Annotated in this window: 14 protein-coding genes (1 of these 14 cut by a window edge); 10 read left to right on the forward strand and 4 right to left on the reverse strand. The window is 66.5% G+C overall.

All coding sequences use genetic code 11. The annotated features are described in order from the left end of the window. Positions 1-4,868, reverse strand: partial view of a SpvB/TcaC N-terminal domain-containing protein gene (locus tag LQV16_RS01855; RefSeq protein ID WP_229992240.1) — the 5' portion only. The gene continues 3,130 nt to the left of window position 1, outside the view; the window shows 4,868 of its 7,998 coding nt (coding positions 1-4,868); the start codon lies at positions 4,866-4,868; its stop codon lies off the left edge, out of view. Positions 4,869-6,617: 1,749 nt separating this feature from the next. Here LQV16_RS01855 and LQV16_RS01860 point away from each other — a divergent pair. From LQV16_RS01860 to LQV16_RS01875, 4 genes are all read left to right on the forward strand, one after another. Continuing rightward, positions 6,618-6,800, forward strand: a complete 183-nt coding sequence (locus tag LQV16_RS01860) for a hypothetical protein (RefSeq protein ID WP_229992241.1) — start codon at positions 6,618-6,620, stop codon at positions 6,798-6,800. Positions 6,801-7,324: 524 nt separating this feature from the next. Continuing rightward, positions 7,325-9,469: a M66 family metalloprotease gene (locus LQV16_RS01865; protein ID WP_229992242.1), complete on the forward strand. Its 2,145-nt coding sequence runs from the start codon at positions 7,325-7,327 to the stop codon at positions 9,467-9,469. A gap of 588 nt (positions 9,470-10,057) precedes the next feature. Continuing rightward, positions 10,058-10,330, forward strand: a complete 273-nt coding sequence (locus LQV16_RS01870; RefSeq protein ID WP_229992243.1) for a hypothetical protein — start codon at positions 10,058-10,060, stop codon at positions 10,328-10,330. A 665-nt stretch (positions 10,331-10,995) separates the two neighbouring features. Then, the gene (locus LQV16_RS01875; RefSeq protein ID WP_229992244.1) at positions 10,996-12,054 is read left to right on the forward strand and encodes a hypothetical protein; all 1,059 of its coding nucleotides are present in this window, start codon (positions 10,996-10,998) and stop codon (positions 12,052-12,054) included. A gap of 554 nt (positions 12,055-12,608) precedes the next feature. On the opposite strand, the gene LQV16_RS01880 is transcribed toward LQV16_RS01875, so the two are convergent. The 3 genes from LQV16_RS01880 to LQV16_RS01890 are packed head-to-tail and all read right to left on the reverse strand — an operon-like array spanning position 12,609 to position 20,268. After that, positions 12,609-15,665 carry an ATP-binding protein gene (locus tag LQV16_RS01880; protein ID WP_229992245.1) on the reverse strand — a complete coding sequence of 1,019 codons (3,057 nt, stop codon included), beginning with the start codon at positions 15,663-15,665 and terminating at the stop codon, positions 12,609-12,611. After that, positions 15,662-17,467 carry a trypsin-like peptidase domain-containing protein gene (locus LQV16_RS01885; RefSeq protein ID WP_229992246.1) on the reverse strand — a complete coding sequence of 602 codons (1,806 nt, stop codon included), beginning with the start codon at positions 17,465-17,467 and terminating at the stop codon, positions 15,662-15,664. Before LQV16_RS01885 ends, LQV16_RS01880 begins: the two co-directional genes overlap by 4 nt. Next, positions 17,464-20,268 (reverse strand): S8 family serine peptidase, encoded by a 2,805-nt coding sequence (locus LQV16_RS01890; protein ID WP_229992247.1) that lies wholly within the window; start codon positions 20,266-20,268, stop codon positions 17,464-17,466. Before LQV16_RS01890 ends, LQV16_RS01885 begins: the two co-directional genes overlap by 4 nt. A 1,669-nt stretch (positions 20,269-21,937) precedes the next feature. Between LQV16_RS01890 and LQV16_RS01895 the strand changes: the two genes are divergently transcribed. The 6 genes from LQV16_RS01895 to LQV16_RS01920 all read left to right on the forward strand — a co-directional run. Next, positions 21,938-22,570 carry a hypothetical protein gene (locus tag LQV16_RS01895; protein ID WP_229992248.1) on the forward strand — a complete coding sequence of 211 codons (633 nt, stop codon included), beginning with the start codon at positions 21,938-21,940 and terminating at the stop codon, positions 22,568-22,570. Then, positions 22,567-32,385, forward strand: coding sequence for a DUF6603 domain-containing protein (locus LQV16_RS01900; protein WP_229992249.1), 9,819 nt, complete (start codon positions 22,567-22,569; stop codon positions 32,383-32,385). Before LQV16_RS01895 ends, LQV16_RS01900 begins: the two co-directional genes overlap by 4 nt. Before the next feature lie 6 nt (positions 32,386-32,391). Continuing rightward, positions 32,392-34,395: a hypothetical protein gene (locus LQV16_RS01905; protein ID WP_229992250.1), complete on the forward strand. Its 2,004-nt coding sequence runs from the start codon at positions 32,392-32,394 to the stop codon at positions 34,393-34,395. Then, on the forward strand, positions 34,395-35,432 hold the full coding sequence (locus LQV16_RS01910; protein ID WP_229992251.1) for a hypothetical protein: 1,038 nt from the start codon (positions 34,395-34,397) through the stop codon (positions 35,430-35,432). The genes LQV16_RS01905 and LQV16_RS01910 overlap by 1 nt, the downstream gene beginning before the upstream one ends. After that, positions 35,432-39,394 (forward strand): hypothetical protein, encoded by a 3,963-nt coding sequence (locus tag LQV16_RS01915; protein WP_229992252.1) that lies wholly within the window; start codon positions 35,432-35,434, stop codon positions 39,392-39,394. The genes LQV16_RS01910 and LQV16_RS01915 overlap by 1 nt, the downstream gene beginning before the upstream one ends. Beyond that, on the forward strand, positions 39,391-42,156 hold a 2,766-nt coding region (locus LQV16_RS01920; protein WP_229992253.1), incomplete at its 3' end, for a hypothetical protein. The genes LQV16_RS01915 and LQV16_RS01920, both read left to right, overlap by 4 nt.

Here is a 42,156-nt window from a genome sequence, read left to right on the forward strand (position 1 = left end):
GTGTCGGCGTGAGCGGACGCGCGCACGGCCGCAGCCTGTTCATGAGCGCCCAGGTCGCCGTCGGCGCGCAGCGCGCGCCAGGTCTTCCAGACCGGTGCCGGGGGAGCCGCGGGCAGGCCCGCGAAGTACCCAGCGACGTACCCGCGGATGTCCGGGTCCGTGCGCGGGTCACCGGTCTGGGCGTTGCGGGGCGCGCACGTGTCGTTGACGTCGTACGTGGTCTGCTGCCAGGGGTCGAACACGACCTTCTCGTAGGTGTGGTTCGGGTGCAGTGTGGCGACGACGCGGCCGACCGGGTCGTAGAACAGCACCGGGCTGACGCCGGCCGTGGCGCCGTACTCGAAGCGGTGGTCGCTCACGATCGTGCCGTCTGGCCGTCGGCGTCGGCTGAAGAAGGGCTCGTACCGGCGCACGGGCCGGCCTTTGGCGTCGAACACCGTCCAGCCGCTGCCCACCCAGCGCGGCGGGCCGGTGACGCCGCCCACCTTCTCCGGCTCAGCCTGCACCTTTCGCTGGATCTCGCGCCCGAAGCCGTCCGAGTACGCGAAGCCGACCTGGATCCGTAGCCCGTGCGGCGGCAGGACGGCGTTGACGTGCGTCTCGCGTGCGAGGGTCGCCGTGCCGGCGGGCTCCCACCGGATTGGGTTCGTGGGGTTCGACTGTTGGGTTCGGCGGAAGCGGTGGAGGTCGTAGACGATCCGGGTGGTGGCGCCCCGCAGCAGCGCAGCCGCTCCGGCCACGGGGTCGGCCGCGTCGAAGAACGCGTCGAGCTGCGGCTGTGTGAGGTCGGCGACGAAGCCCCCCAGCGTGTCGCCCTCGGCGGGCGCCGGCGGTGGCTTGCCCATGACCGCCGTCCCTACGATCATGCCGAGCGCGTCGAAGGCGAGCTCGGTCCGGTTCCGGTTCGGGTCAGCGACCAGGCGCGGCTGGAGTACGCGGTAGTCGTTGGCGAGCACCGTCAGCCGGTTGCCGACGGCATCCCGCGTCTCGGTGGGCAGCAGGTCGTTCGCGTCGTAGTCGACGACAGTGTCCTGGCCGAAGGGGTCGCGCACGCGCCGTGACAGAAAGAAGTGCCGCCGGGCCTCGGCCAGCTCCGTGGCGGCGACGTCGGCCGGGTCGGTCGTGTAGAAGGACCGGCCGGAGGGCAGCCACCAGTTGTCGTTCGCGTCGCCGGCAGGGAAGCGGCCGTCGGCCTTGAGCGCCTGGCTGCGCAGGTAGCCGCCGCGGTCGCCGGACTGGCCGCCAAGAACGGCCGCGGCATCGGGCAGCAGTTCCTCGGGCGACCCGCCGACCCGCGGACGCCGGAGGACGGTGGTGAGCAGTCCCGGCGTGAACGCTAGCGCGTAGCTCTCGCCGGCGAGGCCGAGCGCCCCCAGTCGGCCCAGCGGCAGCAGGATCGTCAGGTCGTCGCTGCGGTACAGTGTGCGTCGGCGCTCGACCGGCCGGCGGCACCGGGCGGCCGTCGGCGTGGCCTCGTACGCGACCTCGGCGGTGAACCGGTGTCGCAGGCCGCCGGCGGGGCCGGGGTCGGGCACGACGAAGTCGGCGGCGCGGAATCGGCCGGCCGGCCCGGTCGCCGGGTAACCCGTCAGCTCGTACGTGACGGTCTCGCACTGGAGCGGTGTTCGGTACGTGTGAGCAGTGTCGATCGCGTCGGTCACGCGGTTCTCGGTGTAGGTGGCCTGGGTCGTCGTCTGCTTCGCCCGGTCGTCGGCGGCCAGGCCCGCCAGACCCGGGTTCGGCACCAGCTGCGCCTGCCCGTTCGCGGCGACGACTCGGACCTTCTTGCGGCGGCCGTAGCCGACGGTCGCCTGTTTGAGGACGGTGCCGAAGGGGTCCACCTCGAGCGTCAGCGTGTGCTGCACCCGAGGGTCCGCCGGGTCGCGCTCGTAGTGGAAGGACAGCGCTTCGCGCGGCTCGACGTGGAAGACGGCGTGACGGCGCGGGCCGCGGGCCTGTATGGTGCGGACGGCGAAGCTCTGCTCGACGACCGTGTACGGCACGCTCGAGCGCCGCACGCGGCCGGTGTCGGCCCCCGGGCCGGCATCATCTGCGTATACCTCCTGGCGCAGCATCGAGCCCTTGAGCGCACGGCAGGCCTCGCGCTCCTCGTCTGGCGTCAGGCCGTCTGGCAGCGTCGTGTCCGGCAGCAGCAGGGCCCGGGTCTCGGCGTCGGTCAGGCCCGGCTCGCGGTAGTACTCTCCGCGGGTGCCGTCTAGTCCGGCGAAGTAGTCGGAGACGTGGTCGCGGCCGGCGTGGACGCCGGTGTGGAACCAGGTCTTCGTGCGCACCGGCGGGAGCTGAGGTTCCCTGCCGCCGGCCGCTTCGCCGTCCACCGGGGCACCGGGGGCGGTGAGCTGCTCGGTGTCCCACTGCTCGACCATGCCGAAGCCGCGGAACTCCCGCTCGTGGCCGTCGAAGTGGCCGTGGTGGTAGGCGTAGCGGGTGACGATTCGGCTGCGGCTGACGTGGTCGTACGCCGTGACCCGTTCCACAACGTGCACAGGCACCGGCAGACGGGTCACCCACGGGCGGCCGTCGCGCCGGTCGCGCAGGTAGAACGCGCTCGACGGCGCGTAGTCCAGCCGGAACTCCGCGCCGAGGTTGTTGCTCGTCCGGGTTAGCAGGTGCGGCTTGCGCGTCATGAGGTTGACGTAGCGCATCGGCCGCCGGGCGCCGTCCGCCGCCGGGGACGACCAGACCAGGCAGGCGGTGCCGTTGCCGAGCAGGTCGACCGGCAGGACGCTGACCTCGTCGTCGATCCGCGGGAACACTGGCAGCCGCTGCGGCCGGCTCCAGCCGTTCCCGGACTGGTTGAAGTAGATGGTGACGCCCTCGTCGTGCAGGTAGACGATGTCGGTCGTGTCGCTGCCGTCGATGTCGGCCAAGCGGATGCGCCGTTGGTCGAACACATCCGGGCGGTCGAACCACGGAGCGTTGTCCATGCTGACCTTGGCGCCGAAGTGGCCGTGGCCGAGGTTGGGCCAGTAGCAGATCTCGCCGTTGCGAATCCGGACGAGGTCGGTGAGGCCGTCACCGGACAGGTCCGCCAGGTAGACGGATTGCGTGGGGTCGGCGAGGACGATGCGGGGCCCGCGCTCCTCGTCGAGCGGCTTGGCGACGCGTCGGGCGGGGCCGAAGCCCGCCTCGGCGCGGGACGGGTACCAGACGAGCGCGTCGTCCTCGGTGATGAGGACGTCGGCCCGGCCGTCGCCGTCGAGGTCGATGAGCCTCAGGTTCGGGTCCCGCAGGTCGAGGTTCGGCAGCTCCACGAACGGGCGGAACGGCTGCCAGCCCTCGGCGTCGTCGTGCTCGTAGAGGCCGGGCGTGGGCCCGTCGATGACCACGAGGTCCGGCAGGCCGTCGCCGGCGAGATCCATAAGCTGCGCGCCGTCGCCCAAGGCGGCGTTCGGCCGCCGCGCGACGGTCTCGACCGACGCGAACCGCGCCCGCACCAGCTCCCGGCCGTCGGGGAGCCGCTCCGGGTCCGGGCTGAGGTTGCGCTTGTAGAACCAAGCGCCGGCCTGCTCGGTGAGGATGCCGGGCAGCGCCTCGCCGTGAAGGTCCGCCCAGAGGTACGCGTCGCCGTCGAGGCCAATGGGCAGATTCTCCAGACTCTGCGGGTCAACCTCCGCCACCGTCGGCTCGATCTCCGCCTCGGTGTAGTCGAGCTCGACGGGCGGCAGGGTGCGCCGCTCGTATCCGGCTCCGTCGCGGCGATACCCGGTCTGGGTGACGGCGCGCAGGAACGTGTAGACCGGCAGGCGCGCGTCCGCGGGGTCGAGGTCGCCGGAGTACGCGAGGTCCGTGGAGCGCACCAGGCAGTCGCGCCCGACGCCGGCCGCGCCTGGGAAATGGTGGAACATGAGGACGCGCCGGCACAATCGGGTGGTGCGCACCTCAAAGCCGGCGCGGTAGGCGGAGAAGGCGTCCGGGCGCGGGGGCCACGGGTACCGGCGGGTGCCCGGCGGGCCTTGGAGCTCGTCGTCGCGGGGCGCCGGGGTGACCGGGTTGTGGTCGCCGTAGTCGAAGACGACCTCGAACATCCAGTCGGCGCCGGCCACTTGGGAGGGCGTGAGGAACCGCGGCCGCCGGCCGGTGGCCGCATCGACCATCGGCCTGCGGTTGCCGTAGAGGATGCGCTTGATGTAGCGGTTGGCGGTGCGCCGGACGTCGTCCCGCGGCCCGCGGTTGCGCTCGTGCGGGTTCGTCGGATCGACGCCGAGGCCGTCATCCGACTTGTATCGGTAGATCGCGGCGTTGCCCTTGTCGTCGCGCGCCTCGCAGGCCAGCCAGCTGAAGATGCGTGCCGGGTCGAGCGGGTCGGCGATCCGCGAACCGGTGTCGAGCCCGTAGATCGTGAGCACGTTGTCCCGGGAGACAGAGCGCCAGTGGGCGTCGTCCGGCGTGCCGATCCGGCTCCAGCGTTCGATACGCGCGAAGCCCCCCTCGACCCGGGGGCGGTACCGGCGGACGCGGTAGCCGTCGATCACGTCGTCCGGTCGGTCCACCGGGACTAGGTCCTCGAGACCGGAGAGGAGGAAGACGTCGGACTCTTCAGCATCGAGATACTGTGGCAGGCCGGTGTCGGTCTTTCGGGTGATAGCGGGTTGGGTCAGGCTCCACCCGAACCCGAACGGTCCGTTGCCGGAACCGGAATCGTAGGACAGGGAGAGTTGCGGGCTTAACCCGGAGCGTCCCGGACTCGTGTCGATCGGTACAGTCATCGTTCCCGTGCCCGTGACCGGGTTCGCGGCGAACTTCTCGCCCATCCCGCGCACCGAACCTCCGCCCTTCGGCAGGGAGATTGTGGGTGGTGCGATGCGTAGAGACTCAGCGGTGCGACCACCGGTCGTGCTGAGCGTCATGGCGCCTCCTTTGTTGTGAGTAGGCGCCCCGTGGCGTTACTGCCGCGTTACCATGTCGCTCCCCCCGAACTCGGCGATGGAGGAGGGCCGGCAATCCAGCCGACCTGGATCGGCATTTTGGCCAGCGCCAGTTGCTGGGCGAGGTGATTCGACGAGTGTGCCGAAGAGGTACACACTGTCGTTGTCGCGGTTGGTGTCTGTGAAGATTGCGAAGACGGCCGCCGTCGCGTCCTGGTCTCTGCCAAGGTCAGCATGTGGGGAGCGGGAACGGCGGGCTCTGGCGCGTCCGTCCGGCGGTTCCGGTCCGGTTTCCTGCCGCTGCTTGCCCGGGCAGTTCTGGTGGGTGAACTGGGCGAGTTTCCGGACGGGTGGGTGACTGTTCGTGTAGTTGAGTCGCGGCATGGGTCCGAGGTGGTCGCAACCGGTGCAGCGGAACCACTGGGGTAGGGCGCGCGCCAAGAAAACCGAGGTCGGATGATTCCTTGGACATCGCGCCCTTCTTCGGCCGCCACGGGAACGGGCGCAGGCAGTCGACTTGAGGCCCAGGTGGAGGCGGACAACCTCCAGCACCCGCGGTTCGACGATGGCCGGGCTGAATTCCCCTCGCTTCCAGATCGGTTCCCAGTTGTCGAGCCCGGCCGGGATGCTATAGAAGCCCGACAGATCGATGATCGCGCCGGGACAATTTGTGCACGGCAAGGATGGGTCCCGAACTTCTTGGTGCTGGACGACCACCACTCATGTTCCACGCGGCCACGGACCGCCATGCAAATACGTAACAGGAATCGGCGCGCCGGTGACGCAGAAGGCAAAACGAGATAGGTAGTGGGCACATTCCTTGGCGCTGATCGGGAAGCGGCGGCCGACTTCCAGCGGGTCGTGGACGAAATCCGGAGGCGTCCGGGCTTCGAGCGGTTCCTGATGCCCCGGAAGGTGGCCAAGCTGTTGCCAGCCGCCACGGACGGGCCGGTCGTGCTGCTGAATGTCGCCCAGTTGCGGTCGGACGCACTCAGATTCGAATTGAGAACCTCCACCGCGCGGTGACCGACGAGCTATGGAACAGCGGCAGGGACGCGGTGTACGGGCCGCCTAGTCTGACCGCTCCTGCCGGTATGCAACGCGTGGACCTAGAACGAAGACGCAAGCCCTAGCCCCCGCGGCCAGTCCGAGCTCGAAGCGCATGAAAGTGAAGAGATGCCGGAGGGGAGAGGGCATTGAACAGCCCGTCGAGCGGCTGGCATCGCGCGTTATCGAGTGTAGTTGCTCAGTACCCATCCGGCGAAGGTGATCAGGTCCTCGTTCTGTCCCAGAACGTCCTGTCGAGTTATTCGGTAGTTCACATCGGCGGCCACCCCCAGTCCTTCGACCGGCAGGTCCGCGTTCACCCCGGTCCGAACCGATCGGCGCAGCGAGAAGTTGAAATCCATCCCGCCGGGTAGCTCGACGAGGTCACCCCTTCCTCCAACCCCTGACATCCGACGTAGAAAGGAATGCGTCCAAACGTTCGCCCCGCCGGCTCCGGTGACGGAATCTGAACCGACAATTTGTCCCAACTGATTGTCCTGAAATTCTGCAGCGAAGAAATCTGAGGTGCTCGACGTCGGAAAGTCGAACCAAATGGCTGGCTCTGGACCGGGCGATGGGAACCAAGGTGCCGAACAATCTGTCGAAGTTGACCGAGCGCCTACTCTCCCTCTGGCGCCAGAGAGCCGCACGCAGCCCCCACCGCCTCGCCCTTCGGTGACCGCAATGGCTCTTACCATCTGGGATGACGCGATGTCTGCCCGCGTCGACGACGAAGTGGGATACCAGGAAGAAGCCGGCGTGCGAGCAAATCGCCCGTGGACCTATTTTCAGCGTTACTTATACGAAATCAGCGGCATCGGCAGAAATTTGAGGACCATTTGGCCCGAATTCCAGAAAGAAAACTAATGGCGGACACTGCTGTGCACGGTGGCCGGATTGTTGCGAGAGCCGGGCGTGGAGAGTCTGCGGGTGAGCCTGCAGATGGGGGCTGCTGGTCCATTGGCGGCGCTGAGCTGTCCCTAAGCGATTTAGTTGACGTCGACTTGCGCCGGGTCCGGTCGTGCGTTTGGTTGCCAACTCAAGCCGGGCCTAACGGGAATGTTGCTTCATCCCCGCACCTGAAATTTGAAGCCGAACTGCTGGCACGAAGACTCCTAGAAATTGATTGAGGGAGTCGCAATGGGCTTCGGGCTTCGGGCCGTAACGGCGGGGTAACGCGGGCTCGGTACCTTGTGACTGTCGCTGGCGGTCGCGTTGACTGCAAATTTAAGAAACCGTAAAGATGAAGGCAGACTCCCATGGCGGACACTAAGTTGGATGCCTCACAAGGCAGGTCAGACGAGAGTTGGCTCTCCAAGCTGGCGCGTTCCCTAAGCTCAATTGATACTCAGCGCGTAATCGAAGTCCTGCCGCGGCGCCTAGTAACGGACTTGGTCATCGATCGATTCAAACTGTGGTCGGTCAGGGCAGTTGGCATTGAGGTTACGCAGTCAATCCAGCACTACAAGGCAGACCAGCACCTCTCCGATCCGAGCGATCGCGGCGCCGACAACTCTGTGCACTTGGTCGCCGGAAAGACCGCATGGGTGCGGGTCTACGTCCGCAGCGGCCTCATCAGCCCAATCAATGGGGTCACGGGAACGCTGCGCGTTCAGCGCCGTATCCTCGGCTTCCTTTGGAGCACGGTTGCCACGCTAAACCCGCTACCACCGGGAAACGTGCAGGCCAGATCCCTGCTGGCATACACCACCGAGCGCGGTAACGTCGCCAATACGCTGAACTTCGCGGTGCCAGCGGACAATTTTTGGGGCAACCTAAGGCTGACGGCAACCCTGACAAGCAGCAGCGGACAACTTCACGACACTAGAACCATTACCGTGGATGCTACTTTGCGACAGACTCTACGACTGCGCGGAATCCTGGTCAGCTACAACGGCCCCAGCACCGCCAACACCGCACCCGGCCAGCCACCGCCGCCAATCCTAAACTTGGCAGCACCGTCCGTCGCCAATCTGCAAGCTACCGCTGCCCGAGCGCTACGGGCAATGCCAGTGCAGTCATCTGGCGTCTTCACAAGCGCGGGTACACTTGCATGGAACCGGCCGTTGGATGACCCGCGACTGAATGCTGGCGGGTGCTCCACTAATTGGAACCTGCTGCTAAACGCACTCACTAACCAACGCACTAACGACGGGAACCGAGCCGATGTCGTGTATTACGGCTTACTGCCAACCGGCATTCCGCTTAATGTACCTGGCTGCGGTGTCGGAGGTCTCGGAGCCGCAGGGAACGGGGATCAGACCACCCTCCTGCACGAAATCGGCCACGGCTATGGTTTCCAACACACGCCGTGCGGAGCGGCTGGTTCAACCGATCCCAACTATCCGGTCTACGAGCCGTACCCGTCGGCGTCGATCGGTGAGTACGGCCTAGATATCGCGAACGGCAATATCTTGCCCCCAGCATCGACGTCGGACTATATGTCCTACTGCTTCCCTCAGTGGATGTCTCTCTACCAGCATGGTCGGCTGATCCAGCATCCGCGGCTTGACCCGCGCTGGGACCGCGACGAACCTTGGGTGCATGATTATTTGGAATGGAAGAACTACATTATTCCCGAATACGTGCCGGATCCTCCGCCCGACCCTTGGAGATGGGCTCTCATGCGTCCCGAACGTGTCATTTCTCTGACAGGAATCATCCACCCGGATGACCGCGTAGAAGTGCTTAGCGTTGCGCGCGTGGAGGCAGGTACCCAGCTTGACGGCCGGACGACGGGTTTGGTTGCGTACTTGCGAGGCAGCGGCGGCGAAGTGCTGGCACAGGCGCCTATTGTCCGATTGACTACTTACGGAGGGAGCGGGTGTGGGTGTGGCTGTGATGGAGACATCGGCGCAGTCTCCTACCCGTTTCAAGCCCTCGTGCCGGATGCGGCACCAGGAGAGGCGCTGACAATTAGCCACAATGACGAAGAACTCTGGGTTCGCCGGGCTGGTGATCAGCCACCCACAGTGCGCCAGTTCGACGCTACGGTGGATGATGACGGGACAGTCAGGATGCGCTGGGATGCCCAAGCCGGCGAGCACCCGGAATTCTGGATCCAGTGGTCCGATGATAGGGGCCGCGGCTGGCATGCCGTGTCCACTGGTGTTACGGGGAATGAGCTGGAACTGGTCCCAGCTTCGCTGCCAGTAGGCGAGGTCCAGTTGCGTGTACTTGCGAATGATGGCTTCGCCACGGCAACCTCCCAACCGGTGACTGTGGCAATACCTGAGCGGATGCCGGAGATTGCCGTGCTGCATCCTATTGAAGGGCAATCGCTGATCGCAGGGCAGGCCATGCAACTGTCAGCGGCTATATCAGGTCGACGTGGGGACAATGCTGTTGGTCTCATCTGGCTGCTCGACGGCAAGGAAGCGGCGAACATCAACGAGGCGTGGATCGAGGCACCGAGAGCGGGCGAGCATAGGATCACGCTCCTCGTGCGGTCGGAAGTGGGTGGAGGCGAGGAATCGCTAACATTCACGACCATCGAGGTTCCACAGGGCGCCGAAGGCGAAACCGACGGCGTGTGAAACCGATCTCGTCCATAAGGCACCGCGTCACTAGACGGGACCGAGGACCCGCAAAGCTGAAGACCGCGGCGGCGGACGAGCCAGCGGGCTCACGGCCGCGGCGTGCCGGAATAGAACGCCCCACCCGTGCAAAACTCGTAGCATCGGCCAGATAGCCTCAGCCGTTGATCCAGAATCAAGGGCGCCTGGCCCCATCTTAGGGCAGATTCCGAAGGTCCACCTTGAGAAGCAATTCCTTGCCGATGAGGCAACGAGACTTCGTTTCTGCGACAGGAGCGCCCTCGTCGGAACAGGCTGGCCACGACAAGCGTGATTGGTAGCGCGTTGGCTGCGGGCTTTACAGCGGGCCCAGCATTTGGCAGGCCGAAGTTCGCTGCGGGGGTCCAAGGAGCACTGACGTTGGAACAAAGTTCCATAGTTTGGCAGGTGCTCTGTTTGGCAGCGAGCTGATGTCCGTCGTCGCTGCTGTATCGACCAACTTGGCTAACTCGCACTCAGTGGCGGCAAAGGTCAGTGCAGCAGAGGCCTGCAATGCACAGCTCGAGGGGCTGCTAGCGGCGTTGAACTTCGGACGCCTCCCTTTGGAAGATGGCATTTCAGCAATACACGACTCAAGTCGCTTTCGTTGATGATGCGGAAGGCAAGACGACTCTGTTGCGAAGCGTGCCTTTGAGGCTCACAAAGGGTGGCGGTGCCAAGCTGAAGACCACGGTGGATTCCGCCGTCATCGACGTGCTCCGTAAGCTGGCCCAGGCTCACCCGACGCTGAGCGTGTGGCCGACCACGGGGTTGTCAGCGGCGAACCGCAGTGCATGGTTGTCCTGTAACGCGATAGTAACGGGGAAGGCGATGGACTGGTAAAGCAATCTAATCGAAGTCCGTTTTACAGCAACGCCTAGAGCGTCACGCTGAGCTGGAAACTCACAAATGGAACGGGATTCAGCCCTGCCATAGGAAAGGCACATTCATGTTTCAGCTTTTCAAATCTCTTAGCGCACAGCAGCTTGTCCTACAGCAACTCCCGGTCTTCCTAATTTCCTTCTTCATAGCGGCGTTTTTCTACAAGTTCGGTAGCTTCGCGATCGAGTGCATTGCTTTCCTCACTACTTGGGCCGCGTTGGACCTGGTGTCAGACTGTCTCTTTTCCAAGGGCAAGAAGCCAGTCCGCGCTAATAGAGACGATCTGCGAGAGCCTCGCTAACCCATCGCGAATGTCATTGACTTGGATCACTTACGATACGAAAAGTCACTGTTCGAATTCGACAGGATAGAAGACTATGGCCGGACCGGACATTGGCCTCAGTCGAGCAGACCGGAACGAGCGAAGTCTTAGCAGTTACATATAAATGCCGCGGAACAGGATCGCAAGCCGTTTTTTACTGAATTTGTTGTAAAAGGTGCTCGAAAAGCTGAGAAGGCTCAGTCGGCAAGAGTTGTAGCAGCCCTTTTCAGATAACTTGATGCAGATTCTTGTACGTCCCACGGTGAAGCGCACCACCGACGTATGATCCGAAGGAGGGTGTGAAATGGCTTCTTTGTCAATTCCTATTCTGAATAGATATAATTGGGTCTTCAGGAGGCCCGCAGAAACACTCGTCGGAAGTATTCAAAGAATTTCAGTTGACGATTGGGATGGTGACATTAACGTCCATATCATTCCAGATGCCGATTATGAAGATATTTTTGTTAACCGATTTGGTGCTAGGACTCCGGGCCCAACCATCACATGTGAAGTATGTCCACAATTTGCGGTGAAAGATCAGGTTGAAGCTTGGGTGCGAACCATGCTTCCTGGCAAAGCAACGGCCCGGGGGGTGTATGTCGACGATAAGAAACATGAAGAGAAACCTGAACTGCACCCCCTAGATCTACTTGTTGGCCACCTAACTGAGGCGACAGTAAAGCCCTCTGGCTGGATCCTTGACCTTGCGCAGCGAAGAAATCTCGACATTGGACGAACCCTGCTGGCGTACCGCTTTGCAGCGGCGTCCGACCACCGGCGCAAGTGGCCGTTCAAGCACGGCCCGCCTCTCTACAACAAAACTCGGGACGTGGACCTAGCACTCGCCTTTCCACCTCAGCCAGGAGAAGGTTGGAATCCAACGCTTGAGCTAAGAACGGAGTTTCAGGTCAATGCTATCGCCGATGTAGCGCAGCTCGGAGGCGGACACGGTACTAAGTTTTTTAATCTTCACGTGAAATGTGAAGCGGATGAAGTGTCGGCGGTCTTCGGAGATATCGTGGCGTATTGGGTAGACCCGTCGAACGCCGAGATTTCGCTCCCTCAAACTTTGGACTTCGGCACCGTACAAAGGGAAGACCGGGAACTTACTCTACGAATAGAGAACACCGGAGGTAGTGCAGTTTCAATTAGTGTTCCATCGCCACACCCCAATAGCGGGTGGCGATGGACTGCGACAGATCAAGCAGTTATCCCTGCACGATCACATAGAGAAGAACGCATTGTATTTAGACCGAACAGGTCAGGAACCTGGAGGGAAGAATGGACCCTTATCTACGACGAAGCGGTCCCGGGGCCGCGCCGTGTAGTTCTTATAGGGAAAAGGATTGGCGGAAACTTATGACTTCTTTTCGCGGTTAGCCGAAACCGCAGTCATTTGTCTCACAAGCTTCTAATGCGGAGTCGAACCATCACCTGTTTCGCCAAGGGATTCAGCATCCCCATCAGCCGGCATTCGAACTGAGATACCGGTAGACGTTAGCACGGCTGCCCCGATGATCTTGCTAATACCGGAAGGCTTCACACGGCTGTCATCCAATCGGATGCTTGGGGACCCGGCTGGGCGCCTCCCGGGTTGGCCGATCCGCCAGGAGGGGCGCGGTGGTTCTTCGGTGTCGGTCGTCTTGTGGCGTGGCCACTCGCTCCCGTTGGCCATGTATACGGTGAGCTCCCATTCAGGGCCCGCACTGTATACGGCTTCCTTGGTTGGTGAAACGGAACCATGAAGGTTATTGACATGTCGGCTGACCCGGGCCTTCTACCCTGACAACGAAACGAGACTGCAGACGTTCCGTGCTGGTCGGCCCGCGGTGGGTTGGTCTTGGATTGGTAGTGTCACGGTCCTGAATCAGGTTGCCGTACTCCACGGCTTATGTCTGCTTTACAGGCACCGGGTGTTTATCGGAAGCTCGGAAGGTCCCCCCGTGATCTCGCGAACGGGAACAGGAGGCTCTCGAGCCGCCTGATCCCGGATGTCAGTTGCTGTGCGAGCTGGGTGTCGGCCCGCGGCGCGGTGGCATCGATCAGGTCGGTGAGCAGTCCGCATCGGTCTGCCATCTCGATCAGGCCGGTGAGGTCGGCGGGCGAGAAGGTCGCAGTAAGCGTCCGATCGAGAGTCTTCGCAGTCTGGTCCGCGGGCCAGAACACCGACTTTTCCTCGAGGCCGCCGACGACCTCGAGTAGGGCTCTCCGGCCGAGCCGCTCCATGGTGGTTCTGATCGCTCCGTAGAGGAAAGTGAGCGGGGTCGGCGCCGCTCGGATGCCCTTCACGTCGAGGACGACGACCGACGGCCTCGTCATCGACGCCCGCAGGGCGTTGATATCGCCGGTGTTCGGCCGCCGTCGCGCGTACTGCTGCGTGGCACTCGCAACCTTCTCGGCGGCATCCGGGTCGCCGGCTGCCTCGGCGATCTGGGTGACGTGCGACAGCCGGAAATGATCGTAGGAGTAGACCTGCACCCGGGTCGGGAGATCATCGAGGTCGCCTCGCGCGGCCGCCGCTTGAAGGATCAGGACGTCGTCTACGCTCGTGATGTCGACGAAACCTTGCAGGCTGGTGCGCACGCTTTCGATTATGCGGATGTGCCCCGATCGATCCCCGGCGATTGCGGCGAGGGCGGCGGCGTAACGCTGCGCATCTTCCGATTGCCAACGCAGCTCGGAGAGGGCGTCGTCGGAGAGTAGCCGCTGGTCGCGGCTGTCCAGCATCTGCCGGGCCAGCGCGATGAACCACGGGTGCTCGTGTGTCGGACGATTGGACGAGAAGTTCCGGAACGAGGTGTGCCGGTAATGGGACGCGAAGTAGCGGTCGATCGTCTGCAGCGCGCGGGACGAATCACTCATGAAGGAAAACTCGCCACGGTCGAACAGCAGCACCCACCGTGAGTCGTGGATGGTCTCGCTCGTGCCGAGCGAGACCAATTGCGATTCCTCGAATTGGGAGGAGACTACGTCTCCCGAAGACCGGGAGGCGTAGAGTCGTGCCCCTCGTGACTCAAACTGGTCCTCGACGTCCAGCGAGGCGATCTCATCCTCCGAGAGCTTGTTGTCCTCCCTCGCACGCCTCTTCACCCTGGCCCGCGTGCTTAACGGCCAGAACTCGAGGTCCTCGCCGAGGGCTCGCACAATGTCGTCCGCTTTCCTCTCGGACATTCCATACGAGACGTCTTGGATAAAGCCTCGGTGATAGATTTCCTCGATCGAAGCAACACTTGCGTCGACGCCCGGGGGTCGCCTTGCATAGTACAACGCCGCCCTCAAGTGAATCGCCTTGGTGTCGATCTCGGCACTGGATTCGAGTCCCGGAACCAGCAGCCGGCGCACGTCCGCACGGTGCTGGACGGTGTCATCTCCGATCCGGTTCACGAGCCAGACGTGTTCGGCGAGTTCCTGGAAAGCCGACCGTGCGTCGTGGATGGTGGTGACGTCAAGGGCCATTGAGGAGGCAGGGGCTAGCACTTCGAGGATGAGCTCCGGAGTTACTCGCCGAAGCACTACCCCGGGGTATGCCAGAGCTTGAACGCGAGGGTTTCTGATGCGGTTCAGGATCCGCTCGTACACAAATCGCAAGCCGATCTCCGCCGCCGGCGATTCACGACGTGCGATCTTTCCATCGGCCAAAAGCTGGGCGACTGCGTCGTCGTCGTTGGTCGTCGTGAATCGTCGGATGAGCTTGAGGACGAGCGGGTTTCCGCCGAACACCGGCGGAAACTCTCGCGCCGTCACCGGATCGAGCCCGAGTTCTTCGAGCAGATCTGTGGCGTCGTGTGCGGAGAGGTCGCCCAGCGACACCGTATCAACCATGTTGAACATCGCCCGGACGCCTTCGGGGGTCAAGGACCGAGCATCGGGGAATACGGCACGGCCGCAGACGATGAGGTGTAGCTGCGGCAATCGCGCCTTGCTGCGCAGGTCCGCCGCCCATTGCAGCACGTCCCGCACTGCAGTCTCGCCTCGGATCGCCAATTCCTCGAATGTGTCGAGGACGAGCGTCACGGACGCCTCGCGTTGCGGGCCCTCCCAAAGGAGCGATCCGAGTTCGCGCAGTGCGGCCGAGGCCGAGCCCCCGGCGACATCGATATTGAGGTTCGCTTCGCCGCCCAGTAGGGCACGAGATGTTTCGCGGAACTCGGCGAGCATTGGTTCGAGCCCATCGTCTGCGAGCCCCAGTTGCCGGGTAAATTCGAGCGTCAGGTCGGATGGTCTTGCGCCGATCAGTGCGGCGCGGTCGAAGTCGAAGTAGATTAGGGGCGGGCTGTGCGGGTCGTGGCGCTCGTTATAGACGAACGTCGACACAAGCGCAGACTTCCCCACTCCGCCCGGCCCTTCGATCACCAGACTCGGCACCCACTCTGTGTTGGATGGGAGCTCCATGGCACGGTAGCTCAGGAGGTCTTTGTACTCCTTGTCACGTCCAATGAGGCGCTCGGGGATGACCGCTCTGAGCGCGTCGTCGGCGTCCTGAAGAGCAATCCTACGACGCACTGTGCGGTCGAGGTCACCGACCGCGGGTCGCGTGCCGGGGATGTCTTCGAGCAGGCGAACCGCCTTGAGGAGGCGGTCGAGATCCACAATTTCCGCATCACCCGGCGAAGCTTTGCCGGGAGTGACCAACCGGCTCAGGTCCTCGCCCCGCAGCCCACCGAGGAGGTACATGGCAAACAGGTCCCCCTGCGGGGCATCGATGGAGTCGACGACTTGGCCGAAGTCCGCCTGCTGTGTCAGCGAACGAAGGACGTCCTGCCGAGCTTCGCTGCGCATTCTCCACTGGCGGTAGTCCTTGCCCTCGACTTCCACCTCGTCGCAAACCGCGGCAAGACCGTCCAGAAGCGCCATGCGTTTGCCCGGCTGCACCTCGTCCTGGAGCAACTGGAGCGGGTCGAACGTCGTCGACACCGCGACCGTGAGCTTCTGGCGGTCGTCGAGCACGTCGAGCCCGCGGGTCGTCGGGGTCATCTCGCATCCTTAAGGACTCGGTCGACCTTGTCGGCGACGTAGTCACTCAGCGACGTGATGTCGGAGCCACCGGTCAACATGATCAAAGCGGACAGTCGGTCGACCTCCGCCGCGGAATAGTCGCTGCCGTTATCGGTCAGACGAAAGCGGACATAGGACGCGACATCCCTCTTCTGGGGCGGGGAGATGTCCTCGTCATCCGCCCAACCGGTGGGGAACCCGCTGGGGAAATCACGCAGCCCGAGAAGCACGATACGCAGATTCGTGAAGCTGGACGCCTGGGAGTACAGCTCGGAGAGGAAGTCACGCACACTACCGTCCGGGATCGCGCGCTCGTTCTTCTCCAGATCGTCGATGACGAGCCAGACCCTGTGACCTCGATGCGTCTCTGCCGTGCGGGAGGCGAAGGCAGTCGCCAATTGACGGATCCACACGCCTCGGGTCGAGTTCGCTTCCGCGACTGTGGGCAGTTCCGCGGCGTCCACACCGAGTCGACTGAGTAGCATTTCAGCGGTTCGCATCGCGTCCGAGTCAAAGTCACTCGCACTGAATCGATGGATGAGATGTTCGCTCTGTGAGAGGCAAGCGCGCATGATGTCGACCGTAAAGCTGATGCCCTTTCCGATAGGCGCCGGCTTCACACGGACGAGCGGGTTGCGCGCACGCCGGATCCAGTCCTGGCAGCTCGCACGTCCCAGGATCGGCCGGCTGTCGTCTGCCAGGCGGTAGGCCTGCGCATACTGGCCGTCAAGCAGGTCGGCTCGCGCAGCCCGGATGTGCGCGAGGATCGACTTCGCCGAGATGCCGGTGTTGACGACATTGGGCCCGCCATACGCACCTTGGTGGAGCCCGACGAGCGCAAAGTCGTCGTCGAGCAGCAGCAGTCCACCCGATGACCCGGGCAGCGCGTTGGCGCTGTGATCGATCCGCTCCCGGCTCGGAGGAGCACGGAAGCCCCCGAACGCGCCGGAGGCCCGCCGCTGCTGGACACCCATCGGGTGCTGGAAGAGGTGGATCGCCGCACCGACGGCGGGATCGACTGCCTCGCCCAAGTCGTAGTATCCGCGCTCCGCCCCCGGGGATCCGGCGACGACAATGACCGCGTAGTCGAGGTAGCCATCCAGCGTGGTGCGGGCCGACGGCGGCTGCAGTTCAACGCCGCCATCCTTCCTGGGACTGACCTCCGAAGGGTGCGGCGGACTCGAGGAGACCAGCCAGGACCCGGGCACCCGATAGACGCGGGACTCCGTTCGATCGGTTGCGTGATCGAACCGGACGGAGAGCTGGCGGTCCGAGCGTGGTTTCGGCAGCCCGGTCGCTTCGTCGACGAGAGCTGACACCACGTGGAATGAGGTGAGGATGGTGCTGGGGCCGACGAGGAATCCGGTACCCGTGACGGCGTCCACCTGGCCGCCGATTTCCACCTCCACGCGACACAACCGGGCTCGCGCCCGCAGGCTACCCTTCTCTGCCACCGACGCATCAGAGAACCCCAACGCGGCGCTCAGTACGGCATGCAGACTGGTGACAGCCGATGAACTGTTTGGAAAGAAGTCGTCTCGGATTAGTCGCTCGGCGAGAGGCGTGAACCAGCCCTCCTGTTGCGCCTGCCGTAGCGCCCGTTCGAACGCGATGCTGTCGCTGGTCGTGCCGAGAGCCACCACCTTAAACGATCGTGTGTCCGGAACCCCCGAGCGAATCTCGTCGTAGACTCGCCCGAAGTCGGTCCGCGTGCGGGCGATCTGCGACGCAAGATCCCGGAAGGCGGGGAGTGACTCCGGCGCGGGGTCTGGGGGACTCATGGCACGAACTCCGCAAACTGATCCCTGACGTCGGGGATCGCGTGGGCGTAATTCGCGCGCAGCCAGTCGCCCGCGAAATGAAGCCCAGCGACGTCGAGCTGGTGGTTGAACGACAAGACGCAGGATCCGCTGTTGCCGCCCAGCGACGTCGCATCATGGGTGAACACCCAAGGGCGAGGGCTGTCCGGCAGCAGCTGGGTCGGGGTCTGCATCACGAGCCCCGGGCTCAGGTATCGCACGCCGAACTTCATGTCATAAATCTGCGCGAGGCGACGGACGACATCGATGCGGCGCTCGCCGACCTTGTCGCCGGGGAGAACCGTCGGTAATGCCGGATACCCGATCACAAAGAGCTTCGCGCCCTCGCCGACGACGGGCGTGTCGGACAGCCTCAACGGTGGTGGCAGAGCTGCTCCACCAGCGCTCACCGACTCGACCCGCAGGACCGCCAGGTCCAGATGCGTGAGGTCGATCCGGTCGGTTGCATCCGGACCGCTGAACACGACCTCGAGAATGCGGAAGCTCCGTGATGGGTCGACACCCTTGGGGGAAAAATTGATTGTAGGACGGCCGTTGAGCACCCATCCGGACGGGCGGGAACGCCGCGGCGTCGGAAAGGCGAGCTCCTCCAGAACATGACGGTTGGTCATGACAAGGCCGTCGCCGACGACAAAACCGGTCCCCGCGTGCGTCCTAGAGGCCGTGTCGATGCGTCCGACCGACCGCTGAACCTGCGGGAGAGCCGGCTGGAGCAGGATCGCTCCTGCCCACTCGCCGAGTTCAGGGTCGTTCGGGTCGACTCCGTCGTCACCCACACGAAGCGAAGGTCGACCCTTGAGCTGCACCAAGGCCTCGAGCGCGGTTTGCTCGCCGACGTCTTCGGGAACGGACTCGCCCTCGCGCAATCTTTCGAGGACACTCTCTATGTCGCGCCGCAGTTGGTCGTGCAGCGGAGCCAGCCGATCGCCCCGTTCCGTCCCAGCAAGCTCTTCGCGCACACGGGCGAGTCGTTCCTCGACCGCACGAAGGGGGGCATCCGGATCCGAGGCAAGCGACGCACGCGCGGCCTCGGGCGAGAGGACGGCGGCGCCTTCGAGAGGCCCAGAGGGTGCGGCGACGAAGATCACCGGATTCCGCGGTTGGATATGATCGGCGCGCCCCGTCGGGCGTACTGACACCGGCGCCGGGGTCGTCGTGCCGATTGCCGCGGCGAGCTGAGGGCTGATGCCCTGTCGAGTCATGCTTTCGGCGCCTCCCGGGGCGTCGGCGCCCACCCGTGCATCCTCAAGAACCAAAGAGCTGAGTTCGAGTTGAAATTGAAGGTTCGCGGCGACGTCGCTGAGGCGACCCGCATCCGCCATTCCCCACGCCTCGGCCAGTAATCCGATCGTTTCCGTGCGCGTCACGCCTTGTCCGCCCTCCGGCAGCGGAGGCAAAGGATCGGCGAGGGCACGAGCGAGGAGTGCCTGGGCATCGACGATGCCCACACCGAACGCGTCTGTATCCCAGTTCGCCGGTGTGCGTGCCGTCGCGAGGAGGAGGTCGCGGAACAGCCGCTGCACCGTCGTGCCCCGTGCGGTCGCGGCGTCCATAACGGCATTCTTCCCGTGATGGGAGAGCCACAGCGCCGCCACCCCCGCCGTGATGGCCACTGCGAACGACGTGCCTTGGCCGCCCCCGGCTTCCTTACCGTTCGTTCCGGCGATCGCATGCCAGACGTTCTCGGCGGGCGCTGTGATGTCTACGCTCGAGCCACGACAGGACCCTCGCCAAGGGACGTTACCGTCGTTGCTCCCGGCCACGGCGATCACGTCATCATATCGGGCCGGGTACACAACGAGTTTCACGCAGTTCCCCGCGGCAGCAAGCACAATGATCCCCTCACCGATCGCGCGCTCGATGGCCTTCTTCATCGCACGACTCGGGGTGCCACCGAGGCTCATCGTGATGACGTCGCATCCGCGCAGGCGCGCGTGTTCGATGGCCTTCGCTACGGCGGCGCCGTTGAAGGTTAGGACGACGGATTCGATGCACCGGATCGGCACGAGTGTCGCTTCGGGTGCGGGACCACGGACTCGGCCGGCCGCTCCGCTGACGACGACACTCGAGGTTGCTGTACCGTGCCCTGGGTTTCCCCCGCCGCCGAGCGGATCCGTCGGATCGGACGAACCGTCGAAGACGTTGAAGCCGTCGCTGAGTGCGACACCCGACAATTCGACGTGAGACGTCACACCCGTATCCGGTTGCCCGATGCGGATACCCGCTCCTCGCGCCGGATTCGCTTTCCACGCCGCGGACACGCCAGTCCGGTCCAGCGCCCACAACGGATCCGGCGGCGCGGCGCCCTCCACGAAACAGGAGCCGATCGCGAGGTCTCTCACGACGCCCTCAAGCTCGGGGTCCGGGGCAACGGGCTCTCGGAAGATCCGGGTGCCGAGGTCCGGCTCGACCGTCCGCGCGTTCAGGTGCTCCGCCAGCTCGTGTGACATCGAGAAGAGAGTTCGATCATCGACCGTGCGCTCGAGACCGGGAAACTGGAGCACGTAGAACTCCCCGAATTCGCCGTTGGTCCCCGCTGAGTCGGACTCGTGGTTCCCGGCCGATTCCTCGAACAGCGGAAAGAACTGGAAGACGTCGACGCCCAAGTCTACGAGCGCGGCCACCTCGCGCGCGACGATCGCGGTGTCGACGGCCTGGCCGAATTCGATAACGAATCGGAGCGTACTCGAGTCGAGTCCGGTGACTTCTGCGTTCGCGTCGCGAGCGGATACGAGCTGCTTGAGGACGGCTATGCCTTCCATCGCGCACTCTCGTCGCGTTGTCTCTGGGGCTTGCTCATGAGCGAATCTGCGCGTAATACCTTGACACCCCAAATCAGGGGAGCGGACCGTGCAGCACCTGAATCGTCGGGTTCGACGAACATTACGCCCGTCGCGGGGGCGACGCTGAGAACCGTGGGTTCCTTTCGCAAAGCGTCGATTGTGGAACTGGTGAGGCGGTATTGTCTCTCCATTGTCATCCTCAGAGCGGGTTCGCCGACATCTTGTTGGGCCAATTCGAGCCCCGTATGTCCCGGCCCGTCGACGGAGCCGGAGTAGCGCCCTGGGCTGGCGCGCGCAGAATCAAAATCCTCTGGATGAGAAGGCTGGATGCCATCGCAGGGTTCCCTTCTGCAAGCTCCCGTATTACCTTGTCCAAGATATTGAATGCGCCGTTACTGCCACGTTACTGGTGCGTGAGTCCGCTGGATTGTAGAGCGCGGCATGACCGCGCCACACGAGAAGGAATCTGCGTAGATCAACAACGCCGCCATAACGCACCACGATGTATTTCTCGGGCTACGACAGAATCACGCCACGCGCAATGCGCCTGGCGTGAAGATGTGCCGGCACGGGTGGCCCGCTGGGCGCCAATTGAAGCGATCATTGCGGCAGCTTTTAGGCGACTTCTGACTGCGACATAGTGAGACTACGGTTGGTCTGACCCCTCTGGCTGAGCATTTGCTTGCCCTTCTCGCATTGAACACGACGTGAGGCCAACGGCAGTCTCTCAGCGTTGTGGCCGGATCTGGACGAGCTCAGGCGCGCGGGCTCCTGCCCTCGAAGTTTTGGAGGCTGCCGAGGCAAGCCGGGCTCTCGCCGGGGCGAGGTGCGGTGACAGGATCTATCCGACGACATGCTGCCAACCTAGTATGACCGTTTGCTGGTCATCGACCGCGAGGTTCAGCGTCAGATCCGACTCCACGCCTTGAAACGGACGCTGTGGGTGACCTTCACAGCGTCCGCCGTGTCAGCAGCGGGGCAGGTGCCCGGCAGATGATGGCCGGCGCCCTCAACGTCCCGCCCGGCGGCCAATGCGGCCTGCGGCCTCTGCATTCCGGTTGGCCCGAATAATGCTACGCGAATCGACTCCGGCGCGGCTACTTCAACGGAGTCTGTTCCCGGGTCGATTTGACGGTAGCCTCTTCGAACACCCGAACGCGACGGCAGGCGCTGGGATCGTCCTTGGAACGCAGGCCTCGGCTCACTCGGCACAAACGTCATCGGGCACCCGACCCGCCCGGCTGTCGTCTAGTTGAACTTCAAGATGACGGAACGGTCAAGTGCACCGGCGAGCAGGTATGTTCCCGGGGACGGCTTGGACACGGGAGTCGATCCAGCAGTTTCGAAAGAGGACGTGCTAACTGCCGATTCTGGGTTTTTCGAAGGGATGCGGGCTTGCCCAGTGCACCAACACTAGTCTCGTGTCTTGCTGGGCTCTCTGTTCCTAACGCCATAATACCGAATCAGTAACGCGCCAGTAACGGTGCTCGCCTAGCCTGTGTAAAACCGTATTTCCCGTGATACGGCAAGCACTTCGCAGGAGAGCAGGCCATTTTGGATTTCATGGACGGATTCGTCATCCGAGGCGCTGCCGCGGTGTCGAAGGTTGCCGCCCTGCGGGACGGCCGGCAACATCAGGTTGGCCGAAGTGGCTGAGACGGTCCCTCCGGAGTTTGACCGCTTCATCAGCCGCAAGCAGGCCGCCGGAGACCGTCATCGGCCGGAAAGGCCGCTCGCGGCAGGTGACACAGAGCAGCCGATCTTCGCTAACGCCGTGGAAGCAGCGGAGTTGATCGGTGCCGCGGCCAAGCGAGCCGTGGGGCTGTATCGGCCGTCCAGGCGCACCGAGGCAGTCTGGGTCAAAGGTGAGAGCCAGCTTGTGGTCGGGCTGACCGGGTTCGAGGTGACAACCGGCGACGGCCTGCTGACCGTTGTCGTGCCAGTGCGCTGCGACCAGACAGGCAGGGCCCGGGTGAGCGTCACCTTCGTCACAGGCACGGACAAGCATCCGGCCGGGGTGTACGCCGCCACTCATCGGCGGCCGCAGGGGCCGGCGATGATCATTGAGACCTGGGGAGAGAACCTCGTCGCGTACGCGTGGCAGTGCCTTCTCGGCCTGGTCGCCGGGGTTGCCGGAGCGGTGGGAAAGGACAACCGTGGGAACATCCTGGTCCCAGCGGAGATGACGGTAAACGCTGACGGAATTACGGTCGTACCGATGGCCCGCCACCGGTTTGCCGGCTCGACGGGCCTCACGACAACCATCCGGCCACGGACATGACGCTGGCAGCCGAAGATCTCGGCGTCCTGGGCAAGCTGGGGAAGGCGCTCGGCGTCTTCAACGCTGACGGCAACGCCAACCCCGGCTGGTTCGGCAACCCGCAGGAATACCTCACCGACATCCTGACCGATGAAAACCAGCGCGAAGCGCTGATCGCTTTCGTTGACGAGGTCCTCGGTGGCGAGGAACGGGAAACCGACGCCGATGGGGCCACTTGGCTGCCGGTGGTCAGCATGGACGACCCGGACGTCGACGTCTTCGTCACCATCAACGCCACCGGGGCCGCAGTGGATGTCGGCTTGGGAGCCAGGGTCACTACTGCCGGACCAGAGACGCATGTCCGCGCTTCGCTCCCGTTGTTCCGTCTGCGCAAGTCCGGGTCCCCGGCGGTCAGCAACCATCTGCTGCTTGGCCAGCCGGGCGCGCGGATCACCGTGTCGGCCTCGGTCACCATCACCCCGCCCGGCACGTCCTCCGCCGGAACGGCCCTTCAGCCCAGCATTGGAGCGATCGGCCTCCAAGTCTCCGTGCCGACTTCGCCAGCCGACACCCAACCTGCCGCCTTTGGCTTCACCCTGGAGCGGCTCCTCCTCCCCGGCGCTGCCACCCCGCGAGACCTGTCCTTCTCCGCCGACGGCGTTGGTGAGCTCGACGACGCCGTCCTGGACCTGGTGCTGTCCTTGGTCCGGGCGCAGGCCGACGCGGCAGGCGGGGTACACCCGCTGCTCGGCGCGGTGGCCGGGCTGCTCGGCCTGAGGCCAGGCGACAACGTACCCGACTTCCCCATTACCGAACTGTCCACCTCCGGCGTCGCCGCATTGGCTGCCTGGGTTCGGACGATCATGACCACGGCGGCCGCCCGAAGGGACTGGCTGGACGACCTGGCCCAGATGCTGCAAGGCAACAGGGACGGCGACACGGTCAGGTTCAATCTCGGTGCGGCTGTCCTGACCTTCGGTATACGCGTGGACACCGGACCGAGCGGCAACCCCCGCCTGACACCCACACTGGCTGTCAGGCTCGGCAACGACGACGCGCGGGCGGAAGTCGGCGCCGACCTGGTAATCATGGACCTGGTTACCGGTGCCGCCGTAGCTCTGCCGGCGCTCGGGGTCTGGGCGGCCTCCGGCACCGGAACGGATCCCGTGCTCGACGTCGCGGGGCCGCCGGCCGTGCGCGCCGAGACCCTGCGGGTCGGCTTCCAGTTGGACGCGGACCGCCGCGTCACCTTCGTGCTGGCCGCAGACCGGGTCACGCTGGGGGAGCAGGAATATGCGATGCTCGACCTGAGCTCTCCGGACGCGATGATGGACGCGGCAGGACACGCGGTCGAGGACATCGCCAACGACCTTTTGAATGCGCTGGCCCCCGCGGACAATCTGGTGCGGATGCTGCTGGGCATCACCCCGCCGGCGGTCGCGCCGCCCGTCAACCCGACCACCCTGCCAGCCCTGATGGCCGACCCCCTCGCCGCCGTCGCCGACTACTGGCAGGAACTGCTGGCAAACGCCGCCGGCGCCGAAGCCATCCTGGGCGCCCTGCGCGATGCCATCAGTGACGCCACCCTGGCGACGGTCGCCGTCGAAGGCGACGGGACCGCCGAGCACCCGTGGCGGGTGGGCCTGGTTGGCCCGCTACAGCTTGAGGTCAGCGCGACCGGCGGCACCGCCTCGATCGGACTGGCCGTCATGACGACCGTTGACACGCTCGGCGCGGGATGCACCGTGGTCGAGGCCCGGTTCGCCGCCACCCTGGTCGAGATCGACTTCGGCTCCCGTACCGCCAGCCTGTTGCCCGGCGTCGCTGCGGAATTGACCGCTCACGAGTCCGACACTGACCCCGGCAGGGTCAGGCTGAGCCTCGGCGACGCGGCGAGCCTGACCGCTGACAAGGTCGGTCTCCGTCTTAACTGGAAGCCGGAGCGGGGCCTGACCGCCAATCTCCTCGCTCCCCACCTCACGCTCCACGTCGCCGGCACGGATCTGCCGGTCGCGCTTCCGGTCGTGACAGCGGACGGCTCTGTCACTTTACCCGCGCAGGGGTGGGAGGCACTCGAGCGGCTGATCGGCTACCTCGGGGACCTGATGGGCGGCGTGATCGGCGATCTGGCAGGCCTTCTCGGCTGGACCACCAACAGCCCGCAGTCCGGCGGTGACTCCGGTGGCACCGGGGCGCGCCTGCCGCTCGCTGACCTGGTCACAGACCCGAGGGCCGCCCTGCTGGCCTGGCTTCCCGGCATCGCGGCCACTGAGATGGCTCCTGCGTTGCTGGATTTTCTGGCCGACCTGTTGGAGGGGTCCGGGCCAGTGCGGGGGATGGTACGCGGTACCGGCCACCCGGACGACCCATACCACCTGCCGACGGGGGCCGGTCTGCCGGTCCCCGCGGTTTGGTTTCCGCCGCAGGGACTTGAACCCCGGCAAACAGCGGCTTCCAACGCGATTCGTGACTGGCGGCCAGGTGATGAGGCGCTGCCACCGATTGCGTTGGCCAACGCTCTCGAGGCCGAGGCCGAGCTCGACCCCGGGATTCGTGGGCTCGTCCAGGATCGCCCGACCGAGGCCGGGCTGGCCGCCCTGATCGAGCGCTGGACGGGAACAGATGGCCGGATCGTGCCACCGGCGGCCGCGCCGGCAGGGGTCACAGTGCTGACGGACGGGGTGGCCGCCGGCCAACTGCTGGACGAACTCGTCCTTGACGATCTGCTGGACCGTACGCCGGCCATCGCTGTATACGTGGCTTTGGGCGCTGCCGCCTGGCCCGATGCGCCGGCGGATCGGCGGGTCGACCTCAGCGCGGCCGGTCTGACGCCGGAGATGTTCGCGACTCCGGCCGCGGCAACCGGTGAGTGGTTTGTCGCGTTGGGGTCGCGGGTGGACTGCCGGGCGCCCGGATCGACAACGGACGGCACGCCGGAGCAGGTGGCGAGGCTGCGCAGACTCGTACAGGGCTTGGGCTCGGCCAGCAACGACATCGTCCTGGTCGGGATCGCCGGAGCCGGGCACTGCGCCCGGCTGGTTGCTCACACCGAATCCCAGGTCGCCACACTGGTCACCGTCGGCACGCCCCTCTCACCCATTGCGCTGACCGCGTTGTCCACCCAGCCGACCGCCGACGCGCTTCGACTGCTGCACCGGTTGCTGCCAGCAGCTTCAGACCCCGACACCACGCCCGAAGACGAAGATGAAGACCTAGCCCTCGGCCGCGCCCTGGTCGGCTCCATGATGGAGCTCACTTCACTGGCCGACCCGAGCGCGGACCTGCGCCAGCCCGTCGTCTTGCAGGATCCGCCGCGCACAGGCCTGGAGGTCATCGCACTGTTCGGCCAGGTTGCGGCCGAGCAGGCCGGTCGCGCAGTCACTGCGATAGTCTGCTCCGGTCTGGCCGCCAGGGCCCGGGTCCGCGCGGTGACCCCGCTGCCGCGCCCCACCGCCATCGAGGCCGGAGTGGTGCTCAACGTGCCCCCATCCGGCGGAACTTTGAAGATCACCGCAGAGGCCCGACTGACCTTGGTGTCTTATGATCTGCAGTCAGCCGGCCCGGCCGAGGCCTTGGACCTCACCCGGCGGTTGCGGGCGCGGCTGCGGGTGAGCGACCGGACGGGCTGGCTGCTCGCCACTCCCGAAGCCGAGCTGCGGGCGGTGTCAGCCGATGTCCTGGTCCCGCTCGACGGCGCCGCCAGCGGTACCTCGACGGTCACCCTGCACGACGCCCGGATCTTCGGGCAGTCCTGGGAGGAGCTGATTCTTGGCACCGGACCCGGGGCGGTCGCCGTGCTGCCCGAGGCACGGTCCCTGCTGGCCGTACTGGTACAGCGGCTGACCGCTGACGCCACCTCGGCCGCCTCGATGGCGCTGGCGGACCTCATGCAGGCACTGGGCCTGATCGCGCCCACCGGCGGGCTGGCCGGGGACGCGCTCGACCAGCTCATCCGCGACCCCGGTGGCCTGATTCGAGACCGTCTGGCCGACGCGGTCCAGGATGTGGTCGATCCCTTGAACGACCTGCTCGGGCCGGCCGCTGCCGGACTCGACCTGGCCACCCGTACCCTCAGCCTCACGGCGGGCAGCGATCTGACCGGCCGCTTCGGCTGGTCCCTGCAGCTTACGGCCAGCCCGGCCAGCACCACCGGGCGGGTGCTGTTCGGTCCGGCAACGCCGTCGCTGCGGACGGGAAGCCTGCAATTCGAAGTCTTGCTCGCCCCCTTCCGGGCACGGATCCACTGGCACCAACCTGGCGGCGCCGTGCACCTCATCCAGCTTTGGCCCGATCCCGACCCGGCGGCGATCGGGCGTGGGATCGCCGCCGCTGCCCCCAGTCTGGGCGGGCACGTTGCGCTGGAGCTGATGCGGCGACTGGACCCGGTGACCCAACCGATCATCGATGCTGCGCTGGATGCGCTCGGACTACTGACCGGCGCAGACGGTGACAGTGAGCGTTCGTTGCGGCCACTGGCCGGGCTGATCGCCGACCCGGCCGGATGGCTTCGCGGGCCGGACTCCCTTGCCGCCAGCCCTGCCAGGTTCCAAGTCCTCTTCGACGCGCTCCGCCCTCTCATGGGTGCGGCCGGAAGCCCCGGCTCTTCCCTGGCCCTGGCGTCCGGCGTGAGCCTGGCGGTCAGGGCGGCCGGCCCGGCGGCCAGGATGGAGCTGGCCGTCGACACCGGTGCCTGGACCGCTCCGGGCGGCGCCGCAGCCCGGCTCACCGCGGGCGTCACCGCCGCGCTCACTGTCGAGGCCAGCGGGCCGGCCACCGTGAGCCTGGAACTGTTCCTCGGCACCGGCGCTGAGGCCGGCCACCGGGCGTTGCACCTCCGCCTGGGCGGTTCCGGCATCGAGGTGTTCATCCGGCCGGCAAATGGCCCGGACATCTCTCTGCTGCCCTTTGCCGGCCTCGGCGCCCTGTCCGCTGTGGCTGGGGCGGCGTTGCCGTTCCTGCTCGACGAACTGGCCGGCTGCCCCGCCCCGGTAGGCCCGCTGGTGGCCACCATCGGTGACGCCCTGGCCCTGCGCACCGGCACACCCGGGGCCTTTGACCGGGCCCGGCTGCAGGCCTGGGCGGCAAACCCCGCCAGCCGGCTGGCGGCGTCGGCGGGCAGCATTGCTGCCACCGGAATCAACACGCTGGCACCGTTGATCGACGCCTACCTGCCGGCGGGGGTCAGCGCCGACGCTCCCAGCGCGGACACGCTGCGGGTCGCCGTCGGGGCCGTATCCCTCATGTGGGGGCCGACCACCGGTGCCGTGACCATCAGCCTTGACGACCTGGCCGTCCCCGGGATCCAGAACGTGAGCGGTGCACTCACGGTCAGCGGTGCCGGGCTGGAGGAGCTCGCCGTCACCGTCGGCCCGGCGGCCATTGATACCGGCAGCGTCATCCTCCGGCCGTTTGTCACGGTGGCCGCGGGGGCCACCCCGACCGGTGGCCGGCGGATCGTGGTCGGCCTGGCCGCCGACGACGACAGACGGTTCGGCGCACGCTGGCTGCTGGACGGCCAGACCTTTGCCTTGATTTCGAGCGTCGGTTCAATGCTGCTGCCGGTCGAGAGCGAGGACTCCATAGACGTCGCGCTGCGGCTGGTCGAGGTCATCGCCGACGTGGTGGCAGCGGTGGCGCTGGCAACCGAGGCGGTCAGCGATGTGCTGGACACCGCGGTGGGCGCCACCGATGTGCGCAACCTCCTGCGTGGCGTGCTGCTCGAGGACACCGCCGATCCTGACCAGCTGATCGACGGCCTGTTCGACGTCGCTACGGCGCTGTCCAGAGTCCAGAAGCTGGCCGCCAACCTGGGCACGGCCGGCCTGTCGATCACGGTCGAAGGCCTGACCATCACCTTGCTGAATCTCGGCGGAGAGATCGGCCTGCAGCTCGGCGTCAGCCCGCGCTGGCCGCTGCTCGAGGGCGCAGTCTCCCTCTGGCTGGAAACCGACGACTCCTGGATTATTCCCGATCCGCCCGGCTCGGGCGGCATCTTCCTCGGGGTCCTCGGAGCGACCGCGCCACTGACCTTCCGGCCGTCACTGACCGTCAACGGCGTTGGTCTTCGGATTGGCTCCGCCGCCGGAATGCTCGTGGACTCCGTCATCGGCATCGAGTCGATCGCTCTGCACGTGTACGCCGCCGTCGATGCCTCCGGCATACGCGGCGGCGGCGCCCAGCTTCAACTCACCAACCTCGCCCTGGCGCCCAGCGGCGGGGGACAAAACGGGATCGCCCAAGGCATCATGCGCGATACCGGTCCCACGCCGCCGCGGCCGGCATTCTCCCCGGCCCTGGCCGTGCAGAAGCACGACAACAGCCCCGTCGAGGTCACCCTGCGCGCAGGCGATGGCGCGGGGCCGTGGTGGATCGCCATCCGGCGCGGGTTCGGCCCCCTTTACCTGGAGCAGGTCGGCTTCGGGGTGGGGGTGGCCGACCACCGCATCGAGCGGGTTTCGCTGCTCATGGACGGTTCGGTGGCGCTGTTCGGCCTGAGCTGCGCTGTCGACGACCTGCAGATCACCTACCTCGCCGGTGCACCGAACGCTGACATCTTCAACATCAACAGCTGGCAAATTGATCTGGCAGGCCTGGCGGTCACCGCCGACATGGCCGGGCTGAGCATCGCCGGCGGGCTGCTCAAGCACGGCATTCCACCGAACATCGAATACCTCGGCATGCTGCTGGCGCGGTTCGGAGTCTACGGAATCACGATCTACGGAGGGTACGGCGAAAGCAGCGACACCCAGGGGAAGTTTGTCGCCTTCTTCGCGGTGGGAGCCATCAACGGACCGATCGGCGGGCCCCCGGCGTTCTTCCTCACCGGCATCGGCGGGGGCTTCGGCATCAACCGGCAGCTGATCGTGCCCACCGACCTGAACCGCTTCGGCGACTACCCGCTGATCCAGGCTTTGGACATTGCGGCCAAGCCGCAGCAGCCGATGGACCATCTGCGCTCGCTGGCTGCGGCCTTCCCGGCAAAGCGCGGCAGCTTTTGGTTCGCGGCCGGAATATCCTTCAACAGCTTCGCACTGGTCGACGGCATCGCCGTCCTGGCTGTGCAGGTCGGCGACGGCCTGGACATCAACCTGCTTGGCTTGGCACGGATGGCCCTGCCCCGACCGCAGGCAGCCATCGTCTCCATCGAGCTGGCCCTCGTGGTGCGGTTCTCCACCTCCGAAGGCGTGCTCTGGGTGCAGGCCCAGCTGACGGACAACTCCTGGTTGCTCTATCCGGATGTCCGGCTGACCGGCGGATTCGCATACGTCATCTGGTTCAAGGGCGAACACCGCGGCGAGTTTGTCCTCACCATGGGCGGCTACCACCCCGACTTCCACCGCGACGGGTACCCCGTGGTACCCCGGCTCGGGCTGCACTGGGCCATCGGCGACTACATCGTCATCGAAGCTGGCAGCTACTTTGCGCTGACCTCGGAGGCAGTGATGGCCGGCGGGGACTTCCACGTCTCCGCCCGCTTCGGGTGGGCCTGGGCTGAGCTGCGCTTTGGTGCCCATGGCATCATCTACTTCGACCCGTTCCGTTACCAGGTCAGTGCGTATGTGCGCATTTCGGCCGGAGTCACCATCGACCTGTGGATTTTCGGCGAGGTGACCATCTCGGTCTCCCTGGGCGCGCGGATCGAGGTCGAGGGTCCGCAGTTTCACGGTATCGCCACGTTCGAGGTCGGGCCGGTGGAGCTGTCGGTGCCGTTCGGTGACTCCGAACAGACCCGCAAGGAGCTGCTCGGCGCGGACACGTTCATCGAGAAGTACCTTGAGCCCACGGCCGGCGGCGCACAGGCCCACGCGGTCATGGTGTCCGCCGGAACCCTGCCTGCCAAGGGCGAGCACTCCACCCCGGACGGGTCCGGCGGCCGGCCGTTCGTGGTGGTGCCGGAGTTCTCGTTGACCTTCAGCAGCACCGTGCCCGCGGTCGAAGTCTTTCGGACCAACGCCGCGGCAGCGTCACTTTCCACGCATCATCCGAGCCGGAGCCTCGGCGTGGGCCCGATGGGTACGCCTACAATGACCCCGCGGATTACGCTGACCTGGCGGCGCGCCGGCACCGCGGTGGGCTTCCCCTTCGCAGTCACCGCCCGCCCGTTCGGGTCGTTCCCGGTGGGGGTGTGGGGCCCGCCCCAGCCCGACGACAACCGTCCGGTGCCCAAGGCCGAGATGATAGAGGCGCTCAACGAGCTTGAGCTGACTGCCGCCGCCTCGCCTTCCGGCGGGGGACCCGCCATCCCGTACCACCAGGTCGACGTCGGTGCACGCAAGCCGCTGCCCTTCACACGCCGTTCGGCGCAGGTCAACGGCTTGAAGAAGGAGACCCGGACGCTGGCCAACGTGGTCAGCCAGCCCGCCACAGCCGATGAGGCGTTCGCGCTGGCCCGCCGGTTCCTGGCCGCCACAGCCACCCCGACCGGGCTCGCGGCGCTGCGCGGAGAGCGGCAGGCTCCACCGAGACTGGGCACGCTTGGCGAAGGGCTGGACGCGGACGTCGCCACGGAAATCCCGGTAATCGGTGCCCGGCCGCCGGGGAAAGTCTACGACCATTTCGTCGACGCTCCCCAGGCCATCGGGCTGCTGCCAGGCGTCACGGTGGACCAGCGCAATATCCCCGGTGGGCGAACTACGGTCAAGGACGCCGACCAGCTCTGGCGGCAGAACCCGCCGACGCTGGCGTCGGCCGAGGAAGCCCGCAGCCGGTCCATTGCGGCCAGGCTGGTGGTCAGCGAACCGGCCGCGGTTTCCACCGGACGGGATGGCGGCTCCACGGAGACGGTCATCGGCACCGATCGGGTGCCGGTGACGGCGGTAGCACACGCTCCGTCGGCGGTGGTGCGAACCGCTGGCGGAACCGGAACCGATCATCTGGACGGATTCACCGCCAGCCTGACTGCAGGCCGGCGGGTCGGGCGCGGAACCGCGGGCGCAACACTGGGGAGCGGTGAGACCGTGGTCCTGAAGCTGCCCAACGCCTACGCCGACGCCGGAGACGGCGACCGGCCCCGGCTCCAGGTCAGCGGTGACCCGGCCCGGGTGGTGCTGCTGGGACATGGCGGGCGGGTCATGGCGGACCAGGTGCTCCCCGATGGCGGCACCGTCGAGATCGGGCAGGGTGCCGAACGCATAGCTGTTATCGGTCAGGGCGCGGCCGAAGGCCCAGGGCAGGTGCCGGTCGGGCTGGCGGGCTGGCACGCAGGATCATCGTTGCCGTACGCGGGCTGGTCCAGCGCGCTCGCGCCCGGATGCGTGCTGCGCAGCAACGGCGACCCTCTCAAGCGGAACGACCAGAGGGTTGAGGCCGGCTGGGTCGCCGCCGCCGAGCTGGCCAAGGGTCAGAGCACTGTGACCACCCGCTTCGCCGAGCAACTTGGCAGCGTGGTGTTCATCCTGGACGATCCGGCCGCCCTGGGCGATCCGATGACCGGACGGGGCCTGTTGCTCGGTCTGGACGGCGCCACGCGGGCAACGGGCCTGGACGGGGAAGAGCTGCCACCCCTGCTGCTGGTCGCAGAAAACCGCAGCGTGCTGGCCTACGACGTGCTGCCCGGCACCGAGGCCCCGGCGGTCACTATCGCCTCCGAGCTCGGCTGGTCGCTGGCCGGGGTGATGGGATGGCCCGGCTCGGCGGCGGAGGCGGTGGCCATGATCGGCAGCCGGGGCCTGGACGCTGCCCTGCGACCGCTGGCCGGCGGGACCATCGGCAGCAGCAAGCTCACCTGGCTGGGCCAGACCCGCACGACCCGGCAGCGGCTGCAGGCCAAGACCCTGGCCAGCGGCCGGCCGTCGCCAGGCCGCACGTCGGCTCGTACACCACCTGAAGGGAGATGACACCAGATGCCGCCACCGAAGGGCCACTTCGTTCTGCACACCAACGTCATGCCGGCCATGCCGGCCGGGGCGTACACCCTGGTCACCAGCCACACCGGCATGCCGTTCAGTGTTGCTCCCGAGACGACGCACATGACGCTGGCCGCGCCCCGCTACCAGATGCCGGTGGAACAGATCCTTTCCACGTTTCCGCCAGCCAACGCCGAAGGCGCCTTCAGCGACCGTTTGCCGCAGATCGTGCTCAAGCGCCGCACCTTGCCCTGGGAACGGAACCCGGCCGGCGGGACCGCCACTTCGACCACCCCCTGGCTGGCCCTGGTCGTGGTGGCCGAAGGGGAGGCCGAGCTGTCCACGCCGGCACCCGTCGCCCAGTGCGTCACCCCGGGGGTGACGCTGCCGGAAGGTAGCGACCGCGACGTCGAGCAGGGCCTGTATCTTGCCGTGACCGAAACCGTGAAGAACAAGATCTTCCCTTGCCAGCAGGACCTGCCACTGCTCTCCCACGTCCGCGAGGTGGACGTCTCCGACACCGAACTGGCAGGAGGCGACGACGACGGCTGGCTGGCCGTGGTGCTGGCCAACCGGTTGCCGGTGTTCGATACCGTCAACGCCAAGCCGGTACGTTACCTGGCGTGCCTGGTCAACCTTGAGGGCCAGTTGGGCATCCTGCCACCGCCGGCACCCCCGGAGGACAGGTTTTCCTTTGAGCTGGCTCAGGACTGGACCGTGCTGGCTCAGGCGAAACCCTCGCCGGATCCGCTGGTGATGGGCAACTTCAACTTGGGTGGGGTGGTGCTGCCGCGGGCCGGCACCGGACCACTTGGAGCGGACCGGCCGTCCTTCACCGCCGCGCGCAGCCAGACGGTTCAAGGGGTCACCAGACTGGACGGCGGCTCGTCCATGCCTGCTGCCTCGGTCACCAGCCTGTGGTCCACTGCGACGGCGGCGGTGGCCACCGCTGCCGTCGACCTGGACGCCGCCTACCTGGTCCGAGACACCATGGGTCGCGGCTTTCGGTACCCGATCTCAGTGGTCGCGCTGGAACCGGTCTTCAGGTTCCCGGTGCTGGCGCACTGGTCGTTTACCACCTCGGGCGACGATACCTTCGAGACGCTGATGACCAGGCTCGACGTCGGCCTGCTCGGGACGGTCGTGGAGCCCAAACCCGAAGACGCGCCGGCGACTGCCGAACCGCCGGAGGTGGTGCAGACCGGCCACATCGGCCTCGGGCACCGCACCCGGCGCGGAGACCGGCTGCGCGCCTGGTACCGCGCGCCCCTGGTTCCCTTTCCGACCGAGCGGGACGTCCCTGTGGACGGCAAGTTTCCGGTGGCGCACGCCTCCGACCAGCTCAGGCGCATCGTCCCTGGCGGCCGGGAGGATCTGTCGCTGGCCGCCGCCTTCGAGATCGGCCGACTCCTCGGGCTCAGCCAACTGTCAGTGGTTAGCGCACTGACCAGGTTCCGGGCTGCCCAGTTCGGGGCCGGCCGAGCCCGCACCACGGTCGAAGGAATCGTGGATATGCAGCTTCCGGTCCTGGCGGAGCGGCCGGATATGTTCGACCTTGGACGGTTCGTGGCTGTTGCGGTGTTGGAGGACATCTCCAGGAACCACTCGGACATCCTGGGTCCGCGCCGGCCGTTGGTCGACCCTGGGCGGGAGATCAATGTCGACGGTGACCTGGAGGAGATCATTGCCGGCGGGCTCGGCCTGAACCCGGACGTGATCCGCAGGCGTGCCGGCGCAGTGGGCATCGTCGCCGCGCTGGCACAGACCGCGGTCCCCCTGGCGTACGAGCCGGGCGGATTGGAGCTCGATGACAACGCGCTTGCCGGGCTCAGGAACAGCCTGGCCGCCGAGGTGGACCACGTCGTCTCGGTTGCCCGGCCGCTCAAACAGCGCCCCGGCACAGTTCGGGATGCTCAGCTGTCGGCCCCGCCCGCCCCCGACGCACTCGACGAGCTGCTCGCCCGGCTGGTCGAGGATGAACCGGAGAGGGAGGACGAGTAATGGTATCCAATGTCACCAGCCGGATGATGCTCGACCAGGTGACGAGCTACCTCAGCACCATGATCGGAACGCTCGCCGAGCATGACCCGGACGACGGCGACCACGCAACCCCCGGCGAACTGCGCCGTTTCCTCGGCGGGCTGCGGCTGCTCAAGGGGGTGCCCTTCAGCTATCTTGTCCCCGACAGCCGGCTCCTGCCGCTGGAGTCCATCCGCTTCTTCTATCTGGACCGGGCGTGGACCGACGCGCTGACCCAGGGCGTGCTGAGCGTCGGCACCATCACCACGGCTGACCGCGCGCAGCTCGAAGCGATGTACCCGCACATCCGCGCTGAAGTCGACCAGGCGGAGCGGGTGCAGCGCCGGCCCAAGGACGAGGAGCGGCTCGAGGGAGCCGGCGGGACGATTACCGGCTTCCTGATTCGCTCCAAGCTGGTGTCGGGCTGGCCCAATATGCACGTGCGCGCGTACTCCAGGGACGTGCTGCCCGACGATGCGCTCAGCACGGTTGCCGAGTCCCATCCGGACCGGATGAAGGTGCTGCGCCTGGAGCGGCTGGCCCCTGCCGTGCTGCTGGCGCTGATTGACGGTGTGCCCGAGGTAATCCATCTCGAGGAGCCGCGTCAGGGCATCCAGTTCGGTGTCCGGAACGCGCCGGGCGATCCGGGAGACCAGCGCCGGGTCAAGGTCCGCCGCACCGATACCGGGGCCGCAGTGCCGCCCGTAGAGAGTTTCACCGACACCAACTCGGTGACCGTACCGTTTCGCCGCAATGCTCCCGGAGTGATCGACATGGTGCAGCTGGCCGGGCGGCTCCGGGACACGGCGCCCGGTGCCGGACCGGCCCTCGAATCCAACGAGTACGCCCTCCAGATGCTGCGCTTCCCGTACCGGCAGGTGTTCGGCGACCCCGACGAAGTGAGCGGAACCCGATTCTATGATCTGGACCAGTTCGCCGTGAAGTTAAGTGTGACTGCCTGGACTTCAACGGTGCAGGCACATCTGCGTCAGGCACAGACGAAGTCGGAGGGCCAGTGATGTCAGATGATCTGCCGGCCGAAGCGATCCGGGAGGCAATCTACTCCAAGCGCTTCCTGGCCGCAGACCGGGCGAAGCTGGACCTCGCCGAGATCGGTAGCTGGGATGAGTACCTGCTGCGCGAGCACCGGTTACTGGTACCCGTCGATGTCCAGGCACTCTATGTCCCACCGGGGAGCACCGAGCCGATGGTCCGGCTGCCCATGCTGGTTTCGCACGACTCCGCCGGCAACCCTTTCACCCCGCAGACAGCGATGCCGGAGCCGTTTACGCCTGGCACGCCGCGGGCGCCGGGCGTACACCTGCACTGGGCGATGCCGGACGCCCTGCTCCGCGGCCGGCTGGACGCCCAGGAGAACGGGCAGCAGAAGCTGGCGATGCCGATCCTGCCTGACCGCTGGGCCGTGCTTCGGCTGATCCACCCCGTCCGCGGATCACAACCGCTACTGACCGGCTGGGTGCTGCTCGCTGACCAGGCGGTGGCCGTGCCGCTTGCCGACTACCGCGAGGACATGGCCGTTCCCGACTCTGCCCGGGCGGGTGAGCCGATCGGGTCCGACGCCCTGACCGGAACCGTCGGTGGCAACGTCAACTGGTCCGGGGTCTATGACGCAGTGCTGAACCGGTTCGCTTTCCACGACCCGCTCGAGAAGCTCGACGAGCTGGCCCCGAACGGCGTGGACGGGGACTGCGCCACATACGTCGTCGCCGGCTGGTGGCGCGACCCCGCCCAGGATCCGCTGGATCCGGCGAGGAGCAGTGACAGCCTGCACGAACTGTTGGACCGGCTGCGCTGGCGGCTGATGTACGAATGGGGCGACGAGACCGCGGAGCAGGCCAAGCGCAAGTCGGAGCAGGATCTGCGCCAGGCGCTCGGCCTGCAGGACAATGGCCGTTGGGACGACCGGAGGCCGCCGGTCCCGGTGAAGACGGCCCCGGACCCACAGGCTCAGCGCCCCGCTTCCTTCCAGTCCGCGGCAGCGATCCTGCGGGGCGAAATCGTACAGGAGGCAGGCGCGCCTCACAGCTCGGCGTTCGCCTCGGCTGCCGTCGGCCGCTTTCACCCGGCAATTCCATGGGGCTTGCGGTCCTCACTGCTTCACGGCTCGGTCTTCGGCGTACCGGTCAGCGGGCCGGTGCTGGTCGACCATCGTCCGGACAGCACGGCGCTGGCGGTCGCCCTCGGGGAGCACGACGACGATGTAGTCGCCGCATTTGCCGCGGCCGGCAAACCGGAGAGCCAACGGCGTGACACCGAACGGCTGCTCGCGGCCTTCACCGCACAGAAGGTTGGCCGGCTGGCAGCACCGGACGGGATCGTCGAGATCGAAGAGCACGAGCATGCGGCGGGCTTCTCGGCGCTGCCCGGTGGCATCTCGGGCACCGACCGCTACCTCCAACGCCGCCAGACCGGCGGGGTGGGCGGGCTCACAGTAGGCAAGTCCCGCTCGACCGTAAGCCGCCGGGAGGCAGGGGTCGTTGAGGCGGACCTCACGATCTCCTTCCATGACAAACCCCGGCTGGTCGCCGCCAGTGAGCTCACCGTCTATGATCTGGCCCGGTCCCGCGTGGGTGACGTGCTCACCGCGACGGAGGAACGGGTGGTAAATCGTCCGGCGGCCATGTTCTCCTTTCCCGATGATCCGCTGGTTGCGGTACGCGGCCTGCGCCGGAGCCTGCGGCACGGCGGGGACGGCCGGGGCTCTGCCGACGGCAAGCTCACCTGCCGCTGGCCGACCCACGCGATCACCGAGATCGGCGGGCTGATCGAGCCTGGCCGGTTCATCCGCTCGCTGGGCAACGGGTCGCTGCCTCTGGAGACATTGACGCTGGCCCGTGAGGCGATGCTGCTGGACCCTTACCACGACGAGTGGACCGCGCGCGCGGTTGCTCCGAGCCGGTTGCAGCTGCCATTCATCCGTCGCCGGCTGTTGGCGGAGTCGGCCCTGCGCTTCGGTCCTGCCGCCAGCTACGACGGCGCCACGGTCGCATTTCACCCGAGCATGCCCCGGACCGCGGCCGCCCGCCGGCAGCGGGCCATGGCTCCGGCCCCGCTGGAGGTCGGTGTCCGCCAGCAGCAGACCATGGTCGCCGATGAGTTGCACCGGTTCTCCCTCTATGCCGGTGCCGACCCTGACCTGGTGGGGGTGACCGCCTGGTGCCAGCCCTGGATTCCGCTGTGGCTAGAGTGGGAGGTAAAGATTGTCGGCCTGGACCCGGCCACAGTCGAGTCTTGGCGGCTCGGCCAGCTCGACCTGGAGCCCACCACCTCGGTGACCGCGGCGGCTACCGAGGGTGAGAGTGTGGTGCTGCAGGGTCGCTCGGTGCTGACCACGGGCGGGGCGTCCACACTGCACTCGGCAATCAATGACTGGTTGAAGTCCGAAGATGCCCAAGGCAGCAGCGGCGACGCCAGCCCTGTCACTGAGGATGCGTTGCGCATGCTGGCCGCCGCGGTCCAGCACTTGGACCTTGCCTCCGCGGCTCTGGCGGGCGTGCGGCATCAGCTGCTCGGGTTCGCCGCGCTGGACGGATTGGTCAGCCCGGCGGGAAACGATGGCACAGTCGGCCAACCAGTACCCGAATCAGCCCCGCGTTCCCTCTTGGCGGGCGTGGTTCGCCTCACCGCAGCCCGGCTGCTGGACGCGTACGGCCGGACGCTGGACGTGCCCGTGGACACCGTGCAGGTGCCCACCCGCCTCGCCGTGCCCGATGAACCGGGTCTGTTGGAGGTCCCGCCGAGGCTGCTTCGTCCGGCTCGCTGGCAGTTCCGGCTGGTCGACTCGGCCACTCCCACCGGCGCCGAGGGGGTTGAGGCCCGAGTCGACGAGATCGAGCCGGACCTGCAGGTGTCCCCGGTGGCAGGATTCCTGCTGCCCGACCATTTGGACGAGAGCCTGGAAGTGTTTGCAGCCGACGGCTCCCCGCTCGGTGAGCTGCTGCACGAGCCGGTCAGCGGTGGGGTGCTCTGGGAGATCGCGCCAGGCCGCCTGGGCCCCGCCAACTCCGGACCGGCGTACGGGCTGTCCCCGGCCCAGCTTCCGCTGGCCTGGTTCGCCAGCGGGCTGGTAGCCGCTGACGCGGCCGGCCGGGCCGGTTCGGCGCCGGAGTCGTCGCTCTCGGCCCTGTTGCGGGCCGTCGACACAACCCTGTGGAACGTCGACAGCCTGGCCTCTTTGGGCACGGAGCACGTCGCTGGCCTGGTGGGGCGCCCGGTGGCCGTGGTCCGCACACAGCTGCGGCTGGAGCTGCAGCCTCCGACCGACGTCGACCTGTCAAACCCGGCACGGGCCGCGGAATGGTCTGAGGCCGAGGCTGCGGCGGCGCGGTATGCGTTCAGCGTCCGGATCGGCGAGGTCACCCGCACCGACGATGGGGTGCTCGGGTTCTTCGTAGACGACGACTACTCGCGGTTCCGGCTGGTGGACAAGGCGATAGCGGCAGCGGCGGCCGACGCCGGCCGCAACCGGGGGCAGCTCGGGCTATACGGCAGCGCCACGGGCCTTCCGGGGAGGGATCCGCTGACCCACCCCTACATTGCCGGCACCGACGAAGCAGACACCCTGCAGCTGCACCTTGGTCAGACCGTGACCTTGACCTTGCTGATGCACCCCTCGGGCAAGGCCAACCTGACGTCCGGGATCCTGCCCAGGCGGATGCTGGCCCTGGCCCGCAACTGGGTCGGTCCCGGCCTCGCCGCCATCGCACCGTCGTTGCGGACGGGGCCGGTGCTGGTGGAGACCGACCTGGATCCAGATGCCGAGATCCGGCTGCCCAAGGTGTCGGTGTTCGGGAAGGACCAGAACTTCCTCTGGCGCGATACCCCGGGCACCTGGCGGACCGACGCTATCCTGGCCGCCACCCAGACCGCGCTGCTTCCCGGCACCCCCGCAGAGTTCCGGGAAGGGTGGATCCGGGTCGCACCGAAGAGCCCGGAGCCCGGGGAAGGAGGTCAACAATGAGCATGTACGACTGGCCGCCGGGCCAGGGGCTGCCCGACGACGCCCGGGCCCGTGGCGCCTTCTTGGGCGCCATGCGTACGGACTTCGACCCGGAAGGGGCGAGCCTGGCCGGCCGTACGCCCGCCAAAGCACCGCGCCAGCGCGGCCGCCCGGCCGCCCCGGCCAGTGGCCGGGCCAATCTCTGGACACCGCTCGGGCCGGCCACCATCATGAACAGCAGGGCAGCCGGTAAACCGCGAGTGACGGGGCGGATCAATGCATTCGGGATCAGCGACGACGGGCAGCGTGTCTACGCTGGAGCTGCAATCGGCGGCGTCTGGTACAGCTCCAACGCCGGTGCCAGCTGGCGCTCGTTGGGAGGGCTGGCGGCCACCAGGGTGAACGAGATCAGCCGCCCGGCCACCCGGAATGCCGTCGGGGCGATCGTCGTGCGTCCGGGCGGTACGGAGGCCACTGATGAGATTTTCGTCGGAACCGGCGAGCCGTACCACTACTCGCAAAACAGAGTCGGCGGCCGGCCAGGGCGCTCGCTGGGCGGAATCGGCATCCTGGTCGCCCAAGGCCCCGCCGGTTCGGCCGACGCGGACCCATGGACACGAGAAGCGCCAAACCTGGTGGGCGAGGCCGTCAACCGGATCGCGTTACAGCCGGGAGGAAGCGGTGTGATAGCCGCGACCACCATAGGGTTGCTGCGTCGTCCCGACCCGGTCCCAGCCGCCGGGAAGTGGGCCCGGGTGAGTGCCAGTCCACTGAACGGCGTCACCTCTGAATGCACCGACGTGCTGTGGACATCCGGAGCGGGGACCAGACCGGAACGGCTTTGGGTGTGGGTGCGCGGAGGAGACCACCGCGGTCTTTGGGTCCAGGATGGGGGAGCGGGCGACTTCCGGCAAGTGGCCACCGCCGGCGCACAGCCGGGGCGTGCCGTGCTGGCCGCCTCAACTCCGCCGGACCAGGTCTGGGTGTTCGTCGACCAGGGATCGGGCAACAACCCGCTGCTGTTTAAGGTCGCTGCGCCTGGACCTGCCCTGCCGGTGGCCGCGCAGGTTAAAAATGTCCCCCACATTCTTAAGGACCAGGGCTACTACGACATCGCTATGGCGGTGCATCCGACCAAGCCGGACCGCGTGTTTCTTGGCGGCAAGTGGTTCTACGCGCAGGCTCCCGACAATAAGCAACTGGCCGGCAAGCATGACGGGGCCGTGGTCTGGGCCGATGTCACCGTTAACGGCACCGGTGACCTCTCCTTCGGCCCTCCAGCGCCGGTCGTCGGCGCCGGCATGCACGCCGATGTGCACGAAATTCACTTCACTGCAGCCGGGAACCGGCTTTGGGCCGCATGTGACGGCGGCATGTTCCGCTCGGACCGACCGACCGAGCCGATCGGCTTCGTGCCGTGCAACACTGGACTTGGGGTCGCCCAGTCGAACTACACCTTCAGTCATCCCAGCTGCGAAGGTTTCCTGGTGGCCGGCCTTCAGGACAACGGCGTCATCCAGCGGTTGTCCAGCGGAGTCTGGAAAATGGTAGAAGGGGGCGACGGCGGCGGAGTGGTGCTGGACCCCCTTAATCCGGAGCGCTGGCTCCAGCAGTACATCCGAGGCTCCTGGTCGGCATCGGATGGCTCGATTACAGTAGGTTCACCACTTCACCGGATCCAGGGCGGCCGCCCCCGGAAACTGCTGTCTAAGGATGAGGACAAGAAGTTCTCCGCCTTCTACTCTTCGGCGGCTGGAGGCGCCTACGTTTACTTCGTGGCTCCGCAGCTACCCCGGAATGTCGGGCAGGTCATCCTGGGCACGAACCGGCTGTGGTACACCGATGACTTCGGTGGAAGCTGGGTTACCCTCCCCACCGGCACCGACCCGCTGGCGGCGATACCACTCAGCACCAGTCAGGATACGGTCACCGACAAGATACTGGCCTGCCGCTGGCAGGGGCCGGACGTGGCATGGGTGCTGGGTGAGAACACGTTGTGGCGCTACGCCCGCACCCCGCACACCGCATCGCCGGGCAAACCCGGCATTTGGGCGAGGGTGCTGGTCATCCGGCGCGGCACCGACGGCAAGAAGGACCGCAAGTCGGCGACCGGCCCGATGCGCAGCGCCGCCATGTGGACCGACTTGGCAGTCAACGAGGAGTCCCCGATCCGCGGCACCAAGGGCGCGGTCTATCTGGGCACCATCGGTTCGGCCGACAACAACGAGATAGATACGCTTTGGTGGTTCGACGGAACCTCGACCTGGCACCCGACGCGGTTGCGTGCGGCGGTCCCCGCTCCGGTCACCGCAATCGCCTGCGATCCGGCACACCCAGAGGAGGTCTGGGTCGGCACCACGGTCGGAGTCTGGCGGGGCATCCGTACGCTCAACGGGGCCAATCCGCCGACCTGGAGATGGGAAACGCGGGTCAACGGGCTGCCCGAGGCGGCGGTGGAAGACCTGTCGATCTTCAGTGACGGCTCGTTGCGGCTGTTGCGCGCCGCAATCGCCTCGCGGGGCCTGTGGGAGCTGCGCCTGGACGTGACAGACGTGGCCGACCTTACGTACCTGCGGGCGCACACTGACGACCTTCGCTACCGGGCACGGGCGGGGGAGCTCAAGCGGGACAATAGAACTGCACGGTCATGGCACGGCAGCCCCGATGTACGGCCTCGTGTGGCGTCGGCCCCGCGCCCCCGGCCTGGCAACCTGCCCTGGCAACGGGGCTTCTTCGAGGACGAGGGCCTCCGCAGGTTCCAGTCTGCGCTACGGGCCTCGACC

The sequence above is a fragment of the Arthrobacter sp. Bi26 genome (assembly GCF_918697925.1).
Lineage (GTDB): Bacteria > Actinomycetota > Actinomycetes > Actinomycetales > Micrococcaceae > Arthrobacter.

Bases quoted from the DNA above. Each gene is read 5' to 3' on its own strand.
- LQV16_RS01915 (WP_229992252.1), top strand. From the start codon at position 35,432: ATGTCAGATGATCTGCCGGCCGAAGCGATCCGGGAGGCAATCTACTCC.
- LQV16_RS01870 (WP_229992243.1), top strand. From the start codon at position 10,058: ATGGCATTTCAGCAATACACGACTCAAGTCGCTTTCGTTGATGATGCG.
- LQV16_RS01880 (WP_229992245.1), bottom strand. From the start codon at position 15,665: ATGACCCCGACGACCCGCGGGCTCGACGTGCTCGACGACCGCCAGAAG.
- LQV16_RS01890 (WP_229992247.1), bottom strand. From the start codon at position 20,268: ATGGAAGGCATAGCCGTCCTCAAGCAGCTCGTATCCGCTCGCGACGCG.
- LQV16_RS01900 (WP_229992249.1), top strand. From the start codon at position 22,567: ATGACGCTGGCAGCCGAAGATCTCGGCGTCCTGGGCAAGCTGGGGAAG.
- LQV16_RS01905 (WP_229992250.1), top strand. From the start codon at position 32,392: ATGCCGCCACCGAAGGGCCACTTCGTTCTGCACACCAACGTCATGCCG.
- LQV16_RS01910 (WP_229992251.1), top strand. From the start codon at position 34,395: ATGGTATCCAATGTCACCAGCCGGATGATGCTCGACCAGGTGACGAGC.
- LQV16_RS01860 (WP_229992241.1), top strand. From the start codon at position 6,618: ATGGCTCTTACCATCTGGGATGACGCGATGTCTGCCCGCGTCGACGAC.
- LQV16_RS01885 (WP_229992246.1), bottom strand. From the start codon at position 17,467: ATGAGTCCCCCAGACCCCGCGCCGGAGTCACTCCCCGCCTTCCGGGAT.
- LQV16_RS01875 (WP_229992244.1), top strand. From the start codon at position 10,996: ATGGCTTCTTTGTCAATTCCTATTCTGAATAGATATAATTGGGTCTTC.